This is a genomic window from Candidatus Fokinia cryptica (genome assembly GCF_034359305.1).
In the GTDB taxonomy this organism is placed as follows: Bacteria; Pseudomonadota; Alphaproteobacteria; order Rickettsiales; family Midichloriaceae; genus Fokinia; species Fokinia crypta.
The window spans coordinates 79,494-137,164 of sequence record NZ_CP110343.1 but is presented as its reverse complement, the minus strand read 5'-3'; the positions used below and the strand labels follow the sequence as shown (position 1 = coordinate 137,164).

General features: G+C 33.5%; 58 protein-coding genes, 2 tRNA genes, 1 rRNA gene and 2 pseudogenes (2 of these 63 cut by a window edge). 18 read left to right on the top strand and 45 right to left on the bottom strand.

The genetic code is table 11. The annotated features are described in order from the left end of the window. The 5 genes from Fokcrypt_RS00675 to gatA all read left to right on the top strand — a co-directional run. A protein-coding gene (locus tag Fokcrypt_RS00675; protein WP_323722288.1) for an ABC transporter ATP-binding protein crosses the window boundary here: on the top strand, positions 1 to 80 show its 3' end. Its footprint begins 1,678 nt before the window's first position; the window shows 80 of its 1,758 coding nt (coding positions 1,679-1,758); its start codon lies beyond the left edge, outside the window; the stop codon is at positions 78 to 80. Positions 81 to 227: 147 nt separating this feature from the next. Beyond that, positions 228 to 1,043 (top strand): sigma-70 family RNA polymerase sigma factor, encoded by an 816-nt coding sequence (locus Fokcrypt_RS00670; protein WP_323722287.1) that lies wholly within the window; start codon positions 228 to 230, stop codon positions 1,041 to 1,043. A gap of 36 nt (positions 1,044 to 1,079) precedes the next feature. Beyond that, a complete protein-coding gene (locus Fokcrypt_RS00665; RefSeq protein WP_323722286.1) occupies positions 1,080 to 1,559 on the top strand; it encodes a Smr/MutS family protein in 480 nt (159 codons plus the stop codon). Positions 1,560 to 1,606: 47 nt separating this feature from the next. Beyond that, a complete protein-coding gene (locus Fokcrypt_RS00660; RefSeq protein ID WP_323722285.1) occupies positions 1,607 to 1,816 on the top strand; it encodes a F0F1 ATP synthase subunit C in 210 nt (69 codons plus the stop codon). A 29-nt stretch (positions 1,817 to 1,845) separates the two neighbouring features. Next, positions 1,846 to 3,297 carry an Asp-tRNA(Asn)/Glu-tRNA(Gln) amidotransferase subunit GatA gene (gene gatA / locus Fokcrypt_RS00655; RefSeq protein ID WP_323722284.1) on the top strand — a complete coding sequence of 484 codons (1,452 nt, stop codon included), beginning with the start codon at positions 1,846 to 1,848 and terminating at the stop codon, positions 3,295 to 3,297. Between the two features lie 519 nt (positions 3,298 to 3,816). On the opposite strand, the gene Fokcrypt_RS00650 is transcribed toward gatA, so the two are convergent. After that, positions 3,817 to 5,344, bottom strand: a 16S ribosomal RNA gene (locus Fokcrypt_RS00650). Positions 5,345 to 5,579: 235 nt separating this feature from the next. Between Fokcrypt_RS00650 and Fokcrypt_RS00645 the strand changes: the two genes are divergently transcribed. Further along, entirely contained in the window at positions 5,580 to 7,175 is a 1,596-nt protein-coding gene (locus tag Fokcrypt_RS00645; RefSeq protein ID WP_323722283.1) for a peptidoglycan D,D-transpeptidase FtsI family protein, read from the top strand. Here Fokcrypt_RS00645 and Fokcrypt_RS00640 read toward each other — a convergent pair. The 8 genes from Fokcrypt_RS00640 to rplR all read right to left on the bottom strand — a co-directional run bounded on the left by Fokcrypt_RS00640 (position 7,168) and on the right by rplR (position 14,057). Further along, a complete protein-coding gene (locus Fokcrypt_RS00640) occupies positions 7,168 to 8,415 on the bottom strand; it encodes an MFS transporter (RefSeq protein WP_323722282.1) in 1,248 nt (415 codons plus the stop codon). The genes Fokcrypt_RS00645 and Fokcrypt_RS00640 overlap by 8 nt on opposite strands. A 209-nt stretch (positions 8,416 to 8,624) precedes the next feature. Continuing rightward, positions 8,625 to 9,593 carry an RluA family pseudouridine synthase gene (locus Fokcrypt_RS00635; protein WP_323722281.1) on the bottom strand — a complete coding sequence of 323 codons (969 nt, stop codon included), beginning with the start codon at positions 9,591 to 9,593 and terminating at the stop codon, positions 8,625 to 8,627. Beyond that, positions 9,590 to 10,849, bottom strand: a complete 1,260-nt coding sequence (locus Fokcrypt_RS00630) for an MFS transporter (protein WP_323722280.1) — start codon at positions 10,847 to 10,849, stop codon at positions 9,590 to 9,592. The genes Fokcrypt_RS00635 and Fokcrypt_RS00630 overlap by 4 nt, the downstream gene beginning before the upstream one ends. A 287-nt stretch (positions 10,850 to 11,136) precedes the next feature. Beyond that, a tRNA-Ser gene (locus Fokcrypt_RS00625) sits at positions 11,137 to 11,225 on the bottom strand. A 201-nt stretch (positions 11,226 to 11,426) separates the two neighbouring features. After that, the gene (locus Fokcrypt_RS00620) at positions 11,427 to 12,035 is read right to left on the bottom strand and encodes a hypothetical protein (protein WP_323722279.1); all 609 of its coding nucleotides are present in this window, start codon (positions 12,033 to 12,035) and stop codon (positions 11,427 to 11,429) included. Further along, entirely contained in the window at positions 12,035 to 12,910 is an 876-nt protein-coding gene (locus tag Fokcrypt_RS00615; protein WP_323722278.1) for an Npt1/Npt2 family nucleotide transporter, read from the bottom strand. The genes Fokcrypt_RS00620 and Fokcrypt_RS00615 overlap by 1 nt, the downstream gene beginning before the upstream one ends. Before the next feature lie 36 nt (positions 12,911 to 12,946). Continuing rightward, positions 12,947 to 13,693, bottom strand: coding sequence for a 3-oxoacyl-ACP reductase FabG (gene fabG / locus Fokcrypt_RS00610; RefSeq protein ID WP_323722277.1), 747 nt, complete (start codon positions 13,691 to 13,693; stop codon positions 12,947 to 12,949). Positions 13,694 to 13,700: 7 nt separating this feature from the next. Further along, the gene (rplR, locus tag Fokcrypt_RS00605) at positions 13,701 to 14,057 is read right to left on the bottom strand and encodes a 50S ribosomal protein L18 (protein ID WP_323722276.1); all 357 of its coding nucleotides are present in this window, start codon (positions 14,055 to 14,057) and stop codon (positions 13,701 to 13,703) included. Between the two features lie 159 nt (positions 14,058 to 14,216). On the opposite strand from rplR, the gene trhO reads away from it, so the two are divergent. Continuing rightward, positions 14,217 to 14,948 carry an oxygen-dependent tRNA uridine(34) hydroxylase TrhO gene (trhO, locus tag Fokcrypt_RS00600; protein WP_323722275.1) on the top strand — a complete coding sequence of 244 codons (732 nt, stop codon included), beginning with the start codon at positions 14,217 to 14,219 and terminating at the stop codon, positions 14,946 to 14,948. A 6-nt stretch (positions 14,949 to 14,954) separates the two neighbouring features. Here the strand turns inward: trhO and lepA are convergent, their stop codons facing one another. From lepA to Fokcrypt_RS00565, 7 genes are all read right to left on the bottom strand, one after another. Next, the gene (lepA, locus tag Fokcrypt_RS00595) at positions 14,955 to 16,772 is read right to left on the bottom strand and encodes a translation elongation factor 4 (RefSeq protein WP_323722274.1); all 1,818 of its coding nucleotides are present in this window, start codon (positions 16,770 to 16,772) and stop codon (positions 14,955 to 14,957) included. Positions 16,773 to 16,785: 13 nt separating this feature from the next. Further along, the gene (gene rsfS, locus Fokcrypt_RS00590; protein ID WP_323722273.1) at positions 16,786 to 17,136 is read right to left on the bottom strand and encodes a ribosome silencing factor; all 351 of its coding nucleotides are present in this window, start codon (positions 17,134 to 17,136) and stop codon (positions 16,786 to 16,788) included. Between the two features lie 159 nt (positions 17,137 to 17,295). Beyond that, complete coding sequence (locus Fokcrypt_RS00585) at positions 17,296 to 17,829, bottom strand: deoxycytidylate deaminase (RefSeq protein WP_323722272.1); 534 nt, start codon at positions 17,827 to 17,829, stop codon at positions 17,296 to 17,298. Positions 17,830 to 17,848: 19 nt separating this feature from the next. Further along, positions 17,849 to 18,130, bottom strand: coding sequence for a 50S ribosomal protein L27 (rpmA, locus tag Fokcrypt_RS00580; protein ID WP_323722271.1), 282 nt, complete (start codon positions 18,128 to 18,130; stop codon positions 17,849 to 17,851). A 47-nt stretch (positions 18,131 to 18,177) separates the two neighbouring features. After that, complete coding sequence (gene rplU / locus Fokcrypt_RS00575) at positions 18,178 to 18,477, bottom strand: 50S ribosomal protein L21 (protein ID WP_323722270.1); 300 nt, start codon at positions 18,475 to 18,477, stop codon at positions 18,178 to 18,180. 70 nt (positions 18,478 to 18,547) lie between these two features. Next, positions 18,548 to 19,492, bottom strand: coding sequence for a TerC family protein (locus Fokcrypt_RS00570; protein WP_323722269.1), 945 nt, complete (start codon positions 19,490 to 19,492; stop codon positions 18,548 to 18,550). Between the two features lie 87 nt (positions 19,493 to 19,579). After that, positions 19,580 to 20,881 (bottom strand): cytochrome ubiquinol oxidase subunit I, encoded by a 1,302-nt coding sequence (locus Fokcrypt_RS00565; protein WP_323722268.1) that lies wholly within the window; start codon positions 20,879 to 20,881, stop codon positions 19,580 to 19,582. Between the two features lie 119 nt (positions 20,882 to 21,000). Here Fokcrypt_RS00565 and Fokcrypt_RS00560 point away from each other — a divergent pair, with 119 nt between their 5' ends. Next, positions 21,001 to 21,495, top strand: coding sequence for a CarD family transcriptional regulator (locus tag Fokcrypt_RS00560; RefSeq protein WP_323722267.1), 495 nt, complete (start codon positions 21,001 to 21,003; stop codon positions 21,493 to 21,495). Between the two features lie 82 nt (positions 21,496 to 21,577). On the opposite strand, the gene Fokcrypt_RS00555 is transcribed toward Fokcrypt_RS00560, so the two are convergent. Further along, positions 21,578 to 22,294: a JAB domain-containing protein gene (locus Fokcrypt_RS00555; RefSeq protein ID WP_323722266.1), complete on the bottom strand. Its 717-nt coding sequence runs from the start codon at positions 22,292 to 22,294 to the stop codon at positions 21,578 to 21,580. A gap of 124 nt (positions 22,295 to 22,418) precedes the next feature. Beyond that, on the bottom strand, positions 22,419 to 23,042 hold the full coding sequence (locus tag Fokcrypt_RS00550) for a hypothetical protein (RefSeq protein WP_323722265.1): 624 nt from the start codon (positions 23,040 to 23,042) through the stop codon (positions 22,419 to 22,421). A 281-nt stretch (positions 23,043 to 23,323) separates the two neighbouring features. Here Fokcrypt_RS00550 and Fokcrypt_RS00545 point away from each other — a divergent pair, with 281 nt between their 5' ends. Then, positions 23,324 to 24,586: an ABC1 kinase family protein gene (locus Fokcrypt_RS00545; RefSeq protein WP_323722264.1), complete on the top strand. Its 1,263-nt coding sequence runs from the start codon at positions 23,324 to 23,326 to the stop codon at positions 24,584 to 24,586. A gap of 2 nt (positions 24,587 to 24,588) precedes the next feature. Here Fokcrypt_RS00545 and Fokcrypt_RS00540 read toward each other — a convergent pair whose 3' ends face one another. After that, positions 24,589 to 25,470 (bottom strand): thioredoxin domain-containing protein, encoded by an 882-nt coding sequence (locus tag Fokcrypt_RS00540; RefSeq protein ID WP_323722263.1) that lies wholly within the window; start codon positions 25,468 to 25,470, stop codon positions 24,589 to 24,591. Positions 25,471 to 25,717: 247 nt separating this feature from the next. Between Fokcrypt_RS00540 and Fokcrypt_RS00535 the strand changes: the two genes are divergently transcribed. From Fokcrypt_RS00535 to xth, 3 genes are read left to right on the top strand one after another with little or no spacing between them, the layout of a single operon-like run. Beyond that, complete coding sequence (locus Fokcrypt_RS00535) at positions 25,718 to 26,164, top strand: ribonuclease H family protein (protein ID WP_323722262.1); 447 nt, start codon at positions 25,718 to 25,720, stop codon at positions 26,162 to 26,164. 24 nt (positions 26,165 to 26,188) lie between these two features. Further along, positions 26,189 to 27,598: a transcription termination factor Rho gene (rho, locus tag Fokcrypt_RS00530; protein ID WP_323722261.1), complete on the top strand. Its 1,410-nt coding sequence runs from the start codon at positions 26,189 to 26,191 to the stop codon at positions 27,596 to 27,598. A 13-nt stretch (positions 27,599 to 27,611) separates the two neighbouring features. Beyond that, positions 27,612 to 28,403: an exodeoxyribonuclease III gene (gene xth, locus Fokcrypt_RS00525; protein WP_323722260.1), complete on the top strand. Its 792-nt coding sequence runs from the start codon at positions 27,612 to 27,614 to the stop codon at positions 28,401 to 28,403. A gap of 16 nt (positions 28,404 to 28,419) precedes the next feature. On the opposite strand, the gene Fokcrypt_RS00520 is transcribed toward xth, so the two are convergent. Genes Fokcrypt_RS00520 through Fokcrypt_RS00505 form a run of 4 tightly spaced genes read right to left on the bottom strand, consistent with a single transcriptional unit; the run spans position 28,420 to position 30,804 of the window. Beyond that, on the bottom strand, positions 28,420 to 28,878 hold the full coding sequence (locus Fokcrypt_RS00520; RefSeq protein ID WP_323722259.1) for a hypothetical protein: 459 nt from the start codon (positions 28,876 to 28,878) through the stop codon (positions 28,420 to 28,422). Then, the gene (locus tag Fokcrypt_RS00515) at positions 28,808 to 29,215 is read right to left on the bottom strand and encodes a hypothetical protein (RefSeq protein WP_323722258.1); all 408 of its coding nucleotides are present in this window, start codon (positions 29,213 to 29,215) and stop codon (positions 28,808 to 28,810) included. Before Fokcrypt_RS00515 ends, Fokcrypt_RS00520 begins: the two co-directional genes overlap by 71 nt. An 11-nt stretch (positions 29,216 to 29,226) precedes the next feature. Further along, the gene (locus Fokcrypt_RS00510) at positions 29,227 to 29,733 is read right to left on the bottom strand and encodes a head-tail connector protein (RefSeq protein ID WP_323722257.1); all 507 of its coding nucleotides are present in this window, start codon (positions 29,731 to 29,733) and stop codon (positions 29,227 to 29,229) included. Continuing rightward, positions 29,734 to 30,804, bottom strand: coding sequence for a phage major capsid protein (locus Fokcrypt_RS00505; RefSeq protein WP_323722256.1), 1,071 nt, complete (start codon positions 30,802 to 30,804; stop codon positions 29,734 to 29,736). A 67-nt stretch (positions 30,805 to 30,871) separates the two neighbouring features. Between Fokcrypt_RS00505 and Fokcrypt_RS00500 the strand changes: the two genes are divergently transcribed. Further along, positions 30,872 to 30,948: transfer RNA gene (locus tag Fokcrypt_RS00500), tRNA-Val, on the top strand. Positions 30,949 to 30,953: 5 nt separating this feature from the next. Here Fokcrypt_RS00500 and Fokcrypt_RS00495 read toward each other — a convergent pair. From Fokcrypt_RS00495 to priA, 8 genes are all read right to left on the bottom strand, one after another. Further along, on the bottom strand, positions 30,954 to 31,361 hold the full coding sequence (locus Fokcrypt_RS00495) for an HK97 family phage prohead protease (protein WP_323722255.1): 408 nt from the start codon (positions 31,359 to 31,361) through the stop codon (positions 30,954 to 30,956). A 99-nt stretch (positions 31,362 to 31,460) separates the two neighbouring features. Further along, the gene (locus Fokcrypt_RS00490) at positions 31,461 to 32,057 is read right to left on the bottom strand and encodes a hypothetical protein (RefSeq protein WP_323722254.1); all 597 of its coding nucleotides are present in this window, start codon (positions 32,055 to 32,057) and stop codon (positions 31,461 to 31,463) included. After that, positions 32,050 to 32,940, bottom strand: a complete 891-nt coding sequence (gene hflC / locus Fokcrypt_RS00485) for a protease modulator HflC (protein WP_323722253.1) — start codon at positions 32,938 to 32,940, stop codon at positions 32,050 to 32,052. Before hflC ends, Fokcrypt_RS00490 begins: the two co-directional genes overlap by 8 nt. A gap of 8 nt (positions 32,941 to 32,948) precedes the next feature. Next, complete coding sequence (locus tag Fokcrypt_RS00480) at positions 32,949 to 33,380, bottom strand: hypothetical protein (protein ID WP_323722252.1); 432 nt, start codon at positions 33,378 to 33,380, stop codon at positions 32,949 to 32,951. Positions 33,381 to 33,511: 131 nt separating this feature from the next. Further along, positions 33,512 to 34,993 (bottom strand): DnaA ATPase domain-containing protein, encoded by a 1,482-nt coding sequence (locus tag Fokcrypt_RS00475; RefSeq protein WP_323722251.1) that lies wholly within the window; start codon positions 34,991 to 34,993, stop codon positions 33,512 to 33,514. 255 nt (positions 34,994 to 35,248) lie between these two features. Further along, a complete protein-coding gene (locus Fokcrypt_RS00470) occupies positions 35,249 to 36,244 on the bottom strand; it encodes a polyprenyl synthetase family protein (protein ID WP_323722250.1) in 996 nt (331 codons plus the stop codon). Positions 36,245 to 36,253: 9 nt separating this feature from the next. Continuing rightward, on the bottom strand, positions 36,254 to 36,634 hold the full coding sequence (locus tag Fokcrypt_RS00465; protein ID WP_323722249.1) for an HIT domain-containing protein: 381 nt from the start codon (positions 36,632 to 36,634) through the stop codon (positions 36,254 to 36,256). A gap of 72 nt (positions 36,635 to 36,706) precedes the next feature. Further along, positions 36,707 to 38,719, bottom strand: coding sequence for a replication restart helicase PriA (priA, locus tag Fokcrypt_RS00460; protein WP_323722248.1), 2,013 nt, complete (start codon positions 38,717 to 38,719; stop codon positions 36,707 to 36,709). Positions 38,720 to 38,826: 107 nt separating this feature from the next. On the opposite strand from priA, the gene Fokcrypt_RS00455 reads away from it, so the two are divergent. Further along, entirely contained in the window at positions 38,827 to 39,921 is a 1,095-nt protein-coding gene (locus Fokcrypt_RS00455; protein WP_323722247.1) for a hypothetical protein, read from the top strand. Positions 39,922 to 39,923: 2 nt separating this feature from the next. Here the strand turns inward: Fokcrypt_RS00455 and feoB are convergent, their stop codons facing one another. The 6 genes from feoB to ispG all read right to left on the bottom strand — a co-directional run bounded on the left by feoB (position 39,924) and on the right by ispG (position 45,861). Beyond that, entirely contained in the window at positions 39,924 to 42,068 is a 2,145-nt protein-coding gene (gene feoB, locus Fokcrypt_RS00450; RefSeq protein ID WP_323722246.1) for a ferrous iron transport protein B, read from the bottom strand. 8 nt (positions 42,069 to 42,076) lie between these two features. Next, entirely contained in the window at positions 42,077 to 42,322 is a 246-nt protein-coding gene (locus tag Fokcrypt_RS00445; protein ID WP_323722245.1) for a hypothetical protein, read from the bottom strand. 120 nt (positions 42,323 to 42,442) lie between these two features. Beyond that, positions 42,443 to 42,670, bottom strand: a complete 228-nt coding sequence (locus Fokcrypt_RS00440) for a GapR family DNA-binding domain-containing protein (protein WP_323722244.1) — start codon at positions 42,668 to 42,670, stop codon at positions 42,443 to 42,445. Between the two features lie 36 nt (positions 42,671 to 42,706). Continuing rightward, complete coding sequence (locus Fokcrypt_RS00435; protein WP_323722243.1) at positions 42,707 to 43,843, bottom strand: SAM-dependent methyltransferase; 1,137 nt, start codon at positions 43,841 to 43,843, stop codon at positions 42,707 to 42,709. 125 nt (positions 43,844 to 43,968) lie between these two features. After that, positions 43,969 to 44,517 (bottom strand): 50S ribosomal protein L5, encoded by a 549-nt coding sequence (gene rplE, locus Fokcrypt_RS00430; protein ID WP_323722515.1) that lies wholly within the window; start codon positions 44,515 to 44,517, stop codon positions 43,969 to 43,971. Positions 44,518 to 44,631: 114 nt separating this feature from the next. After that, positions 44,632 to 45,861 carry a flavodoxin-dependent (E)-4-hydroxy-3-methylbut-2-enyl-diphosphate synthase gene (gene ispG / locus Fokcrypt_RS00425; RefSeq protein WP_323722242.1) on the bottom strand — a complete coding sequence of 410 codons (1,230 nt, stop codon included), beginning with the start codon at positions 45,859 to 45,861 and terminating at the stop codon, positions 44,632 to 44,634. 162 nt (positions 45,862 to 46,023) lie between these two features. On the opposite strand from ispG, the gene Fokcrypt_RS00420 reads away from it, so the two are divergent. After that, on the top strand, positions 46,024 to 47,742 hold the full coding sequence (locus Fokcrypt_RS00420; protein ID WP_323722241.1) for a ribonuclease J: 1,719 nt from the start codon (positions 46,024 to 46,026) through the stop codon (positions 47,740 to 47,742). Between the two features lie 266 nt (positions 47,743 to 48,008). On the opposite strand, the gene ppdK is transcribed toward Fokcrypt_RS00420, so the two are convergent. The 4 genes from ppdK to Fokcrypt_RS00400 all read right to left on the bottom strand — a co-directional run bounded on the left by ppdK (position 48,009) and on the right by Fokcrypt_RS00400 (position 52,424). Continuing rightward, complete coding sequence (gene ppdK / locus Fokcrypt_RS00415; protein ID WP_323722240.1) at positions 48,009 to 50,693, bottom strand: pyruvate, phosphate dikinase; 2,685 nt, start codon at positions 50,691 to 50,693, stop codon at positions 48,009 to 48,011. A 168-nt stretch (positions 50,694 to 50,861) separates the two neighbouring features. Then, positions 50,862 to 51,416, bottom strand: a complete 555-nt coding sequence (locus tag Fokcrypt_RS00410; protein ID WP_323722239.1) for a ribosome maturation factor RimP — start codon at positions 51,414 to 51,416, stop codon at positions 50,862 to 50,864. A gap of 8 nt (positions 51,417 to 51,424) precedes the next feature. Further along, entirely contained in the window at positions 51,425 to 52,006 is a 582-nt protein-coding gene (locus Fokcrypt_RS00405) for a Maf family protein (RefSeq protein ID WP_323722238.1), read from the bottom strand. A gap of 7 nt (positions 52,007 to 52,013) precedes the next feature. After that, the gene (locus Fokcrypt_RS00400; protein WP_323722237.1) at positions 52,014 to 52,424 is read right to left on the bottom strand and encodes a ribosome-binding factor A; all 411 of its coding nucleotides are present in this window, start codon (positions 52,422 to 52,424) and stop codon (positions 52,014 to 52,016) included. Positions 52,425 to 52,474: 50 nt separating this feature from the next. On the opposite strand from Fokcrypt_RS00400, the gene Fokcrypt_RS00395 reads away from it, so the two are divergent. Continuing rightward, complete coding sequence (locus tag Fokcrypt_RS00395; RefSeq protein ID WP_323722236.1) at positions 52,475 to 52,942, top strand: RNA pyrophosphohydrolase; 468 nt, start codon at positions 52,475 to 52,477, stop codon at positions 52,940 to 52,942. A 7-nt stretch (positions 52,943 to 52,949) separates the two neighbouring features. Here Fokcrypt_RS00395 and folP read toward each other — a convergent pair whose 3' ends face one another. The 4 genes and pseudogenes from folP to Fokcrypt_RS00380 form a co-directional block, all read right to left on the bottom strand. Further along, complete coding sequence (gene folP / locus Fokcrypt_RS00390) at positions 52,950 to 54,284, bottom strand: dihydropteroate synthase (RefSeq protein WP_323722235.1); 1,335 nt, start codon at positions 54,282 to 54,284, stop codon at positions 52,950 to 52,952. Between the two features lie 20 nt (positions 54,285 to 54,304). Next, positions 54,305 to 54,727 (bottom strand): single-stranded DNA-binding protein, encoded by a 423-nt coding sequence (gene ssb, locus Fokcrypt_RS03595; protein WP_410519733.1) that lies wholly within the window; start codon positions 54,725 to 54,727, stop codon positions 54,305 to 54,307. 54 nt (positions 54,728 to 54,781) lie between these two features. After that, positions 54,782 to 55,081 (bottom strand): annotated as a pseudogene (locus Fokcrypt_RS03590) (single-stranded DNA-binding protein); the annotation flags it as partial. An 80-nt stretch (positions 55,082 to 55,161) separates the two neighbouring features. Continuing rightward, positions 55,162 to 56,205, bottom strand: coding sequence for a pentapeptide repeat-containing protein (locus Fokcrypt_RS00380; RefSeq protein ID WP_323722233.1), 1,044 nt, complete (start codon positions 56,203 to 56,205; stop codon positions 55,162 to 55,164). 109 nt (positions 56,206 to 56,314) lie between these two features. Between Fokcrypt_RS00380 and Fokcrypt_RS00375 the strand changes: the two are divergent. Next, positions 56,315 to 57,568 (top strand): annotated as a pseudogene (locus tag Fokcrypt_RS00375) (malic enzyme-like NAD(P)-binding protein); the annotation flags it as partial. Between the two features lie 47 nt (positions 57,569 to 57,615). After that, on the top strand, positions 57,616 to 57,671 hold the 5' end (the start) of the coding sequence (gene gpmI / locus Fokcrypt_RS00370) for a 2,3-bisphosphoglycerate-independent phosphoglycerate mutase (protein ID WP_323722232.1). It continues 1,486 nt past the right edge of the window; 56 of the gene's 1,542 nt are visible here — the first part of the coding sequence; the start codon lies at positions 57,616 to 57,618; its stop codon lies beyond the right edge, outside the window.

The following is a 57,671-nucleotide window of genomic DNA, read 5'->3' as shown; positions in this document are numbered from 1 at the left end:
ACGCTACAAGAATAATAGAAATGTCAAACGGGTTAATTATCAGAGATTCACACAATTCTCATGTCGTAGATAATACGTAAAATAATAAAAATATTTCAAATATTTTTTCATCGGAAAATCGCACTAGAGATGCATATGTACAAAAAATAATAAAATAATTTATTGTCAATAAATTATTTTATTGTGGTATACTACACGTAGTTCATGAAAAACATTGTTTATATGATATGAAAATTCTAAAAGATGGTGTAATTCAGTTGAATTCAGAGGAGGCAAATTTAGCTTCTTATATCTCGAAAATAAGAAGTATCCCACTGCTTACTGCTGAAGAAGAGAGCTCTCTCATTCATGATTGGTGTGTTAATGGAGATGTGAAAGCTGCTCAAAAATTAGTAATGGCTCATATGAAAATAGTATTGAAGATCGCTATGCAATATAGGTCTTACGGTGCTGCTCTTGTAGATTTAGTATCAGAAGGTGCGTTAGGATTAATGCACGCTGTAAAGAAGTTCAAAATGGATATGAATTGTAAGCTAGCTACTTATGCAATATGGTGGATAAAAGCCTCAATACAGGAATTTATATTACGTTCATGGTCTCTCCTAAAGGTTAGCACTTCGTCTTTGAAAAAAAGGCTTTTTTATAAAAATGCGAAAATAAAAGAAAAACTTAATGAAGCTGAAATTACCGATAGTGAATTTGTGAATATCAGACATGTTGTGAGTTTGAATGCTCCATCATCTAATTCTGAAGACGGTACAAATGAAGAAATTTGGAATGATAGCATAGCGTGTGATATTGGCACTTTAGTTGCTCGAGAAGAGGAATCAAGTACAAAACTTCAAATGTTGAAAGCCGGTATCTCACATCTTTCTTCAAGAGAAGCAAGTATCGTAGAAGATAGATTTTTAGTAGAGCCAGCTTTAACATTGAATGATATTGCTACAAAACATAATATTTCTGCAGAGAGAGTTAGACAAATAGAAAAAGAAGCTCTTGTGAAATTAAAAATTTTCTTCGCTGAAAAAGGAATGTGTTCGTAATATTACGAGTAGCAGAGTATTGCTAAATAAAATTTTATGAAAATTCGTGATGAATGTGAGCGCGTATGGCAGAAATTTTGCGATGGAGGTCTCCATATAACAAAAAAAAAGGAGAAGAAAGAATTACATGATCAAGCTCTGGAAATTCAATATTTCCATAGCAAAAAATTGTTGAAGATGTTAGGTCATAGTACTGCATTTGATAAAGTGTTGGATTTACATGGTATGGATAGAGATAAAGCATATGAAGCATTTTCTTTGCTTCTCAAGGAAATGTATCTAAATGGAGAAAGGTTATTACTATTAATTACTGGCGGTAAAGCGCTTTCCAGTAACATGACATCGAATTTTGTAAAATCCCATAGACATGGGATTTTAAGAGAATTGTTCAACTACTGGATTACTTTTCCTGAAGTAAAACAATACGTTACACAATGTGTCGTTGCTTTACAAAGAGATGGAGGGAATGGCGCTTTCTACATTTTTGTAAAAAAACGAATTGAAGAAGACATTTAGATTTATTACACTGACATTGGAATTTTTACACGTTTACAAGAGTTTATATGGAACCTGTTGGTATTGGATTAGCTTGCTTTGGTTTATTCGGTGCTGCTGTCGGATTAGGGTTGATTTTTGCAGCTCTGATTAATGGTACTGCTCGCAATCCATCAGCTTATGACAATATGTTGAAAGCCGCTTTTATAGGTGGAGCAATGGTTGAGGCATTAGGTTTATTTGCATTACTGTTAGCTCTTCTCATACTGTTCAAATAGTTCATACTTGTGCAAATTAAGGTATAGCTGTGACAAAGTATTTATCTGTTAGCGAGCTTTTGCTCAAGTTTAAAACCGGAGAAGTATCTCCTATCACGTTTGTGACAGAACGTTTGCAGGATTTGGAACTTTTAAATCGCAAATATAATTTTTTTTGCGAAATCACTTCTTCAATTGCAATATCTTTAGCTGAGAAAGCTGAAAAACGTATAAGAGAAGGCAAGAGTATGCCACTTGATGGTATCCCTATAGCAATAAAAGATCTTTACTGTACAAAAGACATCAAAACAACTGCTTGTTCAGCAATTTTAAAAGATTTCATTCCGCCTTATGAATCTACCGTTACTCAGAAACTCCTAGATGCTGGATGTATTCCATTAGGTAAAACTAATATGGATGAATTCGCAATGGGTTCATCTACAACTTATTCAATATATGGAGCTACCATTAATCCATTGGTCGATCAGAGGAAACCATCTCAAAAGCTTACCGCTGGTGGTTCTTCTGGAGGCTCTGCTGTAGCCGTAAGTAGTGGCGTTGTACCTATTTCTCTTGGAAGTGATACTGGAGGTTCAGTGAGACAACCAGCATCATTATGCGGAATCGTAGGAATAAAACCTACGTATGGTACATGCTCAAGATATGGCATGATATCATTTGCAAGTTCTCTAGATCAACCAGCAGTCTTTGGTGCTTCTACAAGATGTGCGGCACTAATGTTAGATATAATAATGGGATATGACGAACGAGATCATACTTCTATTCAAAATAATAATAGCAACTTAGGGACATTAAATGCTATCGATATGAAAGGCGTAAAAATTGGCTTTTTCAATTTGGAAAAAATAGGCTTTAAAATGAGCGAAAGTGTTTCTTTCAGTTATAAAGAAACAATGAAAAAGCTCGAATCTAGTGGAGTAGAATTAAAAGAAGTATCTTTGCCATTAATGGAGTATGCATTGCCAGTATATTACATTATAGCACCGGCAGAAGCTTCATCTAATTTAGCAAGATATGATGGAATAAGATATGGTATCCCTCTCCAAGCTACAGAAGATTTTCATGAAAGTATTAGTGCTCATAGAGGAAAATATCTGGGAGAAGAAGTAAAGAGAAGATTATTAATGGGAGCGTTTGTTCTGTCTAGTAAGGAATATGATGCATATTACCTGAAAGCACAAAAAATAAGAAGAATGCTATTCGAACAGTTTAATGAAATTTTCCATGCTGTTGACGCTATAGTATCTCCTACTACCACTAATGTAGCTTTCTCTATAGATGCTGAGATTTCGCCATTTGAAATGTATATGAATGATGTGCTTACTATCCCTCCTAGTTTAGCCGGACTACCTTGTATGAGCCTTCCAACTTACCCTTGTAAGGACTCTGGATTGCCTATAGGCTTGCAAATTATCACAGCTCATATGCATGAAAAAAAGATGGTAGAAATTGCACTTTCATTAGAGCAATTACTATCATAAGTAAAAAAACATCATACTCCTATATATACAGCATGAATTATAAATTTTTCAAAATTAACAGATTTATCATTTAAGAATTGATAAACTATATCGAAATACGAACAACTATACACATGCACCTCTTAATAACATAAATAACTAAAAACTCGTTTTGCTTTTAAAATTTTAAAGTATTAATTGGCAATAAAATAATAATCATATTAAGTACAAAATATATACCTAACATAGGGATAATTCGCTCTATTGAAATAAAAAATACTATGAATCACAATGTTTGACCAATGATAAAAATACATTTATCAATAATGGTACATAAATAAACTGTAAACTACAAAAAAGCAGAGTCATAATTCGGAAAACTGATTGTGCAAACAAAGATAGAAATAAAATTCTAAAGTAGCACACAAATAAGAAATTTCAGAAAATGCAAAAAGTAACTGAAAAAACAGCAGGAAGCAAAGAAAAGAGAGACGATAAGTCTTTGAGCAAAGATATACGAATTTTATATAACTTTTTATACTGTAAAGTAATCCAGCCGCAGGTTCTCCTACGGCTACCTTGTTACGACTTTACCTCAGTCACCAACCCTACCTTGGTATGCTGCTTCCTTGCGGTTAGCTCACATACTTAAGGCAAAATCGACTCCCATGGCGTGACGGGCAGTGTGTACAAGACCCGAGAACGTATTCACCGCGGCATGCTGATCCGCGATTACTAGCGATTCCAACTTCATGTATCCGAGTTGCAGGATACAATCCGAACTGAGGCGATTTTTAAGGATTAGCTCTAGGTTGCCCTGTTGCAGCCTTCTGTAATCGCCATTGTAACACGTGTGTTGCCCAAGTCATAAGGGCCATGCTGACTTGACATCATCCCCACCTTCCTCTGATTTATCATCAGCAGTCTCCCTAGAGTTCCCAGCCGAACTGTTGGCAACTAAGGATAAGGGTTGCGCTCGTTGCGGGACTTAACCCAACATCTCACGACACGAGCTGACGACAGCCATGCAACACCTGTGATGATCCAACTAAATGCACTATCTAGTTTCTCAGATAGCTTATGATCACCATCAAGACTTGGTAAGGTCTTTCGCGTAGCATCGAATTAAACCACATGTTCCACCGCTTGTGCGGGTCCCCGTCAATTCCTTTAAGTTTTAGTCTTGCGACCGTACTCCCCAGGCGGAGTGCTTAACGCATTAGCTTCGGCACCGAATATAAATCCGACACCCAGCACTCATCGTTTACTGCGTGGACTACCAGGGTATCTAATCCTGTTTGCTCCCCACGCTTTCGTGTAACAGCGTCAATAATCAGCCAGACAACCGCTTTCGCCATCGGTGTTCCTCCTAATATCTACGGATTTCACCCCTACACTAGGAATTCCGTTGTCCCCTCTGTTATTCAAGATCAGCAGTATCGGAAGCAGTTCTTGAGTTAAGCTCAAGGATTTCACTTTCGACTTTCTGATCAGCCTGCACACGCTTTATGCCCAGTAATTCCGAGTAACGCTAGCCCCCTTCGTATTACCGCGGCTGCTGGCACGAAGTTAGCCGGGGCTTTTTCTGTAGGTACTGTCATTATCATCCCTACCAAAAGAGCTTTACAACCCTAAGGCCTTCATCACTCACGCGGCGTTGCTGGATCAGGCTTTCGCCCATTGTCCAATATTCCCCACTGCTGCCTCCCGTAGGAGTCTGGACCGTGTCTCAGTTCCAGTGTGGCTGATCATCCTCTCAGACCAACTAAAGATCGTAGCCTTGGTGAGCCATTACCTCACCAACTAGCTAATCTTACAAGGGCTCATCTCGCAGTAACATTGCTGCCTTTCACCTCTCGGTTATATGCGGTATTAGCAGAAGTTTCCCTCTGTTATCCCACGCTACGAGGTAGATTCCCGTGCATTACTCACCCGTCTGCCGCTAAAATTCTAATAAACATTCCATAATGCAAGCATTATAAAACATTTTTTAGTCTCTCCGCTCGACTTGCATGTGTTAAGCCCGCCGCTAGCGTTCACTCTGAGCCAGGATCAAACTCTCACGTTTTGAACCTTATATATCTGTACGCTCAAAAATTACTTACCGTCTCTCTTTTCTTTACTTTTATGATACGCACTGTCTACACGACAGCAAGATCACTTTATACATGCGATCAATTTAGTAGTCAACATGAATTAATAGAGTTTTTCAAAATTGAGAACCAAATTGTTGCTCATTATCATCATAAACACTACTATATTGCTGATTGCATAAACATCTAGATATATAAAAAATCATCTAAATGCTCCCCAAAACTCAGAGAATATTTATAGCATTAGGTATTATACTGGTATTTTATTGCGCTATAATTGGCAAATTACTTTTCATTTCTTTTTCAAAAAATTTCGATAATAACGAGATTATCTCTCGTTATATCAAGATTAAACCACCTATAAAAGATAGAAATGGAATCATACTTGCTACTAATTTACAGACGTATTCCATTTATGTGAATCCTCAAGAAATATTAGATATAAATGAATTTATAACTAAACTTATGCCTTTCGCATTTAAAGATTTAGAAAAGAAAGTAGATAAATATATTAAGAATAAAAGCACATTTATGTGGCTTAAGAGACATGTGTCCCCAACTGAAGAACATAAGATAAGAGAATTAGGATTATCGGGTTTGTACTGTATTAAAGATTTAAAACGTTTTTATCCACACTCTGAGATATCCGCTCATGTTGTCGGGTACGTTGATTTAGATAGCAATGCCTTAGCAGGACTCGAGAAAATACTGGAAATTCCTGAATATTCTGAAGTAAAGGAGTTATATAGTAATATTGACATCAGAATACAAGGAGCAGCACATCATGCACTTTCCAATAGTGTAAGACTGAATGAAGCAGAATCCGGAGTTGCTATAGTAATGGATGTTACAAACGGAGAAATTTTAGCTTCGGTAAGTATCCCAGACTTTGATCCTAATATGTTACAACATGCTGAACAAGATGCTACAATTAATAGAGCGTCAATGGCTGTAATGGAAATGGGCTCTACTTTTAAAGTATTGAGCATGGCAATTGGATTTGATACTAATTCAGTTTCTTTAGATGAGAAATTTCATGTTTCGCAACCATTAACGATCGGTCGTTTTACGATTACAGACTACAAACCTAGAAGTTCCGTTATATCAACTGCGCAAGTATTAGCATATTCCTCTAATATCGGAATTGCAGCAATAGCTAATAGATTTGGAATAAAACAACAAGCAGAGTATTTTAAAAGATTTAAATTATTACAAAAAGTAGAATCCGATTTTCCTGAAATAACTAATCCTCTATTTCCACCACTTGCAAAATGGAATCATGCTTCTCTTATTACAATGAGTTATGGATACGGAATAGCAGTAACACCGCTGCATGCTATTACGGCTTTAGCAAGTACTATAAATGGAGGATTCCTTATACCTCCTCAATTTATAAAAAATGAGAAACAAACAATTAAAAAGAGCAAAATTTTAAAATCGAAGACTGTCCGTAAAATGCAACACTTGCTTCATTATGTAGTAAATCACTCTACTACAAAAAAATTTGCGATAGATGGCTATTGCATCGGTGGAAAGAGTGGCACGGCTGAGGTACTCCAACACGGACAATATGTTAAAAATATGAACAACGGATACTTTTTTAGTGTTTTTCCATGTAATAAACCTAAATATGCCGTATATGTAGTTATAAGAAATTCTAAGAAGAATACATATAATAAACACATAACGACTGGGGGAATTGTTGCTGGACCTGTAGCTAAGAACATAATGTTAAGCATCATTAATATAATGAACATGCAACATATTAAAGAATGCGATGATATACAAAATAAAATTATTAACTAATTCTATGATTTATTTTACTTTTCTTCAAAAAATATAAAGAAAGAAATGATGATAACAGGAAGAGAAGAAAGATAAAAGAAAGGCCAGCTTTGTAGTCACTTACTGTATATATTCTACGACCACTCTCATTAGTAGCACCACTCCATGTCATATCCATAATAATACCTATTCCGGACTGACATAAAGTACCACCAAGCATTGTAATACAGTTTACAAGAGCTACAGCAGTACCGGTATTATTTTTACCGCCTATGAGTACAGATTGTGTAAAAGTAAGCACTTTAGAGGAAGCAAAAATCCCTATCAAAAACATCATAAATGCACCTGATACGAGATCCAGACTAAAATTACAAAAACTTAAATACCCAAGTATCACTGTAATCACAGCAGAACAGATAAAATGAATCAAATAAATGCTATAAAACTTATTCACAATCCAACCGATAAAAAAGCATCCAATGGAATAACCAAGATATATCATAGTATTTACAAATTTCCCGCTGATTGCAGAAATATTGAACACAACAGTAAAAAAAGTCGCACCCCACATGTCACCTATAGCTGAAATAATGGAATATAATATAAGTGCAATTATACCTATAGCAATGAGTTCAGGATTCTTTAATACTTCACCGTAAATTAAGGATTTTTTATCATTACTAGAAGTAGGAGTATGAACAAATAACAGTATAATAAAAGAAAGTATAATTCCTAAGATGGAAGTATAAAGAAATGATACACGCCATCCTATACCAATAATTGCATCAGATGCAAAAAGATTACAAAAGATAGGTGCTAGCACGCCTATTGCTATAGTAGTACTACTTGCGACAGGAAACATAGCAGGAGAGAAAAGCATTCTTGATATTTTCATTGTACTTATCAAAGCACCAGATGAGCCTATTCCCATTAATACACGACCAAACGCAAGTATGTGGTAAGAATGAGATGAAGCAACAATATAAGCACCTAATGATATGATAAGACAGGAAATAGACATCACTCTTTTAGGGCTGTAAGAATCCAACAATAATCCAATTGGTAACTGTGCAATTGCATATGCTATATACCAAGAAGATGATGAAATGGCGAAGGAAGAGGCTGATAAATTCAGATCATGCATCAGTTGCTCAGAAGTAATACTAGGTATTATCCTACCTATGAATTGATAGAAATAAAAAAAGCATCCTATTCCCCAAATGAATAGTGACCTAAGAAAGTGAGAATAAGCAATTTGCATTCTTGTAAGGAAAATTTTTACAAACTTAATTAATTACTTGATATGATATGAAAACGTAAAGATCGCTATGATAAAATTATGAATGATAGTGTGCTTTCTGTAAATTGTAGACTCCATTTATATCATAATTTTCTAAGATTCGTAACATATCTATCATAATTTCCTCCATTTCGCAGTATACTTATACCATCAATAACATAAAAGCGCTTCTAATTAAGCATTCCATCTTTTATTGATATTGCAGGAAAATACGTATTGCATAATTTAATAAAGTGAGCAGGAAGAGGCGCCACTATATCTACTTTATTATTTTCATATCTAAATTGTATTCTATAAGAATGAAGGAACATTTTATCTAACATATATTCTTGGATACTAAATTCTCTTTGTTTGCCATATTTTTTATCACCCAAAATCGGAGTTCCAGCATTCATTGCATGAATCCGTACTTGATGTTTTCTTCCCGTTTCTATCTCAAATTGCATAAGCATGATATTTGATATTGGTGAACAGCATAATACTTTATGCTTTGTTATAGCATTTTGTCGCTTTATTTTACCTTCTTTGCAGTATTCTATAACATCGTGGCTAATACCATCATTATGCATTGATGTGTTTTGCTCACTTATTACTACGACTCCAATATATACTTTACGTACTTCATGTTGAGCAAACATTTCGCCAAGCAATCGAGCACAATTAGTATTTTTTGCAATCAATAAAGCTCCACTGGTACACATGTCTATTCTATGCACCAATTTCATCGTACATTTTTCATCTAATAATGGCAAAATATCATCTATACTGATTTTAACATTACTACCACCTTGTACTGCCCATCCCACTTCTTTATTAATCACTAAAAAATCTTTTGTGTCGTATATTATATTATTTCTCACTTTTACTAGAAATTCATAAGCAACCTCTTCGCTAACTTGCTTCTTCGCTACTGATACATGTCGATGATGAAAATATTTCACTACAATTCTATCATCTTTTTCCACGATTATGGATCTTTTTACTTTCTTACTATTGCAATAAAGTAAACCTTTCCTGAGGAAAATTGATACATCTCTAAAATTTATCATGCAATTACTTGTATGAGCGAACTTCACAATAGCTCTTTCTATACGTAAGCCACTTTCATTCTCTCCTACAACAAAACTCATATCTATCATTGTGGCATTTTACTAAAACTTTTTTGCCAATATAGTCCTATGCATATACCAGCAACCATTATCATTTCAATTATTACGATAGCACCTCCATATTCATATGTACCATATACTCTCATTCCATGATTCATTTGACCACACCATAACAAATCTAGTACTAACCCAATTACTGGTTGCAATATTGCTCCACCAAGCATTGTCATAGTGTTAATAAATCCTAAAGTAAGCCCTATTCTTTTCTTCTGAACACATATTATCGCTTCAGAAAATACTACACATTCTAATGAACAAAAAAAGCCTAATAAGAACAATAGTATACCCAAAACAGTAAGATTAATGAACTGATGTAAGACAGTAACAATAAATATAATACAAAATGCTATAGCACATACACCAGAAAAAGCATAATACACATTATTTACTAATTTTCTTATAAAACCTACTCCAAGAGCACCTATACCAAATCCTGCATACATCAGTCTGCTTATACCAATTGCTTTTATCTGATCTATCTCATATAAAGAACTGATAATCGCTGGTCCCCATAAATCAGCAAGAGCTGTCAATGGTGCATACAATATCAAGCCAAGAACACCTAATACCACAACGTTTCGTTCGCTAATAACATTCTTTATTTGTTTCAGAAATGAAAGTTTATGTTCAATAATGGTATCTTGATCTAACTTAAATTTTCGTCCCCAAAAGAATATAGGAAACGATATAGATATCACAATTCCAATATAGAAAAGGAATGAGCAAAAATCACGCCATCCATAATATAGTACGGCATCAGCAATTAGCTTACTACCAAATACTGGAGTAAAAGTACCTATTGCGCTGGTAATACCTGAGAACACTGGTAACTTCTCTTTAGGAAAAAGCAAAGATGCGACTTTCATTGTTCCTATAAAACCAGCAGATGCTGCAATCCCAAGCATAAAGCGAGCAATACATGCTAAAAAAAGAGTATGACTCAGAGAGAATAACAATGAACTTGTCCCAGCTAATACTGCAGCCAAGAAAAAAAGATAATGTGGTTTCACTCTATCTAGCATTATTCCCATTGGAATTTGCATTATGGAATATGCCCAATACCATGTAGAAGTAACAAGACCAAATTCACTCGCTTTGAGGTGTAATTCCTCGGAAAACTGCTTCGCCATTCCAATAGGAGAGATTCTTCCTATAAATTGATAGAAATAGAAAAAAGCACAAAGTAACCATAGAAACACATTATATCTCTGAGATTTACTATTCATTACACTTCCTAATAAAAATAAGGCTTTATGATAGATTTTTTTCAGTATTTAGTAAATACCAGTAGAATTCGGAAAAGTTCTTTTTCGAGTTATGAAACAAATCTATAATGCTCATTCGCGAGTTTTACGATAGAAATATTAAGGGAAGTTGAATGAATTTCTGAACTTTTTAAGCGAAACTAATAACAACACAAAAGTCATTATTCTAAATGAATAAAGCTTCTTTTCTGAAATTTCTACTTTTGATATGTATATGAACTAAGAAAATTTCACACAGAGTTCGCTTTTGGCGGACAGGGTGGGATTCGAACCCACGGTACGCATAACGTACGCCGGTTTTCAAGACCGGAGCCTTAGACCGCTCGACCACCTGTCCACTAAATGGTTTAACAAAAACTGCATGCAGTATCAAGCACATATACAACAGAAAGAAGGTAATTTCTCAATCAGGCATTTTTTAGCACGCTTTTCTGAAAAAACTTCTATACTGCTCGAGAAAATATCTTATTCTATTGCCACGGTGACCAGCCTCATAAATTTCATATTTTTATCAACTATCCACCTAACAGTACATTTTTTATTCACCAGCCTTCTCTTTACTTTTTGCATCGTATGCTTTTCCCATAAAATATGCGGTACAAAGCCATATAGCACAAAAACCTAACATGAAAGCATTGTTAGCAAAAATGGATGCTCGTTTACCAAAAGCAGAAAGTATATACTGCACGTTACAGTAATTAAACCCATGTGAAAGAGATCTAGACATTTTAACAGCACATGCATCAATGACAAATTTGCTCTTTACCTGCACATCTCTATCCGTGACAATATATAAACTTTCTCTCACAGGAGTACCAATACTATAATTGAGTGCATACAATGCAACATACAAACATATGATTAACTGCTGCATACCAGTCAAAAAATAGAGTGTAATGCCAATTCCAACAAAAATTGGCACGATAAAGAGAGAACGTCTTATTCCTATAAACCTTAGCAGTCCATTCGCGATGAAGAACGATAATATAAATGCAATAAGTTGCATGTAGGCAATCTGAGAATATATAGTAGATACAAGATCTACTATTTTATCATCATTGAAACTAGAAGAACTTTTAGCCTGATTAAACATAAGACTTAACCTTTGATAATTAATCACCTCACCTATAGCATCAGTACATGACATCAGCATAAATATTCCAAGAACATATCTATTGGTAAATAAGAGCTTAATACCCTTAAACATACCGTCTTTCGAACCTTTTCTTTTGTAATAGGGACATTGTGATATCCAGTAAATACATCAGATGGTAAATACTCCATAGCAATACAAACGATAAAAAAGGCAATAATGAGTAACAATACCGCAACCACCATTAGTAATCTCAATTTACCTACTACGCTAAATCCAAGATCTATAGACGTAGAAAATAATGCCCATGCTAAGAATGCTGTTAACATCCCTCCTAATTTCGATGAAGCTACTATAAAACCATATGTATGCTTAGCACTTTTAGGATCGTTAATAGAATTTGTGAACGACCAAAAAGTCGACATTAGAAATATGGTATAGCCTTCTACAAATAAGAAAAACGCCCATACAGTAGATTTTTGCAAAGTAGTAAGAAAAATCTTCTCAGATGTTAGATCTAGAATATCTAACGGTAAACCGAACGATACATATAGACCAATTATAATCCATACTGCTAGATATACTACCAACAAAGTCGCTCTACGAACACGATCTATCAAGTAAGCATCCACTAAAGCAGCTGGCAATAATGAAAGCAACGTCGCTAGCTTTGAAAGTGGCATATTTTCTAAACCTAAAAAAGCTGGAAATATAACATTTTGTAGTTCTCTTACTATCGTATAAGAAGAAATTATAAGAAAAAACAACAAGCCGCTCAGCATTAACTTCCAAAATTCTACCTTACTTAAGCTAAAAAAACGCTTAAAGAATCTGCTATAGCTTACAGCTCGTAATCTGTTATTCATAATTTCCTTATATTTGTAAGCAATATTTCCACAATTTAATACACTTTCTATTTCTTGTGTCAAACAATAATATAGCTACTCCTAAAAGAAATGAATGTATTACATGTATAAACCACCATTTACATGTAAAGTACTTCCAGTAATATAATGAGCTTCATTTGAAGCAAGAAATATTATTGCCGAGGCAACATCTGCAGGTTCTCCAAATTTTCCTAAAGGTATACGTTTCAAAAATTCCTGCTTTGCATTTTCCGGAATTTTTTCAGTCATCCTAGTATTAATAAAGCCAGGTGCTACCGCATTTACAGTAATATTTCTGCTTGCAACCTCTAAAGCAAGTGTCTTCATTAAGCCTATCATCCCAGCTTTGCTCGTTGTATAATTAGCCTGCCCTATGTTGCCAGTGAATCCTACTATCGATGATGTAACTATTATCCTTCCAAATCTATTTTTCATCATACTTGGTAATACTGCTTTACAACACAAAAATGCCGCAGTGAGATTAACGGTGATAACATCCGTCCAATCGGTATCTGTCATTCTCAAAGCTAGTTTGTCCGAAGTGATTCCGGCATTATATATTAACGTATCAAATGTTCCTCCAATTTTTTCTTCTGCGCTTTTTAAGAAAGCATCAATTTTACTAGAAGAAGCACCAAGATCGAATTGTATGCCTTTGAACTTTCCACCATAAATTATCTCCATTTCTTGGAGAACATCATTATTACTAGTAGTTCCACTTCCAACTACAATAGCACCTCTTTTAACAAGATATTCAACAACGACCTGTCCTATACCTCCAGTAGCACCGGTCAATAATATTTTTCTACCTTCTAGGGCAAACATATAAGCACTAAAAGTTCAATCCGCCACTACGAGCACTCTCTGCAAAAGCTTTTACTACACCATGATATCTTTTAGCTCCTTTGTCGAATACTACTTTTTCAATATTTGCATCCTTACATTTTTTTGCTATTTCTTTGCCTACTTGCTCTGCACATATAGCATTTGAATAATTCGGTTTTCTTGAGGAACTTACTCTCATGCTTAGAGTAGAAGCTGAAAGTAATACATTTCCGCTAGTATCATCTATTACCTGAGAATAAACGTGACAATTCGATATAAAAACCGTCATTCTCATCCTGCTCGACTTATTACGCAGCTTCACCCTTACTCTAGTTCTTTCAGCTCTACGCTTTTTGTTTATCATGTGCACAACCAAAGTTTTATTAATTGAAATCTAAACAATTTACCGAAAAAATACAAGCTATATTGAAAATTCACACTCAAAATCGTCCTCATAGTTGAGATTATCATCAATATATGCTAGACAGATTTTACTAGATTATCCCTTTTCTCTCTATCCAATATGTCGCAGTTTTCAGTAGCAACATTTTATAAATTTTCTCGCATCACGAACACAACAGAAATACAAGCACAATTAAAAAACTTTCTTGCAGAAAATAACGTGAAAGGCACTATATTGATAGCAGAGGAAGGATTAAATGCAACTATTTCTATTCCATCTGAATTAGAAACTAGAGTTTTAACTAAAATCTTAGAAATTACGGGATACGTTATGGATTTTAAAGTAACTTATTCCCATTCTCATCCATTTGGAAAGCTAAAAGTAAAGATAAAATCTCAGATTATTACGGTAAGGGGAATTGACAAAATACCATTCACTCCTGGTACTTATCTAAAAGCAAGTGAATGGAACGAATTGCTCAACGAACAAAATGTCAAACTTATAGATACGAGAAACAGTTATGAAACTTGCGTCGGTATTTTTAGAGGAGCAATAGATCCAAAAGTCGAAAATTTTTCAGAATTCTTCAACTGGCTTGATGATTATGTAGCTACACTCAACAAAAATGATGCAATCGCTATGTATTGTACAGGAGGTGTAAGATGTGAAAAAACAACGTCATACCTCAAAGCAAAGGGCTTTCAAAAAGTATTTCACTTAGATGGTGGGATAATAAGATATCTTCAAGAATGTGGAACTAAGTCTGATTCGAAATGGCTGGGAGATTGCTTCGTTTTTGATGATAGAATAGCTATTAAAAGTGATATGAGAGCTGTAAATGAAAATTTCTAGCATCCATTAATCGGTGTTTTTTATTTCTCCTTTTAGTAAAGATACGAATGCTGACTGAGGAACGTCTACTCTTCCTATAGATTTCATGCGTTTCTTACCTTCTTTCTGCTTCTCTAAAAGTTTCCTTTTTCTCGTAATATCTCCACCATAGCATTTTGCCGTAACGTTTTTTCTCAATGCACTAATTGTCTCTCTTGCTATAATTTTTCCTCCTATTGCCGCTTGTATAGGTATAGGGAACATATGCTTTGGTATGAGTTTGCTAAGCCTTTCACATATCTCACGTCCTCTACTTTCCGCACGAGTACGATGTATAATAGTGGACATCGCATCTACACTTTCTCCATTAATCATAATGTTAAGCTTTACTAAATCTCCATCCCTATAATCAGCTTTCTCCCAATCGAAACTTGCATATCCTCGCGAACAAGACTTCAGCTTGTCATAAAAGTCGTATACCACTTCATTTAATGGCAACATATAAGTAATAACTACTCTATCACTAGAGTATGTAATGCTCACATGCTCTCCTCTTTTAGAATTACATAACTCCAATATTACTCCAATATATTGCTCGGGTGTCATCATAATAGCTTTAATCCAAGGCTCTTGTATACTTTTTATCCTTGACGGATCTGGCATATCTGCGGCATTGTGCACATCAATATTGTCTCCAGAAAAGAGAGTTACCTTATATATTACACTCGGAGGTGTAGTAACAAGTCCAACATTAAATTCTCTTTCTATTCTTTCTTGAATAATTTCAAAGTGTAACATTCCAAGAAAACCACATCGAAATCCAAAGCCTAAAGCTGCAGAATTTTCTACCTCATAAGTAAAGCTTGCGTCATTAAGATTTAGCTTTTCTAAACTCTCTTTTAAAAGGGAAAATTCCGTACTATCAACTGGATATATACTGCAAAATACTACTGGAAGACTTGGCTTGAAACCTGATAAAGCTTTATCACATGGCACTCTAGCATTAGTAATCGTATCACCAACTTTACAGTCTTTTACTTGCTTTATTGTAGCTACTATAAATCCACATTCACCCGCACTTAAGGACTCTACATTAACTTTTTTAGGAGTAAATATCCCTATATTCTCTACCGTATATTTTGCACTATTCGACATCATAACAATCTCATCGCCTTTTTTTACCTCACCGTCCATTACACGAACTAATACAACAATTCCCAAATATTTATCGTACCAACTATCTAACAGTAAAGCTTTGAGAGGTTTATCAATATCACCTTTAGGTGGCGGTAGAAGCTTGATTATACCTTCTAAAATATCCAATATACCTACACCAGTTTTTGCAGATACTTTAATAATATTTGTTGTATCAAGACCAATAATATCACGTATTTGCGTCGCAATTTTCTCAGGATCTGCTGCTGGCAAATCTATTTTATTAAGAACTGGAATAATTTCATTATCAGCATCCATTGCTTTATACACATTTGCGAGAGTTTGAGCTTCTACTCCTTGAGATGCATCTACAACTAAAATTGCACCCTCACATGCTGCAAGAGATCTACTTACTTCATAACTAAAATCTACATGCCCAGGAGTGTCTATTAAATTTAACACATATTCATTTCCATCTAATGCCGTATAAAGAAGTCTTACAGTTTGAGCTTTAATAGTAATGCCACGCTCTTTTTCTATATCCATAGAATCAAGAATTTGCGCCTTCATATCACGCATCTCAACTCCCTTACATTCTTCGATTAACCTATCTGCTATGGTAGATTTACCATGATCTATATGAGCAATAATAGAAAAATTTCTAATATGCTGTAGAGCTTTCTTTTTCATACCTAATTTTGCATTATGATAGCACGATACTGCCGCCGGAATTTGTTATAAATTCTTCGAGACTATAATATTCTCTCGACTCTTTTGTAAAGATATGCACTATCACAGTACCTATATCTAAAAGAATCCACTCACCACTTCTTATTCCTTCTATCATCACGGCAGGTATATCAAGAGCTTTTTTTAAATACTCCAACATATCGTTTGCTGTAGAGATAGCATGCCTTGTCGAAGAACATTCAGCTATAATCACATATTCCGCAACTATCGAGTCTTTTATAGCATAACAGCATACATCATATGCTTTAGCTCGCTTTAATCTCTCAATTGATGGCTTGCATATCACGTCGTACATATTCTGCATTAAAAGCGATTAGTTTTTACTAGATAATACAAGATAGTACACATAATGTTGAAAATACACTATTCTTTCGGGTAAATATCATCACATGAATCAGTAAATAATATCGTGATTCGCTTCGCAAATAACGAAATATCTGAAGAAATTAACGCTATGGCAAAGTTATACATTAATCTCTTTAGATTTGTACAATCCTTTTATTTTTATAATTTCACAACTGATACCTTCTAGTAGAACACTTGCCTCTTCGAGTATTATTTTTGCAATATCAAATCCGTGTTTAGGATTGCGTGGTATATCATTGGTATTACCTGGATATTCAGTATGATATACCACTCTTTTTATGCCTACCTGAATTATGCTTTTACTACATGCAACACACGGCATCCAATTCGTATAAAGAGTAGAATCATCAATTCTGATTCCGTTTCTAGCAGCATTAAGCATTGCGTTCTCCTCAGCATGATTAGACATTGCATATTTTAGTTCCGAAGAACGATAACGCGAAGCTAGATCTTCAACACTACGAGAAAGTCCATTATATCCAGTACTAAGTATGGAAGAAGAATTACCAACTATTACACACCCTACTCTAGTTTTAGGATCTTTGCTCTTCATAGAAGCCATATAAGCCATACTCATGAAGTACTGATCCCAACCATACCGAGAGTATATTAAGTCATCATTTGAACTCATGACAAAATTACACCATATCCTAATTAGTTACAGAGGAAGTGTAAGGAGAAGTACTGGAAACACTTACATAATTGCGATCTTTGTATCCTCTCCTAAATACAACATATCCATCACACAATGCAAATATAGTATGATCTTTCCCAAGACCTACATTAACTCCCGGATGATACTTGGTTCCACGTTGCCTTACAATTATATTGCCAGCTCTCACTGCTTGTCCTCCAGAACGCTTTAGTCCAAGTCGTCTTCCTCTGGAATCACGACCGTTTCTCGAACTACCACCAGCTTTTTTAGTTGCCATAACCTAAAATAAATCGCATATACAAATACTTGTTTTCTAACGCCACCCTAGTGCGGGATTATATCGACAATCTTCACAAAAGAGATATACTGTCTGTGCCCTTGAAGCCTCCTATATGTATGTCTTCTCCGTTTTTTAAAAATCAAAATCTTATCGTCTCTTAGATGCTCAGTCACCTCACATACTACTTTACCCTTAGTTGTAGCAGAAGTACCGTTACCAGTATACATTATAACGTTTGAGCATTCAAATCTTCCCCCTACATCTTGCTCTACCTTCTCTATCTTTATTATAGAGCCAAGCGATACTAAGTACTGCTTCGCTCCCTGCTCTATTACAGCAAACATAAGACGTTTTATATTCATAAGTAACAGTCATGGTATAAGAATTTTTTCCATAAAGTCAAGTCATTGTACATCATTTCTCTCGCTTCATACTGAAGTACCTTACGATTTCTGGTACGGCAAAGATGCTCAAAATGATCAATATAGAAAACGTATTATTAATTTCATAATGTACAATTTTCAGTAACATCTTGCTCCCCACAAAAATAAGCGTAAATCCTAAGCTTAGTTCCAAAAATAATGCAGTATGTATTATTCCAGAAAGAAAGTGATACATAGTTCTTAACCCAAGGACGGCAAAAGCATTCGAAGAGAAAATAATAAAACTATCATTCGTCACTGAAGCTATTGCTGGTATTGAGTCCAATGCAAATAACAAATCTGCTTTCTCCACAAGCAACAGTATTGCAAATAATCTAGTTATTACAAGAGTGCCATTTCGTACGATAAAAAACTTATCTCCAACATAATCTTTATCGAAAGTTATTCTTAATTTTTGTGATATTATCGGCAAATATTTCATTAACCACCTGATAAATACCCCTACATCTCGCTTTTCAGGCTTCACGACAACAGTTTCTATTCTAGAGCATTTTTTCCTAAAAAATTTACTTACGGCTTTTATTCCCCCTATAAACAAGATAGTTCCAAAAATCCCTATAACCCAATTAAATTTTGCTATTACTGGTATACCCAATACTATAATGGCCATTCTCATTAAAATCGCACCTATTATACCTAGCATCAAAATTTTATATTGTTGCTTTTTTCCAATTTTAAAAGCATCAAATAACATTATAAAGACAAACACATTATCTATACTGAGCGATAACTCAATCAAATAACCCGTAATAAATTGCTCAACAAACGATATATTTCTAGTATAAAAGTAGAAATATATCACGAAACACACTATAGATGCAGTTAAAACGTATAGCACCATACTGATGTTCGTAATAACAGATTCACCCTTCTGAGGTTGCTTTGAATGCTTATCATGTAATATGAATTCGAACATTATAAGAGCTATAAATAGCATGAAAGTTCCAATCCAGTGGTATATAGAGAACATTTCTCTTTATTTCATCAAAATTAATTTTAGATTTTACTGTTTTTGAGTATCATTACGTGCCATATAAAATATAGTCCACACATAAACGCATAACAAAACGACGTACATTATAAGATATATAGGGAATGTAAAAGAAAGCTTAGTATCCGATACTATCTTTGAGAGGGCATCGGTACGCGTTAAGATATTAAATACCAGATATGGTTGTCGCCCAACTTCACTTACATACCAACCAGCTATATTTGCTATCCACCCTGAAAAAGTCATAAAGATAAGAATGGTATTCAGAAATTTATTATAACTTTTTCTTATTATCATGCGATATGAAGCATAAATTCCAATAAAAAACATTAAAAAACCCATTCCCACCATTATTCGAAAGGCAAAAAACACAGGTAATACAGGTGGATGTGTTTCAAAGCTATCTATGCCACGAACTTCTCCATTCCAACTATGTGTCAATATGAGGCTACTTAATTTCGGAATTTCTACGGAATATTTATTCTCCGCTTTCTTTTCATTTGGTATTGCAAAAACTACAAGAGGTATTCCTTTTTTTGTTTCCCATAAACCTTCCATTGCAGCAATTGCTGCAGGATTATGCTTGAGTACATTAAGCCCATGTAGATCTCCTATAATGATTTGTATTGGCAAAAGTATAGTAATAAGCAATATCCCGAAATTTTTACCCTTAACGACGCTTTCATTATTGCTATTTTTTGTTTCCTTGTACGTCTCTATGCCAGTTATTAAGAATGCTGCTGTAATACCAGAACCTATTAAGACGTGCGAAAATTGATAGGGAAACGATGGATTAAATACAACCTGAAACCAATCTTTTGCTATTACTACTCCATCTATAATCTCAAAACCAGCAGGGGTATGCATCCAGCTATTTAAACTAATAATCCAAAATGCCGATAATGTAGTTCCAACAGCTACAAGAAAAGTTGCTATATCATGCAGTAAATTAGGTACTCTCCCAAATCCAAATAACATTATACCAAGAAAAGTTGCTTCCAAAAAGAAAGCACTTAATACCTCATTTCCAAGTAAAGGTCCCGCTATATTACCTACTTTCTCCATAAAACCAGGCCAATTTGTGCCAAATTGAAATGACATAGTAACTCCACTAACAACGCCAAAAGAAAAAGAGAGTCCAAATACCTTTGTCCAAAACATGTACAATTTTTTCCAACTTTCAGATTGACTTCTGTTAAAAGCACATTTGAAGTATAGCAATATCCAACTCAAAGCAATCGTAATTGAAGGAAATAGAATATGAAAAGTGATATTTGCTGCAAATTGCAGCCTTGCTAACATCTCAGCCGTCATAAGTTAGAAATTAATCTCTATACATCGATAAATTGTATCATTATTTCAGAAGGTTTGCAAAATCATACTAAATAGTGTAGAATGTGTCTTGATTTTAGTAGTGGAAAGTATCTGGTATTATGCAAGAACCTTTTCAAGTAGGCGATAGAGTTATTTACCCTTCTAGGGGAATAGGACAAATAGAAGGTGAATGCAATACGGAAATTGCCGGAGTCATCATCTCTTCGTATGAAATAGTATTTCTCAATGATAAGGTGAGAGTTAAAGTTCCAAAGGATAAAATTGAAACTGTTGGTTTACGTCATATCAGCACTAAACAAGAGTTAGAGACTGCTATTTCTGTGCTTAAAAGCCCAAAAACTCCAAGAAGAGGTATGTGGGGCAGAATAGCAAGGGAGTATGGAGCAAAAATAGCTTCTGGAAATTTATCTGAGATTGCTGGTGTATTGCGCGATCTATATAACTCTAACATGGCTGATGTATCAAGCGGAGCGAAGAAGTTATATGAAAGTGCATTGCTGCTCTTCAGTACGGAATTTAGTATGGTCTTCGATTGTGATCTTGAAGAAGCTAAGCGTTATGTGATCGGTATACTACATTATAGAGAACATTAATAGTGCATCCTGAATCGCTATCTCTCTCGAATATATGAGGAAGGGCATTCGTTTTTGGCATAGATTTAGCAGCACATTTCACTTATCTTAGTAGTACTTGCTTTTTAGTTTTTCCGTACCACCCTATAAGGTATTTATGAGTGATAAAGTTATCTTCTGAAAAAAAGAGTGATATGCTAATTTTCGATGTGATTAAGATATAGTCTCGTATTTTTACATTTGTGTTACATAGTAGTTCGTAAAAACGTGGAATCCTTAGAAGGGCATATACAACATCTGTACAATTGTAATGCACTATAACCACAGATGTAGCTTTCCTTACTATTGCTAATCTCAAAAATTCCATCTCATCGCACCTTAATTTTTCTCCTACAGTTACCCCAATTACATCAGATGCTATTAGTGTGTTATCTTCATCTAAACTCAATATCTTTAATATCTTACAGTCTTCTGGTGGTACTTTCAGCTCACAGTACCTCACTACACTAATACAACTATCTAACGTAATACGTTTTGCTCTTCTATTATGCATGTAACAACGGTGAAATAGCTCTGATATCGCAATAAAGAATTCTTCTACTCCTTTTCCGACATTCCTTTCATCTTTTATGTCTGAATGTTTGTTAAATACTTCTCTTAGAGATACATGTTTTCTTAGCAAGACTTTAGCTAATTCATTGGTATCTTTCCTACTAAAAACTTGGAAAAGTAATATTTCCAATAAACGCTCCTCCTTCGTAGTACCAAACTTTGCTTTTCGAAATAAACTTCTTATCCTTTTTCTGTGACCCAACGACATTTATATTTCTTTGATAAATAAAATATGTCAGGACATAATACATCGCAGCAAATATGATAATCAAGTTTATGTAATTATATAAATCATTTTATAACATGGAGTGATAAATACTTTTTTATAGAAATTAGAATAAAAATGATACTTTTAGCGATAATGAAGGTATGATAACGGGTGGTAGAGTTTTCTCCATATTTTTTTCTGCATACCCTCTTCTACTATTTTCTAATAATGTATGCACTTCTACTCTACCATCATACTCTAAGCGATTCGTTACCTTTCCTTTCTGCAATGTACCGTTTTGAGCTTCTACAGTTTTTTCAAAATTAGGAAAAAATGTATAACACAACTGAAATGAAATTTTGTCCCTATAATCAAATTTGATACCAACGCTACTAGTAATAATATGATTCTTATCGAAACGTATACTCATTAAATTATCAGCATGTCTTACATGACATATTGTAACGGTACTGTAACCACCAATACCAAAACATCCTAAATTCTTCATAAATCCACCAGAAAACGATGTAAGTAATATCCATAATACACTTGAATCATTGTTTATATCGTATTTACCTACACCAATTCCTCCTGATATATATGGACGTAATTTAAGCATTTGCTCAAGATAGTGAATTCTATCATAGTCCATTGTTACAATCTTAGAGTTCGCAGATTTTACACCAAAACAAGCAATACCAATGCTATTTATACTAGCCCATCCTTTCTCATCAAAACTCAAGCTCATCACAATAGTGCAAATAAGCAAGAGAATGCATTTTATATACATATAGCAAAAAAATTTTTGCGTATTGTACATGAAGACACTTATGCTTTCAATGCTGATATCTCATCAATTCGTACTATAACTTCTCGTAAAAAATTGCATCTTTCTCTTCACAATCTATATGTTTACTTGGATAATTCTTATCTACTAACTATGACTTAGAAGTTTCATTCTGAATTAAGTTACACTATACATAAAATAAATAGCAATCATGTGGCTTATTATCTTTTCTTGTACTTTTAATGCAGTATTTTCTAAAATTGCTTAAATTGTTATTAAAGCCGTACTCTGTAAAGATATTATTTACTCTATTGCTTTATAGCTTTTATAAAGATGCTCGTAAAAAGAGACTCGCGTTATGCAATATAGGTAAGGCATTATGCCTCGCTATGACAAATTTAGGTCCTGCATTTGTTAAATTAGGACAAGTACTTTCTACTAGGCAAGATGTAATAAGTTCCGAGATAGCTTATGAATTTCAAAAATTATACGATGGTGTACCAATACAAAATCCCGCTTCCTCAATAAATATCATCAAAGAACATTTTTCTAGTGCTAAGAATATTACATTTATAGCAGCTGGCTCTATAGCTGAAGTATATAGGGTAGAAATAGATGAAAACGTCTATGCAGTAAAGCTACTAAAGCAAAATATAGAAAGAAAATTTTACGATAATATTTCTTTTATAGCTTTTATAATAAAATATTGCATATTACTTTCAAAAAAAATGAAAGATAGATTACTAAAGATAGTGCAAAATGTAAGTATCACGTCAAAAAGTGAATTTAATTTGTATATGGAGGCCGCAACTATGGAAAGAATGCATAATTCTAACACAGTACGGAGATGTAATATAAAAGTACCAAAATTGGAATTAATGCACTCTACAAATAAAATGCTTGTGATGGAATGGATTAATGGAATATCTATAACAGACAACTCTATTATTGAAAAAAGGGAATATATTGCAAGATTGATTGCTGACTTCATTCTTTCTCAAATTTATATCGACTGCTTCTTTCATGCAGATCCTCACATAGGGAACTTTTTGTTTTACGATGATCGTGTAGTTGCTTTAGATTTTGGAATGATTGGCAGTATATCTAAGAAAGATGGGAAAATCTTTGGAAGAATTATAAAGTCTTTTCTGGAAGGAAACTATGATGATGTAGCAGATCTTCACATACAAGCATCATATTTAGATCCATCTACAAAATATACGTTCTCTATAGCATGTAGAAGCATCATGATCGCTGTACAAAATTCCAAAAAGGAATGTGCAATCTCCACTTTATTAAAAGAACTACTCTCTATCATCGATAATTTTAATATTGATATGAATCCGAATTTAGCAATGATGCACAAAGGAATGATATCTCTCGAAAGTTTGTTGAATCACTTATCCGTCGACTGCATAGAAGTAATCAAAGAATGGTTTAAAAAAAACGAAAAAGAATTCATTCCAAGCACGATTGAGAAATTTATTAATTCACTAAGGTACTAATCTTAAGGATGTTTCTCTTCTTGAGTTCGGATATCGTCAATATCTTTATCTTCTTTTTTATCTTCTTTAAGTTCTGTTATTTCTTTCTCTTCATCTTGTAAGCTATTACCTACAATGTCATTCAAACTATCTACGGACTGCATTCCGTCAATAAGCTTATTCTTAACTAAGAAGGAAGGCGTAACTCTTACTCCTATAATACGAGCTGAATCTACATTATTAGATAAAATAGCTTCTATCGAGGACACGGCTTCAGAATCCACTAAAAGAGCATTCAATTTTTCAATATCAATTCCAGAATTTCGAACTACGACCATCATCTTATCGTAATCCTTCAGTTCCTCTATTGGAGCAGTGAGAAACGCTTCATGCAAAACTTGATATGAGGATGGAGAGATTATATATGAAGCAATAGCAACTTTAGTCAATATTGCTGATTCCTCTGTACTAGGTATTCCTTTATGAAAAATTCTGAGAGGAACTTTCGTTTGTAGAGCAAATTTTTTCTGAATTGGAAGAAATGCTCTAGAAGAATCGGAAAGATAATCAAAAAATACTACCATTTGAACCTCTTCTAAATTCTGCTTTTCTTTTGGTAGAATTGATATATTTGGATCATTCTGCAACCCGTGAAATATCTCATCCACTTCATCATCAAATCTCTTCCTGTTGTAATACTCTTCTAGTATAAGAGCTACTCTTTCGGGATTTTTTTGAATATAATTAGATATCCTTTCATCTATAAGATTTTCTAAATGAGCGACATTTTGTTTTTTGTGTAGTATGCTTTTTTCCCGTTTTCTAACAAATTCCACATAAGTGGCTACTGCTATTACTAGAATGATTGTTACAAGTATAGCTACGAACAACGTTTTCTGATTCATAAGATGATGCAACGAATAAATGAAGGACATCTAATTTCCTGTCTATTTTTGAGTGCTTTTAGAGATTATATATGTGTTTTTTGTTTTTTTCAACAAAATAATCGAGCTTTCAAAGCTTTTGAAATATCGAATTTTGTAAGATATAAGATAAATATATTTGCAATAACATCAAAAGAAATATATAAGTGAGTTATTCATCAATCTTCAATCTCCACATCATAGTAATAATAAGATATTAGATCATTTTATGAGTGTTGGAATTGTTTATTGTGATGGGTCATGTCTAGGTAATCCAGGAAAAGGAGGGTGGGCATCGCTTGTAAAAGCTGATGATAAATTATTCTTGATATCCGGAGCCGAAGAACTTACATCTAACAACAGAATGGAACTCACTGCCGCCATTTCTGGCTTGAAGAAAGCGACTGAGCTAAACATGAGATACATAGAAATAAGAAGTGATAGTAAATATGTATGTGATGGAGCAAGTATATGGATAGAAAATTGGACTCGTAACAACTGGAACGGAGGAAAAGTAAAAAACGTCGATTTATGGAATGAAGTATTGTTCTATATCAGATATTTTCGAGAGAAATTATCGTGGAAATGGGTAAAAGCTCATGATGTAGATGTTATGAATATATTTGTAGATTGTGTAGCAAGAAGTAATGCGACATTTCCATGCGATATATTGTAAAATTAACTGTTTCACGTGAAACATATGAAAAATGAAAATAAAAAAATAGAAAAAAGATCTTTTACAAGAACTGTAAAGCATAGATTTGTAAGGGAAAGGAAAGAAGATGAGCAAATGAAGGATGAAAGGGAAGAAATTGCCACTTTAGACTATAAATACAAAGATAATGCAGAAATTTATTGGATTAACGATATAAGAGCAATGGATGAGTCACAGTTATTAGATTTGCAGATAAAAGTGGAAAGATTTGACAGAAAATCTGATGAAGTCGTTCATGCTGTAAATTCTTTGATAGAAAGAGGTTCTAAAGTTTTAGCATGTGGTTTGTTAGATGTGATAGGGGAAGGCTTTGGCTTTTTGAGAGCATGTGGGAATTTTCCGTGGGTTAGAAATTTTGAAGAAATATATGTACCTTCAAGTTATATAAAAAGATATTCTCTTAGAAGTGGTGATATGATTGTTGGAGCAGTTAAGTCACCTAAAAGAGGAGAGAACAAAAATTTTTCTCTTGCTAATATAGAGATGGTTAACGATGTACCTGTCACAGAATTAAGGAGAAGAGTTAATTTTGATGATTTAGTACCAGTATATCCAGATACAAGGATAGACATGAGCGACATTGAAGGAGATGACTTGAGTTGCAGAATTGTGGATATGATTAGTCCAATAGGATTTGGGCAAAGAGCTCTTGTAGTTGCACCTCCTAAGACTGGAAAAACTATTCTGATGCAAAATATAATAAATGCAATTTCAAGAAAATATCATGACTGTACTGTTATGGTGTTACTAATAGGAGAAAGACCAGAAGAAGTTACGGAAATGGAGCGTTTTGTAAAAGGAGAAGTATATAGCTCAACATTCGATGAACCTTCTCAAAATTACGTTAATCTCGCGGAAATGGTGTTGAATAGAGCGAAAAGGTTGGTAGAAACTGGGAAAGATGTTGTAATAATGCTGGATTCAATTACGAGATTAGCTAGGGCTTATAATGAAGTAGCACCATCTTCTGGTAGAATTTTGAGTGGAGGAGTTGATTCTGGCGCTCTATATAGACCTAAAAGATTTTTTGGTGCAGCAAGGAATATAGAAAATGGTGGCTCGCTTACTATAATAGGGACAACTTTAGTAGATACAGGTTCTAAAATGGATGATGTGATATTTGAGGAATTTAAAGGAACGGGAAATTCTGAAATAGTATTGAGTAGAAGATTGGCTGATAAGAGAATATTTCCTGCAATGGATATATTTAAATCTGGTACAAGAAAAGAAGAGTTATTGATAGATGCACAAAGCTTGAAAAAAATATGGGTACTAAGGAAGATATTATCAGATATGAATCCAGAAGAAGTTATAGAATTACTAAAAGAAAGAATGAAAAATACCTCTAGTAATGCTGAATTTTTCACTAATATGATAACTAATAAAATGCAGTAAATAAGTCGTTGATATGTTTTCTATTTGTACATGGAATGTAAATTCTATAAGAGTGAGGTTAGAGCATTTATCAAAGTTATGCCAAAAATATTCTCCCGATTTGGTGTTGCTACAGGAAATCAAGTGTGATGAGAATAACTTTCCTTACGAATTTATGGAAGAATTAGGATATTCTTCCTATATATATGGACAAAAATCTTATAACGGAGTAGCTATCCTATCAAAATATAGAGTTGATGAATACAAGCGTAGAGACATAGGCAATAACTTAGGAGAAGCTAGATATATAGAAATAGTGATTAATGTTCATAAAGTATGTTTTAAGGTAGCTTCATTATATCTCCCAAATGGAAGTGACGTATCTTCCCAAAATTTTAAGTCAAAACTCTTTTTTTTAGAAAGTTTAAAAGAACTTATGATGGAAGCCTATGAGCTTGATGATAACTATATCATAGGTGGAGATTTTAATGTTGCTCCAGATAACATTGATGTGTATGATCCGATAGGGATGGATGGTACTATAGGCTTTCACGAATCTGAAAGAGTAAGGTTAAAAGAAATTCTTGCGTCTAATTATATTGATATGTGGAGAGCTTTAAATCCAAATATTCAAAAATTTACATGGTGGGATTATAGAGATAGAAATTCATATGTAAAAAATCTTGGTATGAGATTAGACCATATATGTGTATCAGATAAAATCTCCAGTATGATGTCTAAAGCTGCTATATTGGATGAATTTAGGATAATGCAAAGACCCTCTGATCATGTTCCTCTTATATGTTATTTTGATCTTAGTAAGTAATAGAAGTTATTTGTTATTATTTTTGATTAGGATAGTAATAAAGATATGTATTATATGTGAATAGAACTTCCATATTTTTATAATTATTGTGATGAGATGTTTTTATCACATGCTTAGATATTTTTATGTTCTCATTAGTTAAAGAAAGCATTAAATTTGATACTATTTTTAATAATTTTTCATTATTCTTATGTTTTTCATTTACTATGTTGATAGTTACATGTAGCAAATATGACTCAAACGTAAAGTGAGAAGTTTTATCTATATCAAGTGCCTTTATAGTAAGAGAAGGAGTAAAGTATTCAGTATCTGATTCAGAGAAAAAATAATATCCAGTATTTTTATCTATATTATTAGAAGATTTTATATTTGTATCATGTTGTGATATGCAGACAGGTGAGAGGTTATAAGAATGACTTTTCAGTAATTCCTCTATTTGAGTAAGGAGATATAGTGGAGTTTTTGTTTTCATCATATTTATAATAAGTAGATATTTTAGAACATATGAAAATACAACTACTGTTTTCTTCATCAATTTCTATAGATGTTATATATCCGAGTAACTTATCTTTACTTATATATTTTGCTCTTATTGTTTCCCCTTCTTCAGTTATTGCTCGAATTATATATCTCATGTGAGATGTATTATTTATTGAAATCTTTGTTTTTTGTAGATATCTATTTTCTATCTTATCAATTTCTGTACTGATAAGTTTCCCCCATATTTTCAGCGGATTTATCCATGTATCTTTTATATTTCCGAATTCCAATATAGATGGGTTAAATTTCTCAATAATAATTGGTATTTCCATATGCTTTATATTTATATTTTATATCTTTTGAATGCCGAATATTTCCGCAATGTACTATCTAATGCGTTATTAGGCTTTTTATTTTTGTTGTTATACTCACATTCTATTACTTCTAATAAGCAATACTTCATGTGATATGTATATTTACTCGCAAAATAATTACCAGCAATATAGTAAATTGTTAGATAATCGGCTAGTAACTTTGGTAAGCCTTCTACTACTTCTTCATCTATTATTTTTGTATTTAAGTTTGTAATTTCTCTAATTATAGTTCCGTTATGAGTTACAATTTTTTGTATCTCAATTGCAGGAATTACCGGCAGTATTACGGAGTTTTTTGCTTCAGCAAATTTGTATTTATAAACTTGAGGTATTATCGCTATGTTGAGATATGCTTCTAGTTTTTTGATAGAAAAGAATTGTAACGCATTAAGCAACTCATTATCTTCATCATGCTCTATTCTGAGAAAAAGCTTTATCTCTTCTATAGATAACGGTAGTGAATATGAAAAGCTCATCTATTTATTGAGCAATTTTAGTTTTTTAAACGCTGTAGGTTGTATTACATCGCCACCAAGTCTTCTAGTCACATAAAATGTTATGCATCTTTGATCAATGTATGGATTTCTCAATATGCGAATTTCTTGCCTTTCCACTATAAGATATCCTTCTTCAAAATTCCCAAAAAGAATTGTATTGATATTTTCGCGTTGCATATTTTGAGAAATTACGACGTTCATATTTAATAACTTTGTAATTCCATTTCTTGGTATAGAATCGATAATATACTTTCCACTGCTATCTTTTAGCTTTGCTAATGTTTTAGCCACTTTAGGGCTAATAATAAAAGTGGCATTTTGAGAAAATCGTTCTTCTAAAGAATAAAATAGCTCAATAAAATGATCGATAGATAGTGAACTTATGGAGATTTCTGCAGTACCTATGTCTTTATTATTTAATATTCCTGAAGGCATAGTTTTTCCATCACCATGAAGAAAAGCCTCTTCTTCTATTGTAGCGAACTTCATAGATACTTCATTCAAAAACCACTCTTCTACATCAAAGCTCAAATCATCTAACATTGTTTGAGTAGTACGTGAAGTAGTTTCCAAATCAAAAACTGGTATTTTATGATGCTGAAATGTAATTTCGTTTTTATTTAAATTATCATCAGAATTAGTAATCCATTTTGCAGTTTGAGTAGTAGAAGGTTTTATGTATTCAAATACGCTTGTAGTGGTAAAAACTTTTTTAGATAATTTATGTATTGGAGATAATGCGGATACTTTAGAGTATAACCGTTCTTTTATTTCTTCTTTTGGTATAAATGCATTTGGGGAACCTTTGATTTCATAATCATTAGCATTTTTATGATCATATTCCAATTTTGCATATCTCATATAGGATGTTAAATGACTGTCAGATGTTGTATATCTAGGTACTGGTACAGCATTATCTGTGACATTTTTCTGTACTAGACGTTCGATCTGTGACATTTTCTTAGCAAAGTCTTTTTGTATATTTTCTAAATTAGCTATCTTTTCATGATAGATTGCTTGCTGATTTGATTGAAGATTTTCAGTATTCATTATTTATCGATAATTTGTTTAGAATATTGTTTTTTATCACGTTATGTATATTATGCAGTGTGTGATTGGGTGATTAGCTCAGGTGGTTAGAGCACTACGTTGACATCGTAGAGGTCAGTGGTTCGAGTCCGCTATCACCCACCATTTTTTTAGCCGAAGTACGTAATATGAGCTAAATAATTAGATGGTATTGTGACAATACTTATCTCTAATAATTTTGCTTTATGTATTATACGACATGGTGTACGAGGATCAGATTTAGTTGAGATTGGTATAAATCCTATACTTAGTCCTCTGATATTTGAATCACATATAAGATTTTTTACTTCTCTTGCAGTTTTTGTTGTTAGTATTATTAATGCACTTATATATAATCCATATTCATCTTGTTCTATGCTTGTAGTATATCCTACTGGCTGATTAGAAGCATGTTCCCACAGCAGTGGTAATGTAGAGGGAATAGGATTTTCAAAAGCATGTGGTTTGATGACATCATTATTTAGATCATAATGTTCAAAAACTGTAGCGTATCCGCTAATGTGAAATTGATCTGACACTCATATATGCTAATGCATAACAACGCACAAATTACTTATGCTGGTAAAAATACGATCCCGGAAGTACTACTGATAAATATAAAGTAAAATACTTAATGCTTAAAAGAAATTTTGTTGATTATAAAAAGAAAAAGCTATATCAACTGCTGTATTAAGAGTATTACTAAAGTTTTTTTTCATCAAATTCAGTTCTGAGTTATATTCTTTATCGAATAAAACGAAATTAACAGAGTTTAGTTCAGAATCTGCTAAAGTGAGCCTGTAATTGCAATTACTAAAGTATTTACTATCAACGGTGCCAAAAACATACCATTTTCTTATTTGATGATTGCTGAGTCTAAGAAAGGTGTTGGTAAATATGTTGCTGTTAATTAAGACAGCCTTATCTTTTAAAGCTGCCAAATAGCATAACGCGACTTTTGTATATTCGTAAAAGCTATTACCAAGTCTGTCTAATAGAAGTACGCAGTCGCATTCATTGCTCAATTCAGTAAGATGCTTAACATCGTACACACTAGCAACATCTTGTTTTACAGATTCTATAACCTTAACTTTATCGTCTATATTATTGCAATACAGCTTTCCAACATAAACGAAAAAGCTCACATCTTCGATACTGCATAATAAATTATTATCCGCTTCGCTATAACAATCTTTTACGATAAGTAATTTTTTCATATGCTTCATCTTACTCATTTTTCACACCTTTGAAGAAGGTATCTAAAAAACCCATTTCATCAGAAAGTAAGAAATATGTTTTATTAGAAAGTGCCTTTTTATACCCTTCAATTCTTTTGTAGAATACGTAAAAGTCTTTATCTGAAGCAGCTGCAGCTGCGACGATCTTTGCTGCTTCTGCATCTCCTTCTCCCATAATTTCCTGTGCTCGTCTCTCAGCTTCAGCTATAATAAGTTCACAATCCTTTTCGGCTGTTGTTCTTACTAATTTAGCCTGAGCTGCTCCTTGCGAACGTATCTCAACAGCTTCTTTTTCTCTATCCGTTTTCATTCTTTCATAAACTGCTTTCAGTGCTTTTTCCGGTAATTGCACACTCACAAGCCTCACATCAATTACTTCAATACCAAAAGCTCTCATTTGCGTTTTTACATTTAGTAAAACCTTCTCTATCACTATTTTTCTATTTTCTCTCAGTACATCATTGAACGAAACGCTACCTATTATCTTGCGAAGAGAAGATTCTATGACAGCCAACAATCTTTCTCTAAAAACATATTCATTATTTACCGATTCATAAAAACGCAATGGTTCAACAATTCTATACTTACAGTATGCATCTGCTTTCATTGTCTTTTGTTCTGCAGTAACGAATTCATTTGCGTCATTAGACGAAAAAGTGATATTTTGTATTCTTCTATCAAAGAAAATAACATTCTGTATAAATGGAAGTTTCACACGTAAACCTGGTTCTTTTATGACTTTAACTGGTTTTCCAAGTTGTAAAACGAGAGCGCACTGTGTTTGATGCAAAACGTAAATGCTGTTAAATGCTAAAATAACTAACGATAATGTGAAAGTTACAAATAACACTATATACCTGTGATTAAGAGCCATATTCATTCTTAAATTTAATTCTGAAATCTTCCAGCGTTGTATAAAAATTGTTGCAATACCTTGAAATTTTGCCCATCTATCTTGCTTTTATCTTTCTCATATCGTACTTTCCGAGGGAATGTAGAATAAAATGATACATCAACAATAGTATCACTTTTAGGATCTACTGTAATTTCCAAGACGTTATAACAAACCACATTTTGTCCTACAATAGGCTTATGCTTTACTAACGCTTCGATATAAAAAGCTTTTAGCATATTATCTGTTACCACTACACTCATTGGAGTACCCAACACTTTATCTATAGAACTAGCAGGAGCACCCTTCAATATAGTTTTGTCGAAAGATTCGTGATTTACATCTCGAAAAGAATAGCCATGACGTTCAATACTTGAACTGCAACTAGTACAAAATACGACACATAACAAAACAAGAAACCTACACACGTAAACGACACTTAAGCAATATGCAACTGAATCTTAGCGAAACAGAAAAAACTCACAAGATATTTTATATAAAAGCCGTAATAAAGTTATGATCAAAATTTAAAAGTGTAGTGTCCTTGCGACATTGGATTTTATTGCAATTTTGACATCAAATGATTGTAAGTGGAAACAGCTTGAGAGTTACCACTTTGGAGGGTTTTTTTGAAAGTGTTATATAAAGATATTACTGTAGAGTGAGTTCTATTTCCCATATAATTACCTATTTGATGAAATGATAACATAAAAGAGTTACGCAATATAAAAGCTAACATTTGCCTTGCGTATATGATGGATGAAGTTTTAATTCTAGATGCAAGTTGTTGTTCTGTTATCGAATAATACGAAAGTACTATAGATACTACATTTTGTATCTGTGATTGCGTTGGTAGTATGAGTGGTACTTTTGAAGAATCGCATTTTTCAGAAGTTTCGCTAGTTCCATCCGAACATGATATAGAATCAACAATATCGATATCCGGTTCTATTCCTAGAATTTCGCAAGACATTACAATTTTCTGAAGTAGAGATTCCATTTCTCTAATATTTGAAGTTTTTTGAGCTACTAATTCTAATATTTCATCAGAGATTGCTAAAGCAATTTCTGATTTATGAGAAAGTATCTTTCTTTTTTGCTCTAGTATTCTCATTTTTAGCATTTGTGTTGGCTGTTTTAGTTCTACCACCATACCTCCCAGTAAAATAGACTCTAGTCTTTTAGAAAGTGGTAATAATTTAGGATGTTCGTTTCCGGTGATGACGATACGCTTACCATTTTCTATCATTGTTGCAATTATGCATGATAATTCCTTTTCAGTTTTTTCTCTTCCACAGAGAAACTGCACATCATCAAAAAGCAATAGGTCATTATCGAGAATATTTTTTTTAAATGAGTAAATAGATTTACCTCTGATTGAGTCAATATAGCTTTGAGAAAATCGTTCAGCTGTATAGTATGAAGAGCCGTGTTTAGAAGTATAATTACTAGAAAGTATACTTTGTAGTAAATGTGTTTTGCCGTTCCCATGCTGTCCGTAAAGATACATTACATTAGGTGTACCAATACCTTCGGAGGATGTATCACATAGATGTTTTAACATAAAGTAAGCTACTTTATTAGCCTCGCCTACAACGAAATTTTGAAAAGTACATGATGAGTGAGATTTAGCTCCTGATACTGCATTACTATGTTTACCAAACGTAGAAAATTTATCATCGTTCACAGCTCCATTCTTACCTGTAGAAACAGTCATTTCTACGTGAATGACTGAAGGACAAACTTCCCTTATTGCATCTAAGATATTAATAAAGTAGTGTCGCATCACAAATTCCTTCACATAATGAGATGGAGCTTCAAGTATCAACGTATCATCTTTCTGTTCCAAAGTTTGTATTTTAGAAAGCCAATTTCTATATGCTGTGCGTCCTACTATGGATTCTAACTTTTCACTGACAATTTTCCAATTTTCTCCGAGATGTTCGACGCTTTCGCAATGCAATTTGGTTTCGCAATTGTTCTTTTCTACTTTCTCTTTGCTATCCTCTCTGATGCGTACTATGTCTATTACTTTTTTCATCACATCAACAAAATATTGTACAAACTTTAAAAGCTAAACACTTTGATCACAACAACTATAAATCATTTAATTAACAGTGGTAGATATTTTGTCAATTTTGGAGAATATTTTAAAATTTCTAAATAGCAGTGCGTTTATCAATACCGTAAGGCCTCAGCATTAATCGTATTATAAACTAGAGAAGTACTTCGGAGAGATTACTATTACAATATTTTATTATCATTTTTAAGCTTCTTTATTTTGCTATAATATTTTTTATACAGACTGAAAATTTGATAAATGACGTAAGAGATTCATGCATTCTCGTACTGCTAATAATGCATTATCAGAGTTTGTGTTTTCTTTTAATTCCTCCAATATTATAAAACTTTCTTCTAGATAAGATTTGCTATATTCCAGTACTTTTTCTGCAACTCTGTATTTGTTCATGCAATTTCCGAGAATAGTTAACTTACTTTCTGCTATGATACCTCTTTTGCTACTAAATATTTCTTTAATTATATCAATTTCTTCATTATTTGCGTTTTCTAGTAATATCATAAGAGGTAATGTAGTTTTTCTTTCGAAGATATCTTGAAAGCGTTTTTTTCCAGTATTGTTGCTGCTATAATCTAGTACATCGTCTTTAATTTGAAATAATATACCTATATTACGTCCTAATTTAGCCCACTTCTGGATATTATAGTACTTTTTCCATATAGCGGCTATTTTAGCAGTTGCCTCAAATAATACACCAGTTTTGCCGTATATAATGTTGATATATTCTTCTTTGCTAATATCATATCTTCCTATTGTAGTAAGTTGGCTAATTTCAGCTTGAGTAATATGTGATGAAGCATTTGCTAGAATCTCCATTATTTCGTATGACTTCGTTTTAGCTATAAGCTCAAAAGCTTTACTGAAAAGGTTATTTCCTACTAAAATACTCGCATTATTACCCCATATTTTATTTGCAGTTTTAATATTTCTCCTATAAGCACTATGATCTATTACATCGTCATGCAGTAGAGTTGCGGTGTGTAGTAATTCTATGGCTGCTCCTATGGATAAACTAGCGTCACAGAAATAGATATTTTCCATACCGTAACTCATTACCAGTAGTGAGAAATATGGTCTTATTCTCTTACCTCCAGCGCTCAATATATGTCTTGCAATCTTAGGTATAAGTTGGTGTTTTTTGTTGTTAGATTGAGATTCAAAGCATGAATAGATTATATCCTCTATGCGTGTGATATCGTTTTGAAATATCATACCTATAAATTAATTTGTATGTTCTTTATACGTTTCGGGTAGTAATCCTCCTAAAAATTCTCCACCAAGGATATGAATATGGAAATGTTCCACTGTCTGCATAGCATTTGCTCCTGAATTACTAATTAATCTATAGCCACTTTGTAACTCTAAAATCTTAATTGTATTGGATAGCCCATTAAAAAAGTAATGAAAAAATTGAGGAGTGGCTACATTTATAAAAGCATCAAAATTTACTACTTGTAGTTTTGGTATGCATAAAACGTGTACAGGAGCTAGAGGAGCGATATCATGAAATGATAAACAATAGTCATCTTCATATACTTTTTGACAACTAATTTCTTTTCGTAAAATCTTAGCGAAAACATTTTCTATATCGTATTTATACATAATAAATTCATAAATAATCAATTATTGGGAATTATAACGTTTTTTCATTTTTAATGCATTATCTATATAAATTTATATAAAAGAGTATGGATCTATGTCGATTTTCATTTTTTTTCTAATATTAGGATGCTTGTGAAAAACATTATTTAAGAAATTTTGTATCGCCATATTATGTTGTGATTGCAATATAATGCGATACCGGAAGGTACCGTTCAATCTAAAGATGGGACATTCTGAAGTTCCCATCACAACAACATTATGTTTTTTATTTTCACTTCTCATAATATCTTCTATAGCTCTGATGGATTGTAGTGCAGTTTTTTGATCTTGGTGTTGTATGCTCATAGAGCATAACTTAGCGAAAGGTGGCATTAATGCATTTTTTCGGTTTTGCATCTCCTGCTTTACGAAATTATCGTAGTTCATATTGATGATAGATTGTACAAACCAGTGAGTTGGTTCATGAGTTTGTAAAATAATTCTTGCATTATCCTTCTCTCTTCCAGCTCGTCCTATTAGCTGATAAAGATTCTGATACGTTTTCTCAAGTGCTCTTATATCGCTGATAAGTGGAGTACTGGAAGAGTCTATAACTATGATAAGTTGTAAATTAGGAAAGTGAAATCCTTTAGAGAGTATTTGAGTACCTATGATTACTTTTATCTTTCCGTTTTCTATTTCTGATAAGATATTATTACTTTTATTGATGACAAAGTCGCTACTTAATACGGTACTTTCATAGTTTGGAAGTAATTTATCTAATTCCTCTTTTACCTTTTCTATACCAAGACCATATAATCTAATACTGTTTATGCTATTGCATGCTGGACAAGAATATTCTAATTGGTGGTTGTAGCCACAGTAGTGACATAAAACTATATTTTTAGTTTTATGATATGTTAGTGGTACATTACATTTTTCACATCCTATTCTTGCTCCACAGGAACTACACATTAGGACGTTAGCGTATCCTCTTTTGTTGATAAAAAGCATCACTTGCTCTCCTTTTTGGAGAGTGTATTGTATTGCTTGCAATGAGTAAGGGTGGATGATCGGTAGTGTATTTTGCTTGCTATTGCATGTAGATCGGAGAGTATTTTGCCTGATGTCTAAAATTTCCACATTGGGTATTCCTGATAAACTGTATCTTTGCTCCAGTTTGTGATAGTAGTATCTGCCTTTTTTTGCGTTATATATCGTTTGTATTGATGGTGTAGCAGATGATAGTATTATCGGTATGTTATGATATTTAGCTCTTATAATTGCCATATCTCTTGCTTGATAAAGAGGATTTTCTTCTTGCTTAAATGAAGTATCGTGTTCTTCGTCTACTATGATGAGTCCTATATTATGCATTGGTAAATATAAGGCACTTCGAGCTCCTGCTACAAATTTTATCATCGACGCATCATCATATGAGCGTTGTATTCTATGCCATGTGGAACTTTTATCCGATTGCTTTACTCCGGAATGCCATATCCCTATTTCTCTAAAATACTTTTTAAATCTTACTGAAAGTTGGGTGCTTAATAGTATTTCTGGTAGTAGCACTAAAACCTGCTTGCCACTTTCTATAACTTTTTTGGCAATATAGAGATATGTTTCTGTTTTCCCTGAGCCAGTTACACCGTGCAATACATGAACACCGTATTGTTGTAGATTTGCTACTATCGATGAAGCTATTCTCATTTGATGAGAAGAAAGAGAAATGTCTTGCAATGCTTCATTATCTAGAATTTCATCTTTGCTTACTTTAAATTTTCCTATTCTATGAGGTTTCGTATGCATTCCTCCAAGAATCATTTTATAGAAAATTCCTATCGGAGACATATTATAGTGTGCCGTAGCTTTTAGAAATTGCATTGTATTTAAATCGATATGAGGTAATTCGTATATAATTTTAATTATCTCACGTACTTCAAATTGATGTTTTGTATTATGAGTCGATACTACTAAGCCGATAGTAGTAGTATTTCTAAAAGGAACTATAACAAATCTACCTAAGATATCATTTTCTAAATTCTGTACGCTATACGTGAGATAGGTATCTATTGCGATAGGTAATATTACGTCTATGTATAGCATTGCTTCTCTGAAATAATTTGCATCCGTATGCGATCATGAGCGATTAATTCTTGAAGATATAGTATTGATTGATATATTGTGTATTGATAAGGAGTGTTTAGCAGTAAATGAAGCAATTTCGCAATATTATTTTTTCTTTTTTACTATTCTGTTTTACTGAGCAAGCAGAAGTATATGGAGTTGTGCAGAGTTACGAGATATATGCAGTAGTCGGAGAGAGTGCTATTTCTAACATAGATTTGGATTATTTTGCAAAAGCTAATGAGATTTTACTCCAGAAAGCAATCAAAAGAGACGCTAAGTTGCTGAATGCGATAATAAATGCTCATCTTGCAAACATAGCTCTTCAAAGATTAGGTCTTCAACTTTCAGAGCAAGAGCTAAATCTTGTGCTAAAAAAGATAGAAGAGGAGCATAGACAATACAAGAATATCAGTATACATGAATTGCTAACCGAGAAAAATTTACCATTTTCAGAGTTTAAGAAGGTTGTTAATTTACAGATAAGTGGGGAGAAATTATTCAAAATGTCTGAATCTTTTCAAAAGATCTCAGAAAGAGAAAAAGAATGTTACATGAGATTTGGAATATCAAACTATGCCATAATGCGTATGGGAGAGATTAGTTCTGTTTTAGCTATCAATGAAATGTTTGGGGTAAAAGTATCTAAGACTTTTCGTTTGAGCGAAAATAGTCTCATAAGTTTTCATCAACTGATGATAAGAAAGGATCTATTGACAAATTCCTTACTTACTGAAATTGCCCAGCAATATAAGAAATCAAATTCTATTGATGAGGTGGCAAAATATATTGAAAACGCTACAGTTCAGTCTGAAGCTGATATTCAGTTTCCGCGTGTTATAGCTAATAAAGTTCAAGATGTTGAGGTAAAGATGCTATTTCAGGAGTATGCACAAAATATAATTGCTAATCCTGTGATAGGTATTGCAAGACCATTTTTACGTGATGAATATATTATCGTTCTAAAGATAGAAGATGTTAAAAATGCAAAATTGCAAGATATCAGGAATGTTATGTATCCACTTTCATTTTGTGATACTAGTATCACCTCTGAAGAAGAAGGAGTTGCTGAAATTGAGCTTAAGAGAGAGAAGGGATTAAATACGTTTACTACGATTATGGAAGTGAAGAAGAATGATACGTTTGTTTTCCTGACAGAAGATGGAATGAAAATGAAGTGAAATTATATTAAAGTGAATATCCATGCTAAGATATATCCTATAGAAGTAGACCATAAAAATGATAATATTGCCCATTTCAAGCCTATTTGAGATTTTATCATTGCAAAAACGGAAATGCATGGAAAGTATAGTAATACAAATACCATAAATGCGAATACATTTTGACTATTATCAAAATTCGTTTTTAATACCTCTTCGTGAATTGATATTTCAGTATTGTTTTCAAAGTATCTATTGAAAATTTGCTCATATTTTTGGAGCATCCATTTTTGTTTATTTTGCAATAACAATAATTCTTGTTCATTTGCATTATCTTCTAGAGTGTACAGTGTACGTGCGGTGGTGATAATCACTTCTTTTGAAATGATTCCAGCTATAAGTGCTACGTTTATTTGCCAATCATCAGGATGAACCCCTATGTGTTGAGTAATGAATGATATTTTTCTTCCCATTTCCGCAAGAATAGAATCAGATAAATAGTTGCTTGTAACAATTTTATATTCTTTAAGCGAAAAAGAAGAAAATGTATAAAATATTATGAGAGATATAAATATACTCTTGGTAATACTTAGTATAAATGACTTAGAGAAATCCCACGTTTTCTGACTAACTATAGCAAAAGATGGGAGTGTGTATTGTGATAATCGCAATATTATTGTATCAGGTTGTGGTTTTAGTATCTTGCATAGTATTATTGCTGTAAGGATACCTACAAAAATTCCGAGAGCATATAATTCAAAAATCTTTAAAAAAGTATATGAGCGAAAAAAGTATAATCCTATAGTGGTGAAAACTATAAATCTGCCATTACAGCTCATGAATGGTATCATCATAATTGCTATGATTCTGCTTTTTTTGTTGCTGATACTAAGCGTAGTATGTATTGATGGTACATTACAGCCAAAGCTGAGGATGAGTGGAATAATTGCATTTCCTGGTAAGCCTATTCTTGATAAAGTTCTATTCATCAAGAGTGATAATCTGCTCATATAGCCTGTTTCTTCCAAGGTGAATAAGCATGCATATAATGTACAGACTGGAGGTATGAAAGAGATGATAATATTTAATCCTAAAGAGAGGCTACGATATACTAGTATTAATAGTGCATCTGGTAGAACTCCCGAGATAGCTAATGTTGCAGGATATGTAAAGAGTGCATTTACCAAATCAAGCAATATAGGTGAAATGAAGGAACTAGATAGTGCTGATAAAAAAAGTATTCCACTTATTAAAAGTGCGAAAATCGGAAGTGTAAATATTAATTTAAATGATAGTTCATCGATGTAATTTATCAATGTTCGAGATTTTTCAACAATTACTGTTTTATCATATATTTCATTAATGAACGATGTGTAGCACGAAAATATGTTTTCAGTAAATTGTTTTATATAGCGAACAATACTGTAATCTACATAATTATAAGTTGTAGAATTTTGTAGTAATTCAAAAAGCGAAAATACGCTTATAAGGCCTGATACTTCTTTTTTAGCAGTCGTTTTAGCATGCTTTAACTCATTTATTATGCTTTTAGCTTTATCTTCGTTATCTTGAAACTGATGCTTTATTATTGATGGGAGAAGTACATTCCAAACATTATTAAAATATGGCATAACCTGATGATTATTCTTCTTTGCCGTACAAATAATAGTGGCACATTTACATAGATATTTTTTTAATTCTGTAATTGAACTATTAGAGGTTGCACTTACTACAAAAGCATCGCATCCTAATAACGTAGCAAGGGTATCATGTTTAATCGTAATACCATGCCGTTTCGCTATGTCAGCTTTTGTAATTACTATGAGTACATTAGCTTTTCTCATCATGAGCTCCATGGTGAACATGAGATCATGCTTAATATTAGTAGCGTCCACGACGCTTATATAGAGATCTACATCATCTGATTTCAGTAAGTCATGAACAATTTCGTATTCTACGTGTCCAGTTTCATAAGAAGTACCTCTTGGAAAATAATCTGTTCCCGGCAGATCTATAAACTTTATTTCTTCGCATTTTTTCTCATTCTTCATGAGAGTTACACCGAACCAATTTCCAGTTCTGCATTTAGTACCGCTCAGTCTATTCATTAAAGTAGTCTTTCCTGAATTAGGATGCCCTAAAAGAGCAACGTTACAGCAGAATTCCATAGATGTGTCTATGCTTTTGGTCTAACAAATAATACTTCAGCTACGGGTAGTCCGATTGCAACTGTAACATTAAGTTCCGCTATGAAAAGTACTATACTATCACTGTACTTACGTATTGCAGAAACTTCTTTATATGGCATAATACCAAAATTTTGCAATGTATTCCTGATATGTTCATCGCCTCTAAATTCGCACACTATAAAGGAGCATTTTTCCTTATATTTCTGCACAAAAGATGCGAGAGTATGTCCCATACTGATGCTGCGTGAATTGCACATGTGTTACGTCAGTCACTATATGAATACGATAATCAGTAATATATATCATATATCAACGAACCACCATAACAAATACTACTCTTATTAAGAAACTGCCTAAACATCATCACTTTCTAAGGCTTGCATATATTTTTCTATCATTTCATTTTCTTGAGATGCTACGTCTAATCCTTTTTTTCTTAATGCTACCACTTTCTTTACGATTTTAGGTTCTAATCCTATAGATCTAGATTGAGCATATGTTTCTTTTATCAGTTCGGTCAGCTCATGCTTTTCTTCTTCTAATTTTTCTAATTTTTGGATTATTTGTTTTAATATTTTCATTACAGTATAGAAATATAAAATTTAAAGAAATTTGCTTTAGATGCATCGTTTAAAGCCCGTTTTTTGTACTGGAGAATTAGTTATGTTGAGCACTTTAAAAGCACCTCCCATATCGAGTTTAGATGTAAGTTTAGCAGTATCCAACCACATTTGTTCAAAATATTTTGCATGTATATCAGAGTCTAGGAATTTGTGGAAGAAATCTTTAGCTATATCAAAAATACCATGTTTTTTGAGGAAGTCAGATTGCGAACAAAATGTCGCTATACAGTTACGTCGTATCGCTACTTTAGCCAGAGCATAAAAATCGACAGCTGATGATATATCAGTTTCTCCTAGTTTTCTAACGTTATTGAGTAGTTTGTGATTTTTTATGAACTTAATCGAATCCGTATGTTTATATCCAAAGTGTCCGTAATCAATAGTCAGAAACATACCATTATAAGGTATTATTATATCTAGTAGTTTATTTAAGTACATTTCTCTCACTGGAGAAAGTTCAACGATAGCGTATTTGTTTTCTGCTATGATTTGATTGAGGAGTTTAGCATTTTTCCTTACATATTCCTCGATAAGGTGGGTGCTACATTCGGATGGCTCTCTATATATCAGTTCTATATTATTTTCTTCCAAGCAACGCGCATGTAATTCAGAAATTTTATCACTGAGATGAAATTGTTTCATCGGAAGGGTGTCAAAAAACTCATTAGAAATAACAACCACTGTAGAATTTGTTTCTTCAGCTACAAGCTGAGCTTTTTGTACTAGAGTGTCGAGATCTGAAAACCATTCTATAGGGCAAGAAGAGAGTATATCTTTATCGATATTCTTTTCTTGATTTTCTCTCATACTTGCACTCTGTTCTAGCATAAATACTGCTGATACCGTTGTAGTGATATTATTATCTGTATAAGCCTGAAATAAGCGCAATATATCACGCATCATCTTACCTGTACCGCCACCAAGTTCTATTATAAGAAGCTTGCTCTTTTTCTTTAAAGCATGAGAGAGTATCGCCTTCCCGAGTATCATGTTAAACACATCGCTAACTTCGGGTGCTGTGATAAAATCTCCTACTTTGCCAATTACGGCATTTTGATAGTAATCTCTATTGGAAAGGATCATAAAGACGTCAAAAGGAATGATGTCATTACATGCTGAAGCGAGAGACACTGGGAAAAGTATGGTTCTAAATTGATGTGCAATTATAGAAGAAAATTACTCAAAAAGATAAACATTAACACACACATACTGCAAAAATGGCACAAATAAACTAAAGAAAGATAAAAAAAAGAAGATTATTTGATAGGAAACCCAAATTCTAGTAGAAGATCTTTCGCTTCTGCATCAGAATTACATGTAGTAACTACTGTCACATTTGCTCCTCTTATTTCTTCCACTTTATCATAGTCTATCTCTGGAAAGATAATCTGTTCCTTAACTCCCATTGAGATATTACCACGTCCGTCAAATTGCTTAGGTAAGATTCCTTTAAAATCTCTTACGCGAGGAAGTGCGATATTTACAAATCTATCCAAAAAATCGTACATCATGCCTCTTCTAAGAGTAACGAAACAGCCAAGTAACATTCCTTCTCTTAGATTGAAGCCTGCTATGGAATTTTTAGCTTTAGTCTGACATGGTCTTTGTCCAGCAATAAGCCATAAATCCTCTTTGACCTTTTCTATAAATTTCTGATCATCCCTAAGCTTTTTAGAAGTCATAGATATGACGATTTTTTTAATCTTTGGCACACTCATGACGTTGTAGTACTGATACTTCTTCATCATGTTAGGCTTGATTGTCGTATTATATTTCTCTAACAGTCTAGGTACGTAGTTTTTCATTTTACCAATAACAACACTTAACCTGATACCAGTATATACTCCACAGCATGAGGTATTACAATACAGAATTTGCATGAATCTTTAATAAAGGAAAAGCACAGTATCGATTCCTGCTTAGTACGAAGAAGCTATAAAATCTTCCAAAATAGTAATGAATTGTTGATATATTGAAGTATTTTCTGTTTTTCTCAGAATGGATTTTTTTGTACCTTTTATAAAAACTACTGCTAAATCTTCTTCGTTATTTCCTGGCATACTAATACCTATATCCGCTGATTTGCTTTCACCTGGACCATTTACAATGCAACCCATTACAGCAATTTTTAATTTACTAATTTTTTCATCTCCATAAAGTTTTTTCCATTCTTCTAATTTATCCGCTACATACTCATTTACCTTAAGATTGAGCGTTTGAAAAGCAGTACTGCTTGTACGTCCGCATCCTGGACATGAAGTAATAGAAGGTGCAAAATTTCTTATATTAAGTGCCTGTAGTATGCTTTTTGCAATTTTAACCTCCTCAGTTCTGTCATGAGATGTAGTAGAGACACGTATGGTATTTCCTATACCGTGATGTAAAAGTATCCCTACAGTTGCCGCGGTTTTTACTATTCCATCTATACCACTTCCTGCTTCAGTTAGTCCTACGTGCAATGGATATTGAGAGTGCTTAGATAATTGTTTGTAAACCCATACTACATCACTTAGATTGCTTACTTTAGCGGATAAAATAATCTTATCCTCTTGCATTCCATATGACACTGCCTTTTGCGCACTAAGTAATGCTGATTTTACGATAGCTTCCCTTTTTATTTGTTCGATAGATAGGTTGTTATGTGTATTTTCTTCAATGAGTTCTGATAGTAGTTCTTGTTCGAGGCTTCCTCCATTGACACCAATTCTAATAGGCTTGTTAAATTTTTGAGCGATTTTTAGAATTTCTTCAAAATTTTTATCCCTTTTACCCTTCGTACCCACATTACCGGGGTTTATTCTATATTTATCTAGAGCTAATGCACATTCATGAGATTCTTGTAAGAGTATGTGTCCATTATAATGAAAACACCCAACTAAAGGGATTTTAGCATAAGCTTCTTCTCTCATCAGAGAGTCTTTTATAGCTGATACTGCTGTCGCAGCATTACTATTATCTACGGTAATTCTTACAATTTCCGCTCCTGAGTCTACTAGTAGCTTTATTTGAGCCACTGTGTCTTTGACGTTACTAGTAATAGTGTCCGTCATTGATTGTACTGTAATTTGCGCGTCTCCTCCTATTACAATGCTGCCTACTTGCACTGAGCGAGTTTTAGCTTTTGTGGTAATGAATTCGTCGTGATTCACGTTATTGAAAAAAAGCAGAAGTTTTTTTGCACTTTATCAATTCTACTTGACTATGTGAAGATATTACATGTACTGTATCGTTTGGTACTATAGCTTAAAGTGACTACAATTGACAAATAGTTTCGCTGCTTTAAGCTCGATTTAGAAGAGTAAATATCTGACATGTATTTGGATTTTTCCACTGGGACTTTTAAGAAGGAGTTCATTATTATACCGATTGGTGGAGTCGGTGAAATAGGCGTAAACTGCACGCTTTATCACTACAATGGGAAGTGGCTCATGGTAGATTGTGGTCTTGGTTTTGCTGGGGATGAGTTCCCAGGAATAGACGTGATGTTACCGAAACCTGATTTTATAGATAAGATCAGGGATGATTTAGTTGGTATCGTACTTACCCATGCTCACGAAGATCATATAGGAGCACTGCAGTACTTATGGGAGTATATGGGTTTTCCACCATTGTATGCTAGTGAATTTACATGCTTAGTTTTGAAGAGTAAGTTTAAGGAGCAAGAGGTAGCAGAATCGAAGATGGATCTTATAAAAAAATTGAATACAGGAGAAGAGATTAAGCTTTCCGATTTTATTGTCACACCTGCAAATGTAACGCATTCGATACCTATGTCGATGATATTGTTTATATCGTGCAGAGTTGACGGAAAAGACACTACTATTTGTCATACTGGAGATTGGAGAATTGAAGAAACTCCTCTAGTAGGAGCAAAAACTGACGAAGATACTATTCGAAAAATAGCTAAAAATGGTATTTTTGCTGTAGTATCTGACTCTACTAATGTTTTTAATGAGCAACCATTGCATTCGGAAGTTGAATTGCAGCAGAGCTTACGTGAAATCATTGGTAGTTGGAAGACTGGTACTATTTTTATTCCTACATTCGCATCGAATATCTCTAGAATGTATTCTGTAGCACAAATAGCTAAAAGTCTGGGGAAGAAGATGGTTTTAGCCGGAAGATCTTTAATTAGGATGTATGAAGTAGCTTTGAAATGCGGGTACTTAAAGGAGTTTGAGCCTTTCATATTAGCTGAGGATGCTTCTAAGTATAAAAGAGATGAGCTGATAGTGCTTTGTACTGGATGTCAAGGTGAAAGATTTGCTGTAATTACTGCAATAGCAGGGCAGTTTCACCCGCACTTAGATATATTTAAGGATGATTTAGTAGTCTTTTCATCTAAAAGAATTCCTGGTAATGAGAAGAAAATAGATGGAGTGATTAATCAGCTTATTGAAAAAGGCGTTACGGTATTTACTGAAAAAAGTCATTTTGTGCATGTTTCCGGTCATCCTTCGAGAGAGGAAATGAGATGGTTATATACAACATTAAATTTCCCACGTCTCGTCATTCCAGTGCATGGTGAGATTTCTCATATGTCTTTGCATAAGGAATTTGTACAAGATGTAAATCCTGAGATGGCTAGTGTACTTTTGAAGTGTGGGCAAGTGATATCTCTTAATCCGAAAGCTAAAAATAAGGAAGAACTTATGCATACGCTAGGAGATGTAGAGTCTGGATATTTAGCTGTAGACGGTAAAAATCTTATCTCTTCTGATAGCATAGTTATTAAGGATAGAAAGGTGATGATGGAGAATGGTCTTGTTGTGGTATTACTGTTCTTAAATAGTAACAATAGAATTGCGAGGAGACCATACATTTTAGCGCCGGGATTACTTGATATGTCAGTCCAAGAAGATACAAAAATTGTGTCTAGCTTGGTCGCAGTTGTAAGAGATGTCGTTGAAGATTCATTTAAAAGTGGTGTAGCATCTGTAATTAAACCAGTAGCAAAGCATGTAGCGAAATTTTGCAAAAAAGAACTCGGAAAAGCCCCTAAGATCGTTGTTCATATAGAGAATTTGTAATATCTATTGAGCAAAAAGATATGAAATCAGGCTATTTCTATAGTTTTTTTATAAGTTTAACTATAAATATAGCACCAGATTATTTCAAAAAATTTATGATCGGATGCCACTTCTTTTTTAAAGGAACTTCCTACGCATCATTTTGGAAATTAAAAACCTTCTCCTTAAATGAGTGCAACTATCATAAATTAAATTTCTTTAAAATACTTAACTAATTTCAGCTAATACTTATTTTGACAATTCAAATAATGAAGCTGTTCTCTTTTTTATAATGTCCTTTTCGCTATGCAGTATTGTGCTGATAATAGCTTTGTAATTGGTACTCTGTGTGGAGAGCACGATAGATAATTTACTCCTAATTCAAGGAAAAAATTTACAGCTTTCTTTTCCACACAATGTTCCCCACATACGCTTATACTAATGTTAGAATTGGCTGTACGTGCTTTTTTGACAGCTATTTTTACAAGTTCACCAACTCCTTCAATATCGAATTCGCTAAATGGACTGTCTGAAAAAATATCGTTTTCTATATAAGATTCCTCAAATTTAGCAGAATCATCTCGTGATATACCATATGTCATTTGAGTAAGGTCGTTAGTACCAAAGCTGATAAAATCACACATTTTAGCAATCTTATCAGCAATTATAGTCGCTCTTGGTAATTCTATCATTGCTCCTAGTTTTACCGTATAAGAGCTATGATCTATATCATGTAAAATTTCATTTATTTTAATTTTAATCATTTGAAAGATTATCATTAACTCTTTTTCATCAGAGACAAAAGGTACCATTATCCCAATATTAGGATATATATGTAATTGTACGGCATCTCGAATAGCATTACATATAGCAATAACTTGAGAGGCATATATATCGGGATATGTAATTCCGAGTCTACATCCGCGATTACCCATCATAGGGTTATTTTCACGCATGCTATCCACGATATCATCTAATTCTGCTTTGGAGTATTTATGAGTATTATACATAAGAAATGCATTTTTTTCTGCGTCTGAGTGGGGTAAGAATTCATGTATAGGTGGATCTAACAGTCTAATTATCATTCTATTACTGTTCATTAAACGCATTATAAGAAGAAAATCTTCCTTTTGAAATTCGATTAATTTTTGTAAATGTTGTTTTCTAAGAGTTGCATCTTTTTCAAAAATAACGCTTTGCATAACTGGAATTCTTTCTTCTCCAAAGAACATATGCTCAGTTCTACATAATCCTATTCCCTCTGCACCAAAACGAAGAGCAGTTTTAATATCTTCTTCCGTTTCTGCATTTGCATATACGCCGGTGGTTTTGATTTTATCAGCTAATGTGAGGATATTCCAAAAATCATCGTCTAGTTTAGGAGATATAGTTTTTACTATTCCTTTAATCACATCACCTGTACTGCCGTTGATGGTAATTTCATCTCCTTCGAACAACACTTGTTCTCCAAATATTACTTTCTTGTCCTCTTCTACAATAAGAAAGTCAGCAGCACACACGCATGGCTTCCCCATTCCACGTGCTACTACAGCAGCATGAGAAGTCATACCTCCTTTAGCTGTTAAGATTCCGGAGGATATGTTCATACCTAATATATCATCCGGAGAAGTTTGTTTTCTTACCAAAATAACATTTTTATTATTACTTAGTACTTCCGCTTGTTTCGTAGAGAATACTATAATACCGGAGGCAACACCAGGAGAAGCTGGTAGACCTTTGGAGAGAATTTGGAAATTATGTTGTTCGTCATCAATAATTGGATGCATAACATTTTGTAGATCTTCTATTGCTAGTCCGTTTAAGACGTTTATTATCGCGCTTTCAGAATTACACTCTCTTATTGTTTGAGATGCGATTTTGATTGCTGCTTTACTAGATCGTTTTCCATTGCGTGTCTGCAAAATCCAAAGCATCCCATCTTCTACGGTAAATTCTATATCCTGCATATCATTATAGTGATGATCAAGTTTCTTACAAATTTCATTCAATTCTTGAAACAGTTTGGGCTCTTTTTCTTCAAAAGATAGTTGTTTGTCACTGTACTTTGATGAAGATGCGAGAGAGCATGCATTATAGTAGCCAGATACTACATCTTCTCCTTGGGCATTTTCGAGATATTCTCCGAAAAGCTCGTTTTCTCCTGTAGATGGATTTCTAGAAAATACTACTCCTGTATAGCTTTTGTTATTAAAATTGCCAAATACCATCATTTGGACATTTACTGCTGTACCAATGTCATGTGATATGTGATGTATGTTTCTGTAATGATATGCTCTATCATTGTTCCAAGAGCGAAAAACAGCTTCGATAGATGAAAATAATTGCTTCCAGCAGTCTTGTGGAAATTCTATCCCCTTCTCTGTTTTATATAATTTTTTATAGTCTTCTATGATGAACTTTAGGGCTTCTATTTTAGAAGTGTGTTTTGATAGGTGAAAATGATAGAGAGCTTCAAAGGTGTTCTTTGATATATCAAGCACCACATTGCCGTACATCTCTAATAACCTCTTGTATGTATCATATATGAAAATTGATTCTCCATATTGTTTTGTATATCTCTCTACCGTCTCATCATTTAATCCGACGTTTAGTATCGTTTCCATCATGCCAGGCATTGAGAAAGGAGCTCCCGAACGTACAGATAAAAGTAAAGGGTTATGAGATAATTGAGCGAAGGGTTTTTTGCAAAATGTACTCAACCTATTCACAGCTTCCGTAAGATTGCTTTTAATGGTATCAGGTAATTCGAAATCAATATTAGTAAAATGTTGAGAGTATTTTTTGTATACTTCAGTTGTGATTGTGAAGCCGTATGGTACTTTGATACCTAATTTATGCATTTCATACAATTTTTGTCCTTTTCCTCCCAATAGAAAACGCTCTTCAGTTGCTGATTGACCTTCTATTAATTGGGGTTTATTGTAATCTGAATTGTAAAAATCTCTTATCATTTTTTGGACATAATTTCTTATATAACATTGCTATCGAAGATGGTTTCTTTACATCAAATACGATGTTACCGCTTCATAAATAGGGGTTCGTAACTCGACGAGGATTGTACTATGCACGATGTATATAATCAATGATATGTATAGCTAAATGAACTCCATATTAGCATATTACTTCTTCTTTATTTTTCTTGATGAATGGTTCTTAACTCTCCATGGAACATACACTAATGTAATTTCAGATATATTATCAAATGATATGCTAATTTCTTCAGAGTTATGCTGTATTACTACTCCGGTATCTATGAGTTTTACTAATTCCCCTTCTAGTTTTTTGAACTTTAATCCATTTTTATCTGTAATTTTTCTATAAAGTTTTATACTTACTATTTTATTAATAGAATTTAATAAGTCTTTTTGTCTGGTAAGTGGTTTTTCTATTCCACATGAACTAATATCATAACTATACTCCATAGGGGAGAAATTTTGATCATTATTTAATATTGCATTCCCTTGATATAATAATGGTTTTATATATCTAGCTACCTTAGCTGTTTCATCTACTGATACTGTTTCTCCAGTAGTTTTTTCTATCAATATTTCTACCTGAGCATTATGTACGATTTTTACTCGCACGATCTCATAATTCATAGTTAATAGTGTATCAGAGAGGATATTGAAAATCGTTTCCTCTGATTTCAATTTAAAAATGGCATTGTACTGCATTTAATGTTTCATATATTGTAATTAGGGAATATTCCAAACGATGATAATAGGCAATATGTCTCATAAAGTGGCAGACCGGCTACGTTTGTATATGTGCTACCACTACTCCAAGATATAAAACTTGCAGCTATCCCTTGGATTCCATATCCACCAGCTTTCCCATACCATTCCCTAGATGATAAATAAGCATCTTTTTCTCGTTGAGAAAGAGGTTTAAATTTTAAAGTTGTGCACGATATTTTCTCTCTTTTTATACTATCTTTAATACAACAAACACCGGTATAGATTTTAGCTCTCCTTCCAGATAATGCATCTATACACAGAATTGCATCTTCTTCAGTAAGAGCCTTTGGTAAGATACGTCCTCCAACTGTGGTAACGGTATCAGAACCTAATACAATGCAATTGTCATGCCTTTTAGAAACTATTAAAGCTTTTTGTTGTGCAAGTCTTGTTGCTAATTTTATTGGACTTTCTCTTTTTAATCTAGTTTCGTCTATATCAGGAGAATCTATTATGTCCGGGATATATCCCATCTGTTTCAGCAGGGCAATTCTAAACGGAGATGAAGAGGCAAGAACTAAAGTCATGATAAATTCACAATGATAATGATCGCATCACGACATCGAGCTCATACAGTGCATCGATAGAATGATCTCTTTTAAAGTGCAATTGTGGTACGTAACGTATCTTCATAGTGGCACATATCTTAGCACGTATAAAATATTTGGCATCTTCGAAGTTTTCTAGTAGCAGATCATATGGAGCTGGATCATTATTTTCTTTGCAGTTATCAGAATTTTGAAAATTGTTTATATGAATAAAGATATTAGCGTTTTTTAGATCTCTACTGATATTACTACCAGTGATTGTAACTTTCTCACAAGATATTCCATATTCTAGCAATTCTCCACGTACCACTAAGAGAGCCACTTCATTTCTTATTGCTTTTGCAAGCATTGCCTGTCTATTTGAAGGCTCTTGTCCTTTAAAATAATGATTGTGCATATATTACTTCTAAAGTAAGTTGTTGATATTTATATAGAGTTGAAGCTTAAATGTACAGACTTGGTGTTGGTGCAATAATAGTAAAAAGTAATGCTGGGATATGGCAGGGAAAAAGAAAAGGAGCTGTAGATGGATGGCAGCTACCACAAGGTGGAATAGAAGAGAACGAGAAGCCCGAGAGTGCAATACTTAGAGAAGTATATGAAGAAACAGGAATTAAAAGCGTAGATATAGTAGGTAATAACGGTATGTGGTATCAGTATGACTTACCGAAAGAGATAAAAGAAAAAGTATGGAATGGGTACTACATTGGACAAAGACAGAGGTGGTTTGTACTAAAATTTTATGGTACTGAAGAGGAGATAAATATAGCAAAAGAGCCGATAGAGTTTTTGGATTGGAAGTGGAGTAATATAGAATGTGTTATGCGAGATATAGTATCTTTTAAGCATGATGCTTATGAGGAATTTATTCGAGATTACAGAAATGTCATTATGAACGTTATGAGTAGTGAGTAATTTTTTATTAATATTTTTGATTCATGATATTATGTGTTACGCATGCTCTGTGCGTATCAGTTACGTTGTGTACTCTCAGATAATCAGTATATTGGGCTATAGATGCTGATATTATAGAGGTTTCTAAATCTCTATCTATAGGTGTTTGAAGTGAAATAGCGTTGATATATGATTTGCGTGAGTGACCGACAAGAATTGGTAAATTTCTTACAAAAGCATTTTTAAAATCTCTTAATCTTCTGAGTAATTCAATACTTTGGTAATGTGTTTTTCCAAATCCTATTCCTACATCTAAGATTAAATTAGAAGCTGAAATACCATTTGCAATTGCACAGTCTACAATGTAGTTACTCCATTCTCCAATATACTGTATGAGATCAGTACTAGTTGGTAGAACGAAAGTGGGAGAAGGAGGGACTGATAATGAATGCATTATAATGAATTTTATTTCATACTGACTAAGGATATGTATTTCGTATGGCTTAAAATTCCATTGAACTAAATTGATGTAAGAAATAATATTGGAATATTTTTCGAGAATTCGTTGTATCACGTTGAAATGATAGCTATCGATGCTTATTTCTACTTTGCTATTTATATCGCCAATAGCTGATAAGATATTATCTAATTGTGTATATTCTTCTTCATGCGAGAGTTTTTTAGCTCCTGGTCTAGTGGACTCAGCTCCTATATCAATTATAGATGCTCCAGCATTCTCAAGAGATATAAAATGTGATACTGCTTTTTCTCTAGTATTGTACAATCCACCATCAGAGAATGAATCTTCTGTAACGTTTAGTATACCCATAATTTTAGGGTATATGGCAAAACTTTTGTACTCACCAAGGTTTTGTATTGCATTAGTGCAATGTGCTATTTCCAAAAATGTTTTGTTGGTGTATTGGTTATCGCTAAAAAAAGTTAATGAAGGTTCTAGAGTGGCTAGTAGATGTATGAGAAAAGGTCGATTGAGAATTTCTGGATGAGGTAAAGTAAGAAATGGCGTATTACTCATTATGCGAGAGTCGGTCATTAATATGTCAATATCAATTATTCTAGGAGCCCATTTTAGTCTTTGTGTAGGTCTTCCAAGTTTCTTTTCTATTTCTTGAAGCAGTATCAACAATTGTTCTAGTTTTATGGCAGTTGTGAACGAAGCAACCGCATTGAGATATGGCGCACTCCACTCAATAGGGCTATTTGGTAGGAGAATAGGGGATGTTTCTATACAATGCGTGTGCCTTACATCAGACAATTCTAACTTTTTCAGCTCATCCAAAGCCTTCCTTATATTGGAGATTCTACACCCAACATTAGAACCGAAAGCTACATATACCTTCACAAAACGCAAATTAATTAAATCTAGAATGGAACTTCATCGTTTCCATCATCATGAAAATGATCTCTTTTCTCTACAGGCTCCATACTGCTAAGCAGAATAAGTTCACCACGAAATCTAGGTAATACAACCTCTGTTACGTGTCTTTCGGAGTTAGAGGAATCCATCCACCTTCTATTTTGTATATGACCTTCTATTGCTATCTTGCGTCCCTTGCGAATGTACTTCTCTACTACATCTATCAAGCGTTCATTGAAGACAACTACTCTATGCCATTCAGTTTTTTCTCGAATCTCGTTAGTACTTTTATCTCTCCAAACTTCCGACGTAGCGATAGGGAATGATGCTATTTTTACTTCCTTTATACCGTCTTTGTCTTGTGATACACGAATTTCTGGATCTTTACCGATATTTCCTATTAATAGTACTTTGTTCATGTAATCCATATTACTTGAACTAGCACCAAGATCTAAAAGTTCGCTTTTAAATTTAGGAAGCACTACTTCCGTAGTATACTTCTCTACCATGATACCATTCACTTCCTCATTCAGTTTTCTAGTCTGAAGTTGTCCTTCAAGGAAGATGTTATGATTTTTCCTAATGGAGTTTTTTATGGTTTCTAGTCCCTTTTCGTTGAATACCACGATCTTGTGTTCTTCACTTTTCTCTCTTACTTCATTTGTAGCCTTATCTCGCCAACACTCAGACGTTAAAAGAGGAAATGAAGCAAACGAACTATCCCCTCTATCAATTAACTTTGGATCTTCTAGCATCCTTCCTACAAGAATTACCTTATTCATTGATCCGGCCATTTCCAACAATACTTAAGTTTAGATACGATGCTAGAATACAAAAACGATCTCGATTGTAAAGAGGATTATTAATTCACACTTGTAATCTTAGTGAGATTGATAGAATTACTGTTGCTGTTGCATGTGAGTGTACTAACGTGAGTTTGAGCTGAGATATAGTTATTTGTGCATGTAGAGCAATTCATAGAAGAATTATTCATTATACATCCTTTTATGATTGAGGAAAAAATTTGAGCTGATTCTATTTGTGAATCTTTTATAGATATGTTTGAAAATTCAGATAGCTCAAATTTAGTGTTGAGTAGTTTAGAATTTGTAATAATACAGCCTACTACTGAAGAACTATTAATAGACAAATTAGAGCTTGAAGAATCCTTAATCTGAAATAGTGTTGAGTTTACCGCTGTAAAAGCCATAGAAGCTATCTTAGAAGAGTTAAACTTTATGTTTGCTAGTACAGTATTTGAAAAAATTACATCTTGAACATCAGAAGATGTAAATAGTACTTTTTCTATCTTTCCTCCTTTAATTGTAATTCCTGTAAATAGTACTTTCGGAAGAAAAAGCTTTTCGAAGGAACATCCGTAAAAATTGGAATTTGTTATCTGAGCGTTCTCAAATTTCACATCCTGAAATTTTGTAGAAGTAGCAGTAAGCTTGTTCATAGCTACATTTTTCATGTTGCTACTTGATATTATGCTTTCATAAAATTTTGCTCCCTCAAAATTTGCACCTTTCATGAAGGTACGATCGAAAATGCAATTATAAAATTCAGCATTACTAAAATTTACATTAAATAAACTAGCTTGAGAAAAATTTACATCAAAGAATTTTGAATTTGAATAGTTTGCCCTATCACTAAAAGAGCCAAAAAAATTCACTTTCCTAAAAGTGCTACCAGTAAAATCTATTTCATCGAGATTACTACTACTAAGATCTAAATCCTCAATCTGGAGGCCGTTCATTTTTTTATCAAAATCTGTCGAGATATTCATAGTGTATCCAAGTTCTCTATTTGTCTTTACGTATTCAGCTAATTTCTTTTCTATGACTTGTGCCGTATGATTGGCTATAGGTGGCTGAGAATATGCGATATTAGAAGACGCTACCATCAACAGAATTGATATAAAATAGATATAAATGTTCCTCCTAATTGCTTTCATGAGTTTTTTATTGTACAAGCGTTGGCACAGAATTGATGATATAAGACTTTGCTGAAAAATGCAAAATACTACAAGTTCCAAAATTTATGAAGCTGCATTAGAGTTTCATAAGATGCCAAAACCAGGTAAGATAGGGTTAGAGTTAACGAAGCGAATGGTGACTAAAGCTGATCTATCTCTCGCCTATTCTCCAGGGGTAGCAGCACCTTGCATGGAAATACATAAATCGTCGGAAGCCGCTTACAAGTACACAGCGAAAGGTAACAGTGTAGCAGTAATCAGCAATGGTACTGCCGTTCTTGGTTTAGGCAATATAGGAGCATTAGCTTCAAAGCCGGTGATGGAGGGTAAAGCGTGTCTGCTAAAAAGGTTTGGTGATATCGATGGAGTAGATATAGAAGTGGATGAATCCGATGTGGAGAGTTTTATAAAGGTTGTGAGAGCAATAGGTAACACTTGGGGAGGAATTAATCTTGAGGATATTAAAGCTCCTGAGTGTTTTTTGATAGAGAAAGTGTTGATAGATCTGCTTGATATCCCTGTATTTCATGATGATCAGCATGGTACTGCTGTTGTAATACTAGCAGGGTTAATAAATGCGTTATCACTTACTAAAAAACAGAAAAAAAATGTTAAAATTGTAATAAACGGAGCTGGTAGTGCAGCAATAGCATCAGCATTTTTGCTAGAAAATTTTGGATTTAGGAAGGAAAAAATTATTATGTGTGATAGCAAAGGGGTGATATATAAGGGACGTGGTGAATTAAATGAGTGGAAAAGATATTTTGCACTACCTGAAGATATTACAATACGCACGTTGGAAGATGCTGCTATAGGAGCAGATATACTAATAGGATGTTCTGTAGGAGGAGCATTTTCCAGTTCTATAGTGAAAAATATGGCATCTGATCCAATAATATTTGCTTTAGCTAATCCGGAGCCAGAGATCATGCCAGAAGATGCGTATGCAGTTAGAGACGATATTATTATAGGCACCGGTCGTAGTGACTATGTTAATCAAATAAACAATGTTCTGGGATTTCCGTATATTTTTAGAGGAGCATTAGATGTAAGAGCTAGAAGAATTACAACTCGCATGAAGTTAGATGCTGCAAATGCAATAGCTATGGTAGCTACTCAAAGTCCTGAATATGGAAAGAATCATATAGTACCGTCGCCGTTTAACGGAGATATGCTTAGAACGGTTTCTTATGCTGTGGCTAGTGCCGCAATTTCCGATGGAGTTGCTAGGGTAGTGGATTTTAACTTAAGTACATATAACGATCATTTGAACGAACTTGGAAATATGCTAAAAAAGAAGTTTGATGATAGATAAATATGGAAAATTTATAAGAAGTAATGAGTAAAGGAGTTGTATTATGCATATTGGATGGATTAGGAATATCATGTGAGCA

Excerpts from the sequence above, each read along its gene's own strand:
- lepA (WP_323722274.1), bottom strand. The coding sequence starts at position 16,772 with ATGAAAAAGAAAGCTCTACAGCATATTAGAAATTTTTCTATTATTGCT.
- Fokcrypt_RS00470 (WP_323722250.1), bottom strand. The coding sequence starts at position 36,244 with ATGATATTTCAAAACGATATCACACGCATAGAGGATATAATCTATTCA.
- rho (WP_323722261.1), top strand. The coding sequence starts at position 26,189 with ATGAAAAATGAAAATAAAAAAATAGAAAAAAGATCTTTTACAAGAACT.
- Fokcrypt_RS00440 (WP_323722244.1), bottom strand. The coding sequence starts at position 42,670 with ATGAAAATATTAAAACAAATAATCCAAAAATTAGAAAAATTAGAAGAA.
- ppdK (WP_323722240.1), bottom strand. The coding sequence starts at position 50,693 with ATGATAAGAGATTTTTACAATTCAGATTACAATAAACCCCAATTAATA.
- rplR (WP_323722276.1), bottom strand. The coding sequence starts at position 14,057 with ATGATAAACAAAAAGCGTAGAGCTGAAAGAACTAGAGTAAGGGTGAAG.
- Fokcrypt_RS00540 (WP_323722263.1), bottom strand. The coding sequence starts at position 25,470 with ATGAATCAGAAAACGTTGTTCGTAGCTATACTTGTAACAATCATTCTA.
- fabG (WP_323722277.1), bottom strand. The coding sequence starts at position 13,693 with ATGTTTGCCCTAGAAGGTAGAAAAATATTATTGACCGGTGCTACTGGA.
- Fokcrypt_RS00620 (WP_323722279.1), bottom strand. The coding sequence starts at position 12,035 with ATGTCATGTACTGATGCTATAGGTGAGGTGATTAATTATCAAAGGTTA.
- Fokcrypt_RS00445 (WP_323722245.1), bottom strand. The coding sequence starts at position 42,322 with ATGGGACATACTCTCGCATCTTTTGTGCAGAAATATAAGGAAAAATGC.
- Fokcrypt_RS00395 (WP_323722236.1), top strand. The coding sequence starts at position 52,475 with ATGTACAGACTTGGTGTTGGTGCAATAATAGTAAAAAGTAATGCTGGG.
- Fokcrypt_RS00380 (WP_323722233.1), bottom strand. The coding sequence starts at position 56,205 with ATGGTAGCGTCTTCTAATATCGCATATTCTCAGCCACCTATAGCCAAT.
- Fokcrypt_RS00645 (WP_323722283.1), top strand. The coding sequence starts at position 5,580 with ATGCTCCCCAAAACTCAGAGAATATTTATAGCATTAGGTATTATACTG.
- Fokcrypt_RS00545 (WP_323722264.1), top strand. The coding sequence starts at position 23,324 with ATGCAGTATTTTCTAAAATTGCTTAAATTGTTATTAAAGCCGTACTCT.
- Fokcrypt_RS00505 (WP_323722256.1), bottom strand. The coding sequence starts at position 30,804 with ATGAATACTGAAAATCTTCAATCAAATCAGCAAGCAATCTATCATGAA.
- Fokcrypt_RS00660 (WP_323722285.1), top strand. The coding sequence starts at position 1,607 with ATGGAACCTGTTGGTATTGGATTAGCTTGCTTTGGTTTATTCGGTGCT.
- hflC (WP_323722253.1), bottom strand. The coding sequence starts at position 32,940 with ATGAATATGGCTCTTAATCACAGGTATATAGTGTTATTTGTAACTTTC.
- Fokcrypt_RS00405 (WP_323722238.1), bottom strand. The coding sequence starts at position 52,006 with ATGACTTTAGTTCTTGCCTCTTCATCTCCGTTTAGAATTGCCCTGCTG.
- rsfS (WP_323722273.1), bottom strand. The coding sequence starts at position 17,136 with ATGCAGAATATGTACGACGTGATATGCAAGCCATCAATTGAGAGATTA.
- Fokcrypt_RS00640 (WP_323722282.1), bottom strand. The coding sequence starts at position 8,415 with ATGCAAATTGCTTATTCTCACTTTCTTAGGTCACTATTCATTTGGGGA.
- Fokcrypt_RS00490 (WP_323722254.1), bottom strand. The coding sequence starts at position 32,057 with ATGAGTAAGATGAAGCATATGAAAAAATTACTTATCGTAAAAGATTGT.
- Fokcrypt_RS00520 (WP_323722259.1), bottom strand. The coding sequence starts at position 28,878 with ATGATGAAAACAAAAACTCCACTATATCTCCTTACTCAAATAGAGGAA.
- Fokcrypt_RS00555 (WP_323722266.1), bottom strand. The coding sequence starts at position 22,294 with ATGTCGTTGGGTCACAGAAAAAGGATAAGAAGTTTATTTCGAAAAGCA.
- Fokcrypt_RS00550 (WP_323722265.1), bottom strand. The coding sequence starts at position 23,042 with ATGAGCTTGAGTTTTGATGAGAAAGGATGGGCTAGTATAAATAGCATT.
- Fokcrypt_RS00400 (WP_323722237.1), bottom strand. The coding sequence starts at position 52,424 with ATGCACAATCATTATTTTAAAGGACAAGAGCCTTCAAATAGACAGGCA.
- ssb (WP_410519733.1), bottom strand. The coding sequence starts at position 54,727 with ATGGATTACATGAACAAAGTACTATTAATAGGAAATATCGGTAAAGAT.
- Fokcrypt_RS00515 (WP_323722258.1), bottom strand. The coding sequence starts at position 29,215 with ATGGAAATACCAATTATTATTGAGAAATTTAACCCATCTATATTGGAA.
- Fokcrypt_RS00565 (WP_323722268.1), bottom strand. The coding sequence starts at position 20,881 with ATGACGGCTGAGATGTTAGCAAGGCTGCAATTTGCAGCAAATATCACT.
- Fokcrypt_RS00665 (WP_323722286.1), top strand. The coding sequence starts at position 1,080 with ATGAAAATTCGTGATGAATGTGAGCGCGTATGGCAGAAATTTTGCGAT.
- Fokcrypt_RS00670 (WP_323722287.1), top strand. The coding sequence starts at position 228 with ATGAAAATTCTAAAAGATGGTGTAATTCAGTTGAATTCAGAGGAGGCA.
- rplE (WP_323722515.1), bottom strand. The coding sequence starts at position 44,517 with ATGAAAAACTACGTACCTAGACTGTTAGAGAAATATAATACGACAATC.
- priA (WP_323722248.1), bottom strand. The coding sequence starts at position 38,719 with ATGCTATACATAGACGTAATATTACCTATCGCAATAGATACCTATCTC.
- feoB (WP_323722246.1), bottom strand. The coding sequence starts at position 42,068 with ATGGAATTCTGCTGTAACGTTGCTCTTTTAGGGCATCCTAATTCAGGA.
- Fokcrypt_RS00475 (WP_323722251.1), bottom strand. The coding sequence starts at position 34,993 with ATGAAAAAAGTAATAGACATAGTACGCATCAGAGAGGATAGCAAAGAG.
- xth (WP_323722260.1), top strand. The coding sequence starts at position 27,612 with ATGTTTTCTATTTGTACATGGAATGTAAATTCTATAAGAGTGAGGTTA.
- Fokcrypt_RS00455 (WP_323722247.1), top strand. The coding sequence starts at position 38,827 with ATGAAGCAATTTCGCAATATTATTTTTTCTTTTTTACTATTCTGTTTT.
- rplU (WP_323722270.1), bottom strand. The coding sequence starts at position 18,477 with ATGTTTGCTGTAATAGAGCAGGGAGCGAAGCAGTACTTAGTATCGCTT.
- Fokcrypt_RS00410 (WP_323722239.1), bottom strand. The coding sequence starts at position 51,416 with ATGCAGTACAATGCCATTTTTAAATTGAAATCAGAGGAAACGATTTTC.
- Fokcrypt_RS00585 (WP_323722272.1), bottom strand. The coding sequence starts at position 17,829 with ATGAGTTCAAATGATGACTTAATATACTCTCGGTATGGTTGGGATCAG.
- Fokcrypt_RS00510 (WP_323722257.1), bottom strand. The coding sequence starts at position 29,733 with ATGAGCTTTTCATATTCACTACCGTTATCTATAGAAGAGATAAAGCTT.
- Fokcrypt_RS00420 (WP_323722241.1), top strand. The coding sequence starts at position 46,024 with ATGTATTTGGATTTTTCCACTGGGACTTTTAAGAAGGAGTTCATTATT.
- Fokcrypt_RS00560 (WP_323722267.1), top strand. The coding sequence starts at position 21,001 with ATGCAAGAACCTTTTCAAGTAGGCGATAGAGTTATTTACCCTTCTAGG.
- Fokcrypt_RS00635 (WP_323722281.1), bottom strand. The coding sequence starts at position 9,593 with ATGATAGATATGAGTTTTGTTGTAGGAGAGAATGAAAGTGGCTTACGT.
- trhO (WP_323722275.1), top strand. The coding sequence starts at position 14,217 with ATGTCGCAGTTTTCAGTAGCAACATTTTATAAATTTTCTCGCATCACG.
- rpmA (WP_323722271.1), bottom strand. The coding sequence starts at position 18,130 with ATGGCAACTAAAAAAGCTGGTGGTAGTTCGAGAAACGGTCGTGATTCC.
- Fokcrypt_RS00630 (WP_323722280.1), bottom strand. The coding sequence starts at position 10,849 with ATGAATAGTAAATCTCAGAGATATAATGTGTTTCTATGGTTACTTTGT.
- Fokcrypt_RS00535 (WP_323722262.1), top strand. The coding sequence starts at position 25,718 with ATGAGTGTTGGAATTGTTTATTGTGATGGGTCATGTCTAGGTAATCCA.
- Fokcrypt_RS00465 (WP_323722249.1), bottom strand. The coding sequence starts at position 36,634 with ATGTATAAATACGATATAGAAAATGTTTTCGCTAAGATTTTACGAAAA.
- Fokcrypt_RS00570 (WP_323722269.1), bottom strand. The coding sequence starts at position 19,492 with ATGTTCGAATTCATATTACATGATAAGCATTCAAAGCAACCTCAGAAG.